Here is a 57,671-nt window from a genome sequence, read left to right as displayed (position 1 = left end):
TCAAATGATGCAAGCAGTAGCATCACGCCGCAAAACCGATGATTTCTATGCAGTCTTAAGTCGCTACGATTTCGGCGAGTTAATGGAAGTCGGCCCAGCCGGTTGTGACTCTGATAAGTGCATGATGCCTGAACCAAGTCCCAATTAATTCCGCCACAGCAATGGCTGGGGTTGGCATAGCTTCCCGTAAGCCGAAGCAAAGCCGCCCCACCCCTTGAGGGATATGATATTGGCAAATCTTGACTATTCCTCTGCCCAAACTTACACGTTACGATTATTTAAACAGTGCTAATTTTTGCAACATTTTCAGGAGAGTCGGAATGTTTATTAATGAGTTGTCTCCCCTATTTAAACAATTGACTCAACACCCTGCTTCTTTTCTGGGTGGATTTGTCTCTGGCGTGTTGAAACTCAACCTGGCAGATGATCCTGTCAAAAGTTGGCTGGATAAACAAGTAGGTGTTAATGGTTATTCTACCCAAACCACTCCAGCCGGTAATGGCAAAGCCTCCGGGCCTCAATCCATTACCATTGAGTAAAGCCTTCTGAGAAGCATGGGGTTTTCAAGCGATTTTTTCGATAAATTAAATTAATGTGAAGATGTAGATGAATCAGTAGAGACGTAGCAGTGCTACGTCTTTACTGGTAATGAATCTGAAGAATTTGTAATCTAGAAAACAAATTTTTGATAACTATAGAAACATATAAGACTTGCTAATTTTATTTGATAAGAGTTTGTAAAATCTCTCACTTTGAAAAATGTCACAATCAGTTATGATATGAGCGTATGCGTAAGTTCAGCCCCACTTAAGGTTTAGTTGAAGATAATGCTAGCAATCTCAATGCTGCCCGACAACATTGACCATCTGTGACCAAAAAAGAGACTATGCAAACTTTGCAATCTGTTTTTAACGCTGAACGTATCGCTTTTAGTTGAAAATTACTTGATCCCACATGACTATCTACGTTGGAAATCTCTCCTACCGCGCTACTGAAGCAGACTTGAAAGCCGTATTTGCAGATTACGGCGAAGTCAAAAGAATTGTATTGCCTACCGACCGAGAAACCGGACGTATGCGTGGTTTTGCCTTTGTTGAAATGATTGATGACTCCCAAGAAGATGCGGCTATCAGCGAATTAGATGGCGCAGAATGGATGGGTCGGCAACTCAAAGTTAACAAAGCCAAACCGCGAGAAGATGACAAACAAGGTAGTTGGGGGAGAAAAAAAGACTATTAACTCAAGTGAATTCCTAGCGTAGCAAATGTCGCGGCACTTAACAACAGCCGAATGAATTAAATTTGCTATCCGCAATTGACAAAGCAGTATAAATATCCACCTGAATCCGACGAGTAGTATCTAGTAGGTCATGAACCTAACTTGTCGGATTTTATTTGCTAGAACTGCTCATTTTTGGACATAAGCATTGATTTTTGCTGGCTTGAAGTCAAAAGAAATCGGGTAGTGCAATGTTGGTTAATTGACTGATGTGAGCAGAAATGTGAGAGTAGCACCTAGGAGCTAATTTTAGATATCGTACAAAAAAGTAAGTATTAATACTCAAAATCTGGGTTTGACAACAGCGATCGCCCCAAACATAGCAGCCAGAAAAAATCAATTTCTTTAGTTTATCTAAAATCACATCGAGGTTATCAAATTACCTTTCTAAGATAGAGGCAGCAGCTATAAGTTGCCACCAATCAACTTACTGTCCCAACCACAGCCAGTCGCTAGGGAGTACAGCAAATGACTAAAGCGTCAGAATCTTTAGAGTTATCTATGTACGACGCTACAGACAAAGGTTTAGATCGTGATTGTACAACCTTATCACGACACGTACTACAGCAGCTTCAGAGTTTTTCCTCAGATGCACAAGATTTAAGTGCGCTGATGAATCGTATTGCTCTGGCTGGCAAACTAATTGCTCGTCGCCTCAGCCGTGCGGGGTTAATGGAAGGCGTTCTGGGATTTACCGGAGAAGTCAACGTCCAAGGCGAATCTGTGAAAAAAATGGATGTTTATGCCAATGACGTATTTATCTCCGTGTTTAAGCAAAGCGGCTTAGTGTGTCGCCTAGCATCCGAAGAAATGGATCAACCCTACTATATTCCTGAAAACTGCCCCATAGGTCGTTATACCCTTCTGTATGACCCAATTGACGGTTCATCGAATACCGACACGAATTTAAGTTTGGGTTCCATCTTTTCCATCCGTCAACAGCAAGGAGATGACAGCGATGGTCAAGCTAAAGACCTCCTGAGCAACGGACGCAACCAAATTGCGGCCGGATACATCCTTTACGGGCCTAGCACGATGCTAGTCTATACTATTGGTAGGGGTGTTCATTCCTTTACCCTCGACCCCAGCTTAGGGGAATTCATCCTCACCGAAGAAAACATTCGCATTCCCAACCACGGTGCTATTTACAGCGTTAACGAAGGTAACTTTTGGCAATGGGAAGAATCCTTGCGGGAATACATCCGTTACGTTCATCGCACCGAAGGCTATAGCGCGCGTTATAGTGGTGCAATGGTGAGCGATATCCACAGAATTTTAGTGCAAGGTGGTGTGTTTCTGTATCCAGGGACAATTCAAAAACCAGAGGGGAAATTGCGCTTGTTGTATGAATCTGCTCCCCTAGCTTTTTTAATTGAGCAAGCCGGTGGTCGTGCTACTACAGGATTAGTAGAGATATTAGACGTAGTGCCAACAAAACTGCATCAACGCACCCCACTAATTATTGGTAGCAAAGAGGATGTCGCCAAAGTCGAGTCATTTATTCAAAATGTTCACCAGAAGTGAGGTTTGAGCAGCTAGAGGCTAGTGATTTTTACCCAACATTCAGACTCAGGACTCCCTGTAGCAATTTTTAGGTGTCTATGAGAGATTATCTCAGCTGGCCGATGCAATAAGTGATAGGCAACGCCAAAATGCAAAAGTTACCATCAAAGCTTTTATTTGATGGTTTTTGCCAAATTCACTTAGAAACATCATCATTGGAGTGGAATAAAAGTTATGGCCACCAATCATTTATTAGAAATCAAACAATACGGTCAAAGTATCTGGATGGATAATTTGAGCCGAGACATTATTCAATCAGGGGAACTCAAAAACTTAGTTGAAAACAAAGGAATTTGTGGCATTACCTCCAATCCAACTATCTTTGAGAAAGCCATTGCTGATAATGCAATTTATGATGCTGATATAGAAGCAGGCATTCGGGCGGGATTACCAACTTACAAAATTTATGAATCCCTAGTGTTTGCAGATATCCGTAATGCCTGTGATATCTTGCGTCCTGTATATGAAGCCTCGAATAGACAAGATGGTTATGTGAGTATCGAAGTTCCACCAACCATCGCCAATGACACCCAAGCCTCAATAGCTGAAGCCCGGCGTTATTTCCAAGAAATTGGCCGGGAAAATGTGATGATTAAGATTCCTGGTACAGCAGCAGGATTGCCAGCCGTCGAACAGGCAATATCTGAGGGAATTAACGTGAATATTACCCTGTTATTTTCTGTAGACAGCTATATCAACACAGCTTGGGCTTATATTCGGGGTTTAGAAAAACGGGTAGCAGAGGGTAAAGATATTAGCAAAATAGCTTCTGTTGCCAGTTTTTTCCTGAGTCGCATTGACAGCAACGTTGACAGCAAAATCGATGCCAAATTGAAACGAGGCATTGATGATATGAATGTAGAAGCCAAACTCACTGCTGTCAAAGGTAAAGTAGCGATCGCCAATGCCAAAATTGCTTATCAAGAGTACAAAAAAATTATTGCTGATAGTCGCTGGCAAGCCCTAGCCGCCAAAGGTGCCAAAGTGCAAAGATTACTGTGGGCTAGCACCAGCACCAAAGATCCCCACTACAGCGATGTCATGTATGTCGATGAGTTAATTGGCCCAGATACCGTCAACACTCTACCACCAGGGACAATTGACGCTTGCGCCGACCACTGTAATGTAGCTAATCGTATAGAAACAGGAGTAGAATCAGCTTATCAATTAATAGAAAGCCTCAAAGACCCTGACATCAATATCAATCTTGATCATGTCATGGATGAACTATTAATTGAAGGCATTCACAAATTTGTACAGCCCTTCCAGTCCCTAATGAACTCTTTAGAGAACAAAGTCAAGCTATTGTCACCAGTATAGGGACTGGGGACTAGGGACTGGGGACTGGGAAAAAACAAAGGAGCAGAGGGGAAAAACTTAGTGCATCGATGCTCAACCCCTAATACCCAATCCCCAGTACCCAGTACCCAATCCCCAATTCCAACCTCCCACCTAGAATCGAAAACTGTTATGGTTAGTCTCCTAGAAAATCCTTTGCGCGTGGGTTTGCAACAGCAAGGGATGCCCGAACCGCAAATCATCATCATCTTTGGTGCGTCTGGTGATTTAACCTGGCGCAAACTTGTACCAGCACTGTACAAATTACGCCGGGAGAGACGCATTCCCCCAGAAACTACTATTGTCGGCGTAGCGCGTCGGGAGTGGACTCACGAATACTTCCGCGAACAATTGCGGAAAGGTATGGAAGAGGTTCATGGTGGTGTCGATCCCGAAGAACTCTGGCAAGATTTCTCTCAAGGTTTGTTCTACTGCCCTGGAGACATAGACAATCCTGAAAGCTACCAAAAACTTAAAAATTTCTTAAGCGAATTAGACGAACAACGGGGAACAAGAGGGAACAGAATGTTTTACCTCTCCGTTGCGCCTAACTTCTTCCCTGAAGCTATCAAACAACTGGGGACAGCCGGAATGCTAGACGACCCCTACAAAAATCGTCTAGTGATTGAAAAACCATTTGGTCGAGACTTAGCATCAGCCCAAAGTCTCAATAAAGTAGTAGGGAAATATTGCCAAGAAAACCAAGTCTACCGCATTGACCACTACTTGGGTAAAGAAACAGTTCAAAACTTGTTAGTCTTTCGCTTTGCCAATGCGATATTTGAACCCTTGTGGAATCGTCAGTTTGTTGACCACGTACAAATTACCGTAGCTGAAACCGTAGGCGTAGAAGATCGGGCTGGCTACTACGAGAAATCCGGCGCATTGCGGGATATGCTGCAAAACCACCTGATGCAGCTTTACTGTCTGACAGCGATGGAAGCACCCAACTCAATGGATGCCGACAGTATCCGCACGGAAAAAGTAAAAGTTCTACAAGCTACACGCCTAGCTGATGTTAATAACCTGTCACGTTCAGCTATACGCGGTCAATACAGCGCAGGTTGGATGAAAGGGCAACCAGTACCGGGGTATCGAGAAGAACCAGGAGTTAATCCCAACTCCACAACCCCAACCTACGTAGCAATGAAATTTATGGTTGATAACTGGCGTTGGCAAGGCGTTCCTTTCTACCTGCGGACTGGTAAGCGGATGCCGAAAAAAGTCAGTGAGATTTCCATCCATTTCCGGGATGTACCTTCGCGGATGTTTCCATCCACCACACAACAGAGAAACGCCAACATTTTAGCCATGCGAATTCAACCAAATGAAGGAATTTCTCTGCGGTTTGATGTGAAAATGCCGGGGGCAGAATTCCGCACCCGTTCCGTGGATATGGACTTTAGCTATGGTTCATTTGGGATTGCAGCTACTTCCGATGCTTACGATCGCCTATTCCTTGATTGTATGATGGGCGACCAAACATTATTCACCCGTGCCGACGAAGTAGAAGCAGCCTGGCAGGTAGTGACTCCCGCCCTTTCCGTGTGGGATGCGCCCGCAGACCCCGCCATTGTTCCCCAATACGAAGCCGGGACTTGGGAACCAGCAGAAGCAGAACTGTTGATTAATCAAGACGGTCGTCGCTGGCGCAGACTCTAAAAATTAGTTACTCAGCATGAGTGATGCCAAGACTAATTACAAATAACAACTGACACAATGGCAAATTTTCTATGACTTCCCAAGCTTCCACAGTTTTCTCACTTCAGGCACCCAAAGATATTTCGCTCAACGAAATTGAAGCGGAACTGAATCAAATTTGGCAAAGTTACGGCATCGCTGGTGAAGATGGTGCTTTACCTGCGGCAACACGAGCTACTACTTTTACCCTCGTAGTTTACGAACCCGAAGAAACTCAGTATTTATTGGCGGCTTTGGGATTTTACCAAGGCCCCATCGACGGCATTTTAGGCCCGCAGACAGATGCAGCTTTGCGACAAGTGCAGATTAAATATGGCTTGTCAGTCACAGGAACCGCTACACCCGAAACCCTGAATAAATTACGGGAAGAATTCGCCAAACGTCAAGGTAACGGCACAGGGGAAACTACCAACGGACACACTGCCCATAGTTTTAACGCCAGCAGCCCCACCATTGCTGACGAAATTGCCCTTCGTAACCCTTGCCGCATCATTGCCTTGTTTCCGATTGCGGGTGAAGATGAAGGGGTGAAAGCGCAAGTTTCTGCTTACTGCCCGATGCAGAAGCAATCTGCCAGCACCCTGATCTGTTGTGAATACATTACTCTCACCGGTACTGCCACCGCCTTGGAACGGATAGGCGGCATGATTCCCGCCTTGTTGATTGGTGGCTTGCCCAAGTTTCTCTGGTGGAAGGCGACACCAGACCCCAATAACGGCTTGTTTAAACGATTGGCGGCGATTTGCAATAACGTTATTGTTGATTCTTGCAACTTTAACGACCCAGAAACAGATTTACTTAGCCTACAAGAGTTAGTAGACTCAGGTGTACCGCTAGCTGATTTGAACTGGCGTAGACTCTCCGCATGGCAAGAGTTAACAGCTCAAGCCTTCGACCCTCCTCATCGTCGTGAGTCTCTCAAAGACATTGACCACGTAAATATTGATTACGAAAAAGGCAATCCAACACAAGCATTGTTATTTTTAGGTTGGTTGGCAAGTCGCTTGCAATGGTTGCCAGTTGCCTATGAACAGGAAAGTGGAGATTATGATATCACCCGCATTCGCTTTGTGGCCCAAGACCAAACACAAGTAGAAGCTGAACTGGCAGGAGTTCCAGTTGCGGATGTGGGTGAGGTTGTGGGTGATTTGATTGCCCTGCGCCTCAGTTCGACCAATACCAAAGCAAATTGTGGTACTGTCATCTGCTCCGAAACTGGGGGTTGTATGCGGATGGAAACCCACGGCGGCGCGCAAACACCGGGTTTATTCCAGCAGGTGAGTTCCCTGTCAGAACAAAAAGCCGAAGCACTGCTGAGTCAACAGGTACAACGCTGGGGTCGTGAGTCGCTGTTTGAAGACAGCCTAGCAGTTATAGATCAAGCATTGAAGTTAGGCGCGAAGAGTTAAAGCAGACAAAGTACGGCGAACGGCCGTGTACGGGCGAACGGCCGTTCGCCCGTACATATCTTCCTATTCCGAGATAGCGGGCTTTGGGCTTTCCTGCTCTCTGCCGAGTACATACTTTATACCCAAAGGGTGGCCTCTGAGTCAGTCAGGTGGGTCGCAACCAACAACTATGATCACACAAGATTATACAAAGTCGTATCCTGAGCTTGCCGAAGGGTGGACGCTACGCAGTTTTATTTATTGGTCGGGATTCATCCCCACCTAAAATGTGGGGATTTATTTAGAATTGATAGGTGGGGACTTCTCCCAACATTTCTTTAAATAAATTTTTGATAGCTTCAGGAGGGCCTGATGGTAACAGCAAAGGAACCACAACAACAGGTAAAAATTGGCCCAACTCGACTGCTAATTAACAATGAATGGATAGAAAGCGTTAGTGGTCGCAGATTTGAAACAATTAACCCAGCCACAGGTGAGGTGATCTGCACAGTAGCAGAAGCAGATGCGCCAGATGTGGATAAGGCAGTAAAAGCAGCCCGTACCGCCTTCACCAGTGGCGAATGGGCAAAACTATCAGCTGCGCGTCGGGGAGATTTGCTTTATAAGTTAGCTGATTTAATTGCACAAAATATTGATGAATTGGCGCGGCTAGAAACCTTAGACAACGGTAAGCCATTGCAAGATTCATTAGGTGACTTGCAGTTAGTTATCGCTTGCTATCGCTATTATGCAGGTTGGGCGGATAAGGTACAAGGTAAAACCATTCCGATTAGCGGCCCATACTTCTGTTACACTCGCCATGAACCTGTGGGTGTAGTTGGTCAAATTATCCCGTGGAATTTCCCCTTGTTGATGCAAGCGTGGAAGTTAGCACCAGCTTTAGCAACAGGTAACACCGTGGTTCTCAAAACGGCTGAACAAACACCATTGTCAGCGTTGCGGGTAGGAGAGTTGATTGTGGAAGCTGGTTTTCCCCCTGGTGTGGTGAATATTTTATCAGGATATGGCCCCACCGCCGGAGCAGCGATCGCTCACCATAGAGATATTGATAAAGTCGCGTTTACCGGTTCCACTGAGGTAGGGCATCTGATTATGGAGGCAGCTGCCAAAAGTAACCTTAAACGGGTAACGTTAGAATTGGGCGGCAAGAGTCCCAATATTGTGTTTGCTGATGCTGATTTCGATGCCGCCATTGCAGGCGCACACGATGCCATATTCTTTAACCAAGGTCAATGTTGCTGTGCAGGTTCACGGCTGTTTGTGGAAGAAAAATGTTACGACGATTTTGTGGCTAAGAGCGTAGAAAAAGCCCAAAATCGGATTGTGGGCGATCCCTTTGATGGCAATACCCAACAAGGCCCCCAAGTTGACAAAGACCAATTTGACAAAGTGATGAGTTACATTGAGTCGGGGATGCGACAAGGGGCGCAGAGGTTATGTGGTGGTAATCGTGTGGGAGACAAAGGCTTCTTTATAGCCCCTACAGTGTTTGCCGATGTACATGATGATATGCAGATAGCCCAAGAGGAAATCTTTGGCCCGGTGATGAGTATCATCAAATTCAGAGACATTGAAGAAGTCATTCAACGGGCAAATAACACCATGTACGGACTAGCAGCCGCCGTGTGGACAAAAGATATTAGCAAAGCTCATGCGATCGCTAATAACGTCCGGGCTGGTACTGTATGGGTAAATTGCTACGACGTATTTGACCCCGCCGCACCCTTTGGTGGCTTTAAGCAATCTGGTATGGGTCGAGAACTAGGTGAATATGGCTTGCAACAGTACACCGAAGTTAAGACTGTTACCATCAAATTGTAAATTGGATATACTCCTACTCTTGAGCAAGTTGGGCTTTAGCCTGTTGCCAGAGAGCATCTAACTCATCCAAACTGTAATCAGAGAGGGGGCGGTTGATGACTGCCTCCATTTTTTGTAAACGCTGCACAAATCGCTGACTTGTGCCTTGTAACCCTGCACTGGGGTCAAGATTATACCACCGGGCTAACTGAATAACTGCAAATAGTAAATCACCTAATTCCGCTTGTTGACGTTCTGGCGTTTCCTCAGCCACAGCCTGTTGAAACTCCTGTAACTCCTCATGAAACTTCGCCCAGACATCATCAATATTGTCCCACTCAAACCCAACCGCCGCCGCCTTTTGGGAAATCTTCATTGCGGCCGTCAGTGGCGGTAAAGTCCGTCCATAACGAGCCAGTTTTGTACTGAGTTTTTGACTATCTGCGGCTGATTCACCCTTTTCCGCCGCCTTAATTTGTTCCCAATTTTGCCGCACCTCCTCCACATTCTGTACCGACACCTCACCAAACACATGGGGATGACGACGAATCAACTTTTGGGAAATACCCTCAGCCACATCTTGTAGAGAAAACTGCCCAGACTCACTAGCAATTTGCGCCTGTAACACCACCTGTAACAGCAAATCCCCCAACTCCTCAACAACCTCCGCCTGAGAACCATGCTTAATCGCATCTACGACCTCATAAGCCTCCTCAATCACATAAGGAATCAAAGTTTCAGGAGTTTGAGCCAAATCCCAAGGACAACCCCCATCAGGCGATCGCAACCTAGCCACCACCTCAATCAACCCCTGCAACGCCGCCAAAACCTCAACCTGATTGTCATTTACTTCCATAACTCCGCGCCCCTCTGCGTTTCCTTTGCGTACCTCTGCGTTTAAAATTTTACCTTCTTTTTCCTCTCCTCCCCCTTGCAGAACCCCGACCCCGATTAATCACTTTACGTTTCTTAATTTTGCCACGAGAAAGTAATCCCTTCACCCCCTGCTTACGAAACCGCTTATAAGCCGAACCCCCCCAATCGCTGAGATAATGACTCATCGCCCCCAGTTCTAAGCCTAAAAATAGGGCAAGAAATTCTGTACCGTAACTAGCAAGCGATCGCCCCAAACTGCCCTCCACATCTTGCCAACTCACAGACACATTCCCCAACTGCTGCACCACAGCCAAAATCACCACAGCCAAGATAGCCAGCAAACTGCTGAGATACAACACCCTGAGCATCGTGCCAATAATCGGCCCATGAGATAAAAAAGAACGATGACGGAGACTTTTTTGATAAGGTAGCCAAATCCAACGCAAAACCCCCCAACGTTGGAATTGACGGGAGTAGATATCTAAATCAGGGCCGAACATCAAACCGCCAAACAGAAACCCACCAGCCACCAACAAAGTCACATTGCCAGAGCGAGTCAGCCACAAACACACACCCGCCACCACTGGCAACGCCCATAAAGTAATGCGATCGTGCGTCCGACCAGAGGGCATTTACAGATTCTCAAAAATATTTTCAAAAATTTTCTCAAAAATACTAGCGCAATCCCAAATCTTTTGCTATAGTATATAACTGTGAGCGCAAAACGGAAAGCGCAAACGGGTGGTTAGCTCAGTTGGTAGAGCGCCTGCCTTACAAGCAGGATGTCACTGGTTCGAGTCCAGTACTACCCATATCAAGTCAACACTGCTAATTATACTGCACACTGTACAGCCAAGTGTACAGTGACTAATTGTTTGTCATCGGTGACTGGGATAATTTTTGCAATTCTATCTTTAATTCTTTCATTAACCCTAAAGTTATTGGATAAATTTTATACATTAGCAAGGTGTACGGAACTGTTTTGTAATAATAAACACTTTAAGCTCATTCCCTGGCTGAAGCACGGGGGATTTCGCGGGCATTGGGAATAGGGCATTGGGCATTGGATTTCTTCCCCATGACGGCAGTTGCTCCACTTGGGGAGACCCCAAGACCGCACTGCCTCCCCCATGCCCCATGACGGCAGTCCGCTCAAGTCGGGAAACCCGCCCACGCTGCTGTCTCCCCCATGCCCAAGACGGCGGGCGGTGATTCCTCCCACCCCTTAAAGGGATGGGAGGAATCACCGTCTTCTGTGAGAAATCCGGGATAGCTCCAGTATTTAAGGACATTTTTTTTACTTTCTTAATCTTTATTTACAGCGTTGTACATCTCATGGGGTCAAATGGTATTGTCAATTGAAAAATCGGCTGTGGTAAAAATGCCATGTTTGACGATCTGCTCTTGGCACTGCAACGTGTTGATCAACTCCTAGAAAATGCCATAACCCAAGCCCAATTTATCTACGGAACCGAGGCTGCAACTGACCCCTATCGAGGTTTGTACATAAATCAAAAAGATATACAGCAACTGCTAAATCGTCCACCAGGAATGCCTCTATTTAGTAGTGAACTTGAACTAAAATTTGTCAGTCATAATTCTCGGTTTGTCTGGTTGCAGCAAGCTTTTGAACTATCGGCTTTTGAATTGGACATCATATTGATTGCCTTAGCACCAGAAATTGACTTGAAATATGAACGTTTGTACGCCTATTTACAAGATGATGTCACTCGCAAACGACCAACACTGGATTTAGCATTGAATCTACTTTGTTCTTCACCAACAACCAAACTAGAAAAATATAATTATTTCAGTGCTGATGCTCCCTTGATCCAGCATAGTTTGCTTCACCTATTATCGGATTCCCGCCAACTGCAAGCACCTTTGCTGTCCCATTATCTCAAACTTGACTCGCAAATTATCCGTTTTCTCCTTGGGCAACAGGGACTAGATGAAAGATTGACATCTTTCTGTCGATTCTTGCTTCCAAAAACTAATCCTGCCAATTTACATATCAGTCAGGACATTCAACAGACATTAGCTATATTAGTCAGTCTAGCTAGGAATAGACATCAGTCCTGGAAATTCTACTTTTCTGGCTCTCAGAAAACATTGAAACGCCGCACTGCTGAAGCCTTAGCTGCAAAAGCTGGTGTCCCTTTACTGATTGCAGATATTGTTCTTGCCTCATTAGAGAAGGTGAACTGGCAATCAACCCTAAAACTACTGTTTCGGGAAGCTCGATTTCAGGATGCCTTACTGTACTTAGAGGGAGTGGATACTCTACGCACCCAAGAGCAATATAGCTCCTGTGAGTCCTTATTTGAGCAATTAGCAGAATATCCTGGAGTCACAATATTATCGGGTGTACAGCCGTGGTTTCCTTCTGAAAATAAACCTTTGGGAGTAATTAATATTGCTTTTACCCTGCCAGATTTTGCCCAGCGTCGTCGCCATTGGCAGCAAAATTTAGCAGCAGTGGGTATGGAGATGACTGAATATGATTTAGATGCCTTAGCAGAACGCTTTCGCCTGACAACAGACCAAATTACTGATGCAGTAGTAACTGCTTGCAATCAGGCTTCCTGGGATATGACGGCTCAAAGTCTACAGGAATTTCCTGCTGAGGACTCTATGCAACTTACTACTGATCATCTGTTGGCGGCGGCTCGTGGTCAATCTGGTCATCATTTGGCAGCATTAGCCAAGAAGATTGAGCCAAAGTCCGTTTGGGATGACATTGTGCTATTACCAGATCAACTTGAACAGCTACAAGATATCTGCAATCAAGCGAAATATCAACATCTTGTCTATGAACAATGGGGCTTTGCCAACAAACTATCCCTTGGTAAAGGATTAAATTTACTGTTTTCCGGTTTACCAGGTACAGGTAAAACCATGGCAGCAGAAATTATTGCCAATGACTTACAACTTGATCTCTACAAAATTGACCTTTCGCAAGTTGTTAGTAAGTATATCGGAGAAACTGAGAAAAATTTAGAGCGCATTTTTACCGCCGCCGAAAATACCAACGCTATTCTTTTGTTTGACGAAGCCGATGCCATTTTTGGGAAGCGATCGGAAGTTAGGGATGCTCATGATCGCTATGCCAATTTAGAAGTTGCCTATTTGTTGCAGAAAATGGAGGAGTACCAAGGCATTACTATCCTCACTACTAATCTGCGTCAGAATCTTGACGATGCTTTTACTCGCAGAATTCGTTTCATTGTTGAGTTTCCCTTTCCTGAAGAAGAATATCGCCTGCAAATTTGGCAGCGTATTTTCCCGCAAGAAATTCCTTTATCCCAGGAAGTAGATTTATCACTACTGGCACGCAAATTCAAACTAGCAGGGGGCAATATTCGCAACATCGCCCTTGCTGCTGCTTTTCTCGCCGCACAACAGGATCAATCGGTGGGGATGTTACATTTGCTGAAGGCAACTAAACGAGAGTTTCAAAAAATGGGACGCTTAGTGAGTGAAGAAGAGTTTTGGTATCAAGAAACGTAAATAATGCCTCGGTGATTTAACTTAATTTTCTGGCCAAGGACTATGATGAATAGAAGAAAAAGAAGTCACTTCTCAGTGAGAATACAGAATATAAAGCTAAAAAAATCCTTAATTTCTAAATATTTCATTCCTGACTCTCATTACTAAATATGCAATGATCCACGACCTTGACGAAACTCTCAAACAATTGCTAATTCAAAAGGTGCCGATTGATCCTAGTGCGCTCGACATTATGTTTGAGCGACCCAACACCGATTGGGAAAACCAACTGGGAAATAAACCTGCAATTAACTGTTTTCTTTACGACATTCGCGAGAATTTAGAATTTCGAGATCCAGAACGTTACATTACTCGCAACGGCACAAATGGTACTCAAACCAGAGATCCGGTACGGATGGATTTAACCTACCAAATCACAGTGTGGGCAAAGGATGTCGATATCGAGCATCGTCTTTTGGGCAATGTCATGAAAGCTTTGGTGAACTATCCCGTATTGCCCCAAGAGGTACTTGCAGGAGAAATGCGAAATCAATCGCGTCCCCTTCGTGCTTGGTTTGCCCTACCTCAAGATACGCCTAATACTTGGGATTTCTGGGGGGCAAATGAATGGCGTTTGAAGGCAGGTTTTAGTTACCGGATTACAGTTGCGGTAGAACCAACACCAGTAGAAGTTGATTTGGTAATGGAGAAAGTTATCAAAATGGAATTGCTCAATCAGCAAGAATCCTAGTGTAGCACGGCAGAAATCAACCTTTTAACTTTCTGTGTACTGTTACTAATTGTTTGTTGGCTCTAGGAGCAGCAATAAATTAAAGAGGATAAAGAGGATAAATATGCACCAGTCTAAGCAAAACCAAGATCCTACTAAGTCTCAAAATAATTCGCAGACAAGGGAGGAATGGGAAGCACAAGAGAGTCTTTTAGATCAGCAAAATCCACTGGTGCAGCAATTTTCTGGTTTGGGAAATATACCTAATGCTGGTGTTCATGCCCAAATATTGAATGGTATTCCTGCTAACCAAATAGCGGCTAATCCGCAATTAATGCTGCAAATGCAACAGCAGTTTGGGAATAGTCATGTGAGTCAAGTAGTGCAGATGGCGAGGGAAAATAGTCAAGAAACTTCACAGCAACCACAGACGACGTTACAAGCGAAGTTGAATGAGCAATCAGCAGCGCACGGTGTCCAGCAAGAAAACAAAACCGGATTACCAGATAAGTTAAAAACTGGGATTGAAAATCTTGCCGGCATGTCTATGGATGATGTGAAAGTTCACTACAATTCTTCTAAACCCTCTCAGTTACAAGCATTAGCATATACTCAGGGAACAGATATTCATGTGGCACCAGGACAGGAAAGACATTTGCCCCATGAAGCTTGGCATGTAGTGCAGCAGAAGCAGGGGCAAGTTCACCCTACCATGCAAATTAAAAATTGGGCAATTAACAATGATTCATCATTAGAGAGAGAAGCTGATGTGATGGGGGCAAAAATATCACACTCACAACATCAAAAACTTTCTCCCGCAAATGAATTTCAGCAATGTAGCCCAAAACAAGCGCCTGTCAATAATGTAGTCCAAATGAATGGAAATTGGGGACGAATTGGTCTAGGAGCTTTACTTGGGGCGATTATCGGTGGCGGACTTGGTGCTTTAGGTTTTTTAATGGGACCTTTGGGTGCTATCACTACTCCGGTGGGGGCGACTTTGGGTGCTGCTATAGGTGGTTATATCGGACATAAAACCGGCAATACATCCCCAGCAATCCCCAACAACATGCACTTTGTCTGGTTAGGTGGTAGGGTTCCAGAGGAAAGACAGAAAAACATTCAGCAATGGGTGCAAGCTGTTCCGGGTGTTAGGATCAATTTATGGCTTGATGAGAATTCTCAACAGGCAACTTCTGAAGACCTTGACAATCTCAAACAGCAGGGCGTAACCATTCGACTAGTTTCTGAATTGTACAATAGAAGCGATCGCCTGCAAAAGGTGGCGAAAGGACTACCGACTGTGGACGAAGAAGGTGTCAATGTAGGCGCAACCGGGGCTTTATCAGATATTGTCCGCCTGGAAATATTGAAAATAGAAGGCGGAACCTATATGGATTCTGACAACAAACCAGGAGAAAATGCTGCCAAGTTTAAGGATATGACTGCACCTTTAGGTGTGCGCCTTGGTTGGGGTAAATTAAATTGGTCGGAGGCATTCTCTAACGACGCTATATCTGCTGCGGCTAACAACGAGTACATACAGCAATATTTGGAATTAGTTTACAAAAAGGTAAAAAATGAGGAAAAACGGCAGCAAATACTCAGTCGTGACCCGAAGTCTGTCAAAGAAGCTGTGATGAATGCCACAGGACCAGATGCAATGGCACAAGTCTCCTTACCCCTTTCTGCACAGCAACTTCAAGACTTAAGAGAAGAACAAGAGAAAATCATGAGTGGTTACTTTCCAAAAATAGAAAATGTTAATATAGGAACTTTTGGACAGAATAAAGAAACCTATAAAAGTATAACTACAAAGAACGAATTTTCCCCCGAAATGCTCAGAATTTTTCTGGAACTTGCCTATGACACAGACATGTTTATTCGGGCATCAGATAATGCCTGGGTACCAAAAGAAGAAGATATACAGTTAAGCTAAAAATTGATAAGTAAGCTGTCTCATTGTAGTAACGCAATCTTGTAGTTTAGTTATTGCCAGCTAATTTTTTGTTTAAAAATCAAGAATTTTGGTTAATTTTTTACACGGCTAAGGATGTAAATAGCTTTCTTGCTTTTACTTTCCTTTTTTTCCTATTCACAAATCAGGAGGCAAAAATGCCCAAATCTCAGCAAAACCAAACTCATCCTCAGTCTCAAAATAATTCGCAGACAAGGGAGGAATGGGAAGCACAAGAGAGTCTTTTAGATCAGCAAGATTCACTGGTGCAGCAAGTTTCAGCTTTGGTAAATATACCAAATGCTAGTGTTCATGCACAGATGCTAAGTCATATTCCTGCGAATCAAATAGCGGCTAATCCACAATTAATGCTGCAAATGCAACAGCAATTTGGCAATAGTCATGTGAGTCAAGTGGTGCAGATGGCGAGGGAAAGTCGTGGGCAACGCTTTGAAGGAAAACCAGCAGATCACGGTTTGCAGCAGCAAAATAAAACAGGATTGCCGGATAACCTGAAAGCGGGAATTGAAAATCTTTCTGGTATATCGATGGACGACGTGAAAGTTCACTATAACTCCGATAAACCCGCCCAGTTGCAGGCATCGGCGTATACGCAGGGTACGGATATTTATATGGCACAAGGACAAGAAAAGCATTTGCCACATGAAGCATGGCATGTGGTGCAGCAGAAACAGGGGCGGGTGAAGCCGACGATGCAAGCAAAAGGTGTGGCGATTAATGATGATCGAGTATTGGAAAGAGAAGCGGATGTGATTGGGGCAAAAGCTTTCGATATGAAGTGTTTACAGTTCCCAGCTATGAGGAAATCGGAAACCCTTGGCGAGGGTATTGGCGCATTTAGAATGCATTCCGATGGGGTGTTGAAGCATGGAAGTAGTGGACAGCCAAATAATCTCTTGATTACGCCAACGATGTCTGCGCCTCCCTCTGTGATACAGAGTAAGAAGACTACCAAGCCCGACGATAGCACTCTGATTGGCAAATTCAAAGCAAATAAGCTTCCCACGAGTGTACTCTTAGGCAAAACAACCGATTCCGAGAAGGGTGATGCAATCTGGAAGCATCTAAATAATACTTTCAACGACAATCAGGATAAAGGCCAGCGCTATTGGAACAACTTGCAGCAGACTATTACGGACTACAAGGACATCTATAAGAAAGCGGATGTGGAGAGTAAAAACAAAATCAAGCGCAGTGACTATGACAAAAAGTTCAGGGAAAACTATTCCAACACAGACCCAATACCCCTCAGTATTACTAACTACAGGGTGAACACAGAGGGCTACGATCCCCTTACATCATCTAAACCAACTGTGAAAACGGATATCTATGAAGGCAACTACAGCAATGAATTTGATATCTCTAGCGGCTCCATCAAAGCAGCATGGAACTTCGCAGCGAATGTAGACCGGGATACGGGTAAAGTCACCAGTTACTATGACAAGGCTTTGGAGGCAAAAAAGGGTTTGAATAACTCGGAGATCCTATGGCAGCAGTTTCAACTCGCAGCGAAGTGGCACTTCCAAACAGACCCAAGTATGGAGAGCAAAGTTATAGATGCTCTGAAGACCATCTCCACTATTAAGCGGGACACTGTTATCAACGACGAGACCAATGAGGTTGTGTATATGTCCTATCCCAACAACGAAGACTGGGACACAGACAAGGAGTGGAGGCCGACTCAGGACGAATTTTTTGCCATCCTTGGTACACCGAATGCGAGAAGCAGCCCCTACTTCCTTATGGATCACCTCGACCAAATCGAGAAAACCATTGAGAAAATCATAACAACATCGGGAGGAGGTATAGATATTAGCTTTACTAGCATCTGACAGCAGTAGTGCATCTGTGCGCTCAAAGTGGTCGATGAGCCTGTATGGTGATCGCTTTTCCAGTAGTGGAAAAAATTTATTATCGGTTGCGATCGCTTCCTATCAACAATATTTTGTGGCAATTGATGAGAACAATCGCACACGAACCAAATTTTACCACACTGTTGTGTTTTGTAACAAATCCAGTAGTTTTAAGACAAACTCATATCCAAGGATTCACTTAATCTGTAGGATGTAATCAATCTCTATGTTTAATCATTTATGACAACAAAAGCGCAAATTTATGTAATTTCTAGGTGATTTTATGCCCAGCGTAGTAATAGAAGAGATTCGCCACCGAGTAGCGATCGCAGGGTCTGTAACTAATGCTGTTACGAGACAAGGAATTCCAGATATTCAGGTAACAGTCACAGAACTAAATCTGCGTACTCAAACTCGTGAGGACGGTTCCTTCTATCTGTTGGATTTACCAGTTGGGCAGTATGAATTAGTCATTTCTGGTTCCCAGTTGGGCAAATATTACGGAACTAGCGAGCCTATAGCAGTCAGGGTAGCTGATGCTACAAATGGCCAACCCATTTTTGACCCTCAAGCACACATCAAGCTGCAACCAACTCAATTGACGGGGAAAGTTACGCGTCAAGATAATAATCAAGCCATAGCTGGAGCAATGATTAAGTTGCGTGGTAGTAGCATCCAAACTGTCACTGATAAAGAAGGTAAATATCTTTTTTCTGAGTTGCCAGCTAGCACTCAGACACTTGAGGTTACAGCCAGAGGTTTTGCCACTGCAACAAAAACACCAACCTTTACTGCTGGACAACAAATAACCATTAATTTCCAGCTAGCCTAAAGCCTACTGCTGCCTCAGTTCAATGATGATAGGGAAGTTTATCATCAGTTAACCATCAACGATTAATACTACTAATACTATTAATAATTAATCATTACCTAAAGTAAAAATTCATACAAATTACTAATCACTTTCTCATTCTGCATTCGGGTCAAGGACAAACAGTATGCCAAATTATCTAGCACCAGGCGTTTACGTTGAAGAAGTTGAACCATTAGCCAGACCAATAGCTGGAGTAGGAACCTCAACAGCAGGGTTTATTGGTGTGGTTCCGAATAACGTTGATATGCCCTTAAAACCGGGTAGTGAAACAGAAAAGCAGAAAGTCGCCCCTGCTAACGAACCGCAACTAATTACTAGTTGGGAACAGTTCAAAAACAATTTTGGTGACTTCCAAGCCTCAAATTCTATCCTCGCTCACGCGGTTTACGGCTTTTTCAACAATGGTGGTACACGTTGTTGGGTAATACGGGTTGCAGCTAGTAGTAATCTGACTAATTTAGCAGATGCCTTAAATAAATTTAAACCAATTGATGAAATTACAATGGTTGCAGTACCAGGAGTCACTAGCAAAACTCAGCAAGAAGCCATCATTGACCACTGTGCTGATATGAAAGATCGGGTAGCAATCCTCGATGGTACAGCTAATCCCAGTACTTTGACAGTCGATGCTATTAAAGGTGCTACTTCCGGTGAAAATGGCACTCAACCCACCAAAGATAGCGATTATGCAGCCCTCTATTTTCCCTGGATTAATGTCTCAGACCCTGCTTCTGGAAACATTATTTCTCAGCCACCGAGTGGACATATTGCAGGTGTTTATGCACGAGTAGATGGCGAACGGGGAGTATTTAAAGCCCCTGCGAATGAAGTAATTCGTGGTGTAGTGAGTCTAGGAAGGCAATTGAGTAGAGCAGATCAAGGAGATTTAAACAAAGCTGGTATCAACGTGATTCGCGCCTTCAATGGCAATATGAGGATTTGGGGTGCGCGTACATTAGGTGGAGATAACAATGAGATCCGCTACATTAGCACTAGACGCTACTTAAACTTTCTGCGAGAGTCGATTGATGAAGGTACTCAATTCGTTTTATTTGAACCCAACAATCCGGGACTGTGGCAACGTATAAAGCGGTCAGTAGGTGATTTTCTACTTAATCAGTGGCGTGATGGCGCGTTGTTTGGCGAGACTCCAGCACAAGCCTTTTTCGTCAAGTGTGATGCGGAAACCAATCCACCAGAAGTCAGGGAATTAGGTCAAGTTGTCACTGAAATTGGTGTCGCCATTGTCAAACCTGCCGAATTTGTGATCTTCCGCATTCAGCAAATGACTGGAAGCTAGTGGTCTGTCGCATTAATGTTTATACGTTAAAGATTAAAGGATTTAGTGCTATGCCTAGAGTTGATCCATACCGCAACTTTCGCTTTCTCGTCGAAATTGACGGTATTGTGCAAGCAGGGTTTTATGAGTGTAGTGGCTTTGGTTCCAGTGTCGAAGTAGTAGAGTATCGTGAAGGTGGTGACTTAACCACTGTACGCAAGTTGCGGGGATTAGTGAGTTACCCAGAAATCTCCCTCAAGTGGGGCTTAACCGATTCCCGCGAACTCTACGATTGGCATAAAGCAGCAGTAGATGGCGAAGTGCAACGCCGGAATGGCTCAATCATTATTCTCGACGATACAGGACAGGAAAAGGTGCGTTGGAATTTCTTCTATGCTTGGCCTAGTCAGTACGAAGCACCTAGCTTAGATGCTAAAGGAAACGATGTTGCCATTGATAGCATCACAATTTGTTGTGAAAGATTAGAAAGAGCAGCTTAAGTATTCAGAAATCAGTCATGGGAAAATCTCACGAACCAGGCGATAAAAATCTAAGTCCGGTGCATCTATGTTTGAAGCTAAAACCTCATCTGAGAAATCACACAACGAGATCATGCAACATCAATTAGAGAGGCATACAGATAAACGCAGACAAACATAGATTGGGTGATGGGTTTACTACTGAACTTTATCCCCAATCCCCAATCTAGTAAACAACCAATGATGAATCATAAACATGTTCCAAACTGAGTATGAATTTACATTACCAAAGGGCTATGTAGACAAAGAAGGAAATTTGCATCGCCAAGGAGTAATGCGGTTAGCGACGACATCTGATGAAATTATTCCCCTCAAAGACCCTCGCGTGCAGTCAAATCCTGCTTATCTAGTTGTGATTTTGATGTCACGGGTAATTGTAAGATTGGGTTCCTTGGAAGCGATTAATCCAAAAATAATCGAAGGTTTGTTTGCTGCGGATTTGACCTACTTGCAGGAGTTATACAACGAGATTAATGCTAATGGGGTGCGATCGCAAACTGCAATTTGTCCCCACTGCAACCAAGAGTTTACTGTTGAGATCCAAGCCTTGGGGGAATTCTAGGCTACCCTCTGGATTTGCTCCGTCAGGAGGTAGCCTGTATTGCATTCCATTTTCATTGGTCTTACGAGCAAATTATGAATATGGAACATCGAGAGCGAAAGGAATGGGTGCAAGAAATTATTAATCAGTTAGCAGTTAATAATGGGCAAATGGGTTATGGTGCAAGCAAAACCATCTCGCAAAGCGAACACTACTTTAGGTGAAAAGTGGCAAAGTTTTGCTACTGCAAAATTACAACAGCACCAAACTCAGCAGCAATCATTCTTATTCAGAGAAACTTTGCTCAAAAAGGTCACAAATTTGCTTCATCAAGGGCAAATTCATGCAAATATAGATTTGCCACCTTTACAATCTCAATTCGCTACTCAGATCCAGCAAAAATATTTGACTAACTTGAAGAAATTTCAACGGCAACATCATCAGTCAAATTCATTAGGGGAAACAACTAATAATCAAGAAAAGTTGATAGATATTGAACTGCTAGAATCGCCATTACCACAATTTAATCAATCAACTTTATTAGGAGAAAAACGAGGAAAAAAAGGCGAACAATCTGATTCTTCCCCTCAACAATCTCAAACCATTAAGCATCTAAACAAACCAAGCATTTTTAGCCAGCCTCAACCCTCTCTAACTACTATTGACCGCCAAATCATTCTGAACCAAAAAGCATCGCAATTAGTTAATCATATTACCCAGAAGTATAGTCGAGTTAACTCTCAGCCTGAAAATAATCTTACTCAAGGCAGAAAAGCAGTTGTTTTAGCTGCTGAATCTTCAGATATTATAAATCAGCAAATTGCACAAGAAGAACTAAAAAATAAAATTGCACAAAGTAGCTATTCAAATATCAGTCACCAACTCCGTAGCTTCCTTGGTAATATTTTGAATTTGCGAGTTCCTCATGTTAAAATTTATAATAATCAGGCGGCTGATAATTATGCCAAAAAACTCAATGCTGACGCAATAACATACGAAGATAAAGTATTGTTGAGAACTGGAAAGTATAATCTGCAAAAACCAGAAAGTATTGCTCTGATTGGCCACGAAATTACCCATGCTGCTAATTTAACTCCCCAAAGACAAAATTACCAATTTCCTCATAGCAACGCAGTAGAGGAGCAAGCAGCTTTAAGTAATGAAAAAAAATTACTAAATTATTTTTCTTTACCAGGAGCAAGTATTAGTTCTCCACAACCATCTATTCCTATCAGTAACATCGGTTCTTCTAATAATTTTCATCAGGCTTCCAGTTCAACTCCTAAAACAGCAGCAGCAGGTAGATTTAATAAATCTCAAACGGAGACATCTTCACCTACATTCGAGCTAACAGATATTCAGATTGATAGGATTGCAGACCAAGTTGAGCCTATAGTGTATAGAAAAATATCCAAGCTTATTCAAGAAGATTTTGAACGAGGGGGTTAGGATTAATGGCATTAGAAAAGGCAACGATTGTTGTCATAGAAACTAATAAACGAATTCCGGTAATGTTTAACCCGGAAGAGTACTCATTAGATGTTGGAAATACCTTTGCCGAAATCGGAATTCCGGGACTAAAAACTCCACCTATTCAGTATGTACGTGGAAACAGTCGGATTCTGAAAATGGATTTGTTTTTTGACACCTTTGAATTAAGGCGCGATGTCAGGCAATTAACTGAACAAATTACGTCTTTATTGAATCAAAATCCAGCAACTCAAGCACCTCCTATTCTAATTTTTTCTTGGGGAGGATTTAACTTTCGGTGTGTTTTGGAAAGTGTGGGACAACGTTTTACCATGTTCATCGAAGATGGTACACCTGTCAGGGCAAATTTATCAGTTAGTTTCCGTGAATATGAAGCAGTCAATATTGAGATTCAAAGAGGCTTCTTTTTTGGGCCTCCTACTATTCGTAATACTGTTTCAGCAGCAGTTAACTTGATTCCTCAAAATACACGCGATCGCATTACCACAGAAGTAGGTAATTTCGTTGAAGGTACAATTCACCAAGTTGTGGAAGGAGAAACCCTAAGTCTGATTGCTGGTGCTGTCAGAGGTGATCCAGAAGCCTGGCGAGAAATTGCCGCAGCTAACAACATAGAAGATCCCATGAATTTAGAACCAGGAACTGAATTATTTGTCCCCACTCTGACATACCTGAGTCGTCTACCGTTAGCAAGGAGAATTGATCAGTAATCAACTAATATTGCAAAAATAACTCATAAATAAACAACTTAGTACCAATTACCCATGCAGCCATATTACGTCCCCGATTTCCTAGTCAAAATAACAGGTATTACACTAGGGGCTGATATCACAAATGCTGTCATTAGCTTGACTGTAGAAAGTCACATTGACATGGCAGACATGTTTAGCATACAGTTCAACAATGCTGACTTGCGCTTTACAGATTCAGCATTATTTGAGGTCGGTAAACGAGTCGAAATTTACATGGGTTATGTGGGTAATTTGCAACCCATGATTTTAGGGGAAATTGTAGCTGTTAGTCCTTCTTTTCCTGAAAGTGGAGCACCTACAATTACTATTACAGGTTACGATTTATCCCATCGGATGCGGCACAACTCGCCCAGTCGCTTTACCTTTACAAAAACCCCTGATTTTCTCATTGCTAGTCAGATTGCTGCCGAAAATTTACTGATTCCAGTTGTTGATCCTACCCCTCCAATTTGGGAGTCAGTGCAACAAACAGGTAGTGACTGGGCATTATTAAAAGAACTGGCTGATCGCAACTTTTTTTGGGTGTATGTCTTTTGGGATAAACTTTATTTCCGCTTCCCGCGACCCCAAACTGAACAGGTGGTTTTAGAATGGGGTAAAAACCTCAGTAGCTTTAATCCTCGCTTATCCACCTCTGGACAATATGGGATTCAAATCATTCGTGGCTATGACTATCAACTAGCACAAAATATCGTTGCTATTTTGCCATTAATTGCTCTTGATCCCACCGACCTAGACAATATTATTGAGCGACTGGGAAGTACATTTATTGAGCAACTTTTGCAATTGGGCAGACATGTAATTCGCAATCAACCGGTCACAAATTACTTAAATGCAGCAGCACTGGCAAAATCCATTCTCTTACAGCTACTACAAGGGTTGTATGAAGCCTCTGGTAATTGTATTGGCATCCCAGAGTTACGGGCAAGAGATACAGTAGAAATTCGCGGCGTTGGTAAGCGTTTTAGTGGACAATATACCCTCAGCAAAGTCAGACATATCATTGATGGCAGTGGTTATCGTACTCAGTTTGAAGTATCTCAACAATTTACCAGTAGTATCCTCAAAAGCTTACGCAAAAAAATTGCCGAAAGCCCCTCACCCAATAAACAAGAAAAAATGACTGGTGTTTTCGTGGGTAAAGTGGTGAATAACCTTGATCCAATGCAACTTGGCAGAATACAGGTATCATTTCCACATCTGAGCGATCTTAATATTAGTCCTTGGGCGCGGATTGCCACAATGATGGCGGGTGCGAATGAAGGTAGCTACTTTTTACCAGATATGGGTGATGAAGTTCTCGTATCTTTTGAAAAAGGAGATATTAATAGTCCTGTAATTGTCGGTGGTTTGTGGAACGGACTAGCTAGACCACCAGAATTCAACACGGGACTTAATGCTAGAAAAATGATTCAAACTAAAACAGGCTTGAAGCTGATGTTTGATGAAACACCAGGTCAAGAAAGTTTGAGTTTGGAGACGCTTGCAGGTTTAACTGTTAATTTATCAGACACTCAAGGTATCACAATTAAAGACCTTCTTGATAACTCAATTCACGTTTCTCCACAGGGAATTACTATTAACAGTCCCACGAGGATTAACTTGACAGTAGCTGGTAATTCTATTGAAATCAATGCAAGTGGTGTTACAATTCAAGGTACTCAAATAAATCTTAATTAGGGAGAGTATATGGGTAAGTTAATTACAGTTTCTGGTCGGACATTATTACTTTCAGGTCAATCACCTCCCACTTTGAATTACCAAGTTGTAGAAACTGATATTCAAGCAACAAAAACACGAGGCAATAAAAAACCGATTTTAATCCAACAAATTAAATTAGACTGTACATGCTTTGGAAGTTACTCAGTAACTACCACTTTTAGTGGTACTGGAAGTGCAGTAATTGTTGCAAGCAGCACTACTGTAAAATGCGAGAATCAGCCAATTTTATTAGCGGGAGACCAAGTAACAATCACCTGTAGCGGAACAATTACGGAAACAAGCACTGGGGCTACTTCTTCAGGAACAGCTTCTGTAACTGTCACAGTAAGTAATACAAATCAAACTAATATTTTTGCTAGTTAAATAAGGACTATGAATGCTGATTTTCTCGGTAAAGGTTTCGCTTTTCCCTTAAAAATTAATGCTCGTGGTGGTATTGCTCAATCCCAACAACAGCAGAAAATTCAGGATTCGATTCGCTTTATTTTAGGAACTCAATATAACGAGCGGGTGATGCGACCAAACTTTGGTTGTAACTTAAATAGCCTGTTATTTGCACCTAATAATCGAGCGACAGCAAACCTTGCCCATTACTATGTTGAAGAAGCTTTAAAAATTTGGGAACCAAGAATTATTCTTGAAGAAATAGTAATTGATAACGACTACGAGCATAACTGTTTGATAATTAAAGTTTCTTATCGGATAAAATCAACCTACGAATTACAAAACTTAGTTTATCCTTTCTATTTAGAGTCACAATAAAGGAATTAATCAAAATGGCAAGAGGTAGAGTAGATCCACCAAATTTAGATGACCGTACTTGGCGAGAAATAGTTGAACAAACAAGGGCGTTAATTCCTCGCTATGCACCGGAGTGGACTGACCATAATCCCAGCGATTTAGGTATTGCTTTAATTGAGCTATTTGCCTGGATTGTGGAAAGTATGATCTACCGCCTCAATCGTGTACCAGAAAAAAACTTCATCGAATTTTTGAACTTACTAGGAATCACCCGCGATCCTGCTACACCCGCCTCTACTTTTTTAACCTATAAAATAGCTCCTACAAGTAGTAGTTCAGTGATGATTCCTAAAGGTCATCAAGTTTCGACACCACAAACAGAAATAGAAGAAGGAATTGTTTTTGAAACGGATCGAGAACTGACAGTTTTACCAATTAATTTAACGACAGCTTTATCTATTAATCAAGCTCAAATTGAAGAGGTCACTTCTGCTTTAGTCGCTTCACCTTTGACAGGAAAAAAAATCACCATTGTCGAAAATCAATCTATTCTGCTTGGACTCGGTTTTGATGCTGCTATTACTACAAGAATTGAGTTACTATTTCGTTTTACTGAACCAGTCCAAGAAAATCAAATTAACATCAATTGGTACTATTCTGCTGGTAATAACACACCAGAAAATTGGTCAGCAATTACTTCTGTAAATGATGGTACCGAAGGAATGCAAAGCAATGGCATCATCTCCCTGGAAGTTCCTGCCGACTGGACAGCCCAAAACCCAGAAAACTGGTCTTTAGGAGGAATTGCTGAAGATATTAAACAGCCCCGCTTTTGGTTAGGTATTCGGATTACGAATACCACAGCAGCAAGTGGAACTCCCCATGCAGTAGAAATTGGTATTCGCCATATCCTCTTCAACAGTGTTCCCGCTACCAATGCTCTGACTATTAGTCAAGCAGAACTACTGGGAATCAGCAGTGGCGAACCCTTCCAGTTTTTTGAGTTGCGATATCAACCTCTGTTTAAGCAACCCAGAGTGCAAGATCCTTACGAACATTTAATTATTCAGATACGAGAAGCCTTAGATAATGGCGAGTTCACAGAATGGACAACTTGGACTCACCAAGCAGATTTACCCAAAGGTGCAGGAAATTACTATCGCCTCAACCCAGTAACAGGGACAATTACCTTTGGTAACTATCATCCAACAATTTCACCTGATGGTCACGGCACAATTCCCCCACAGGGAAGTGAGATTCGTGCTTTGACTTATCGTTATGTTGTTGGCGGCGTGCAAGGGAATGTCCCGGCTAATAGCATTCAATTGATTCGGATGCCAATTGGTAACCTTACAGGAGTTACTAACTTAGGTGCAGCCATTGATGGTGCAGACGAGGAATCAATTGAAGATACAAAACGACGCGCCCCAGAAGTGCTGCGTAACCGCTATCGCGCCGTTACTGTGGAGGATTACGAGTATTTAGCTAGGGAAGCTTCTACCGAAGTCAAAAAAGTACGCTGTTTAGCACCCAGACAATTTACGCAATACGACAGACGACCAACTGGAGCAGAAATTGGTGATGCTTGGACTTATGGCGGGATTGATCGCAGTATTGGCACAGTCAACGTGATCATTATTCCTCAAGCCCCCTTGAGCAATCCTAACCCCAGACCAATGCCCTCGGAAGAATTACTGCGGGAAGTTTCTGACTACCTCGAAGAACGTCGTCCTGTAACCACCCAGTTACACGTTACCTCACCTCGTTATTTACCAATTAACGTGATCACAGAAATTAGGGTTTGGCAAAAAGCTTTTGACAACGGTTTATTACAACAGGCAGACTATCAACAACAGGTAAGGAATAAAATTGTGAGCAAAATCAGTCGCTTTCTCGATCCGATTTGGGGTGGTGTGGAAGGCAATGGCTGGGAAGTGGGACAAGAAATCAATATTTCTAGCTTATTTGAAGTCATTCAGCCAGATCCAGAGATTGGTTTTATTGCTGATTTGAAATTGGCAGCTGGGGAACCATTTTATCAACCAAATGACCGACCTGAAAGCATTAATCAACCCCTTGTGCGTGTACCAGTCGCAGATTATGAAATTATTTGCGCTGGTATCAATCATCAGATTAACGTTGAACGCTTGAGGTAAGCACTAATCAAAATGACCAACATCAGCACTTACACAAAATATCTTCCGTCTGTTCTTTGGTTAGCGGAAACTGACCCAACTTTATTTCTAGCACGCACATTGCGTATCTTTGAACATATTCTGACTGGTATTCCTGCTGATGCTGAAGCCATGCAAGCAGAAGCTACTATCGTTAGTTCAGGTCAAAATCGGATTGAAGTGAGTAAAGTGATTGAGGCAAATCAGTTTCAGCCTGGAGATTTGCTGAATATTGTTGGTACTAAGGAACAGGTATGGGTTAAAAGTATTAGTAACACAGAAATTTTCTTAACAAATTCTCTCAAAAGTAGCTACAGCGAAGGAAAATTGCGCCTGAGTGCGGACAATTCGTTAGCTAAAACAATTGAGAAAATCCCGCAACTGTTTAATCCTTGGCGCACTCCCCCAGAATTTTTACCTTGGTTAGCATCTTGGTTAGCATTAGAGTTTCAGCCAGAGTGGAGTGAATATCAACAACGTCAATTTATCTCGGAGATTTTGTCTATTTATCAGCAGCGTGGCTTAAAACCAGGTGTACTGACTTACCTGGATATCTATGCTGCTACAGGAGAAAAGCCGCGCATTGTTATTGATGATGGGGAAGCAGTGTTGCGGGCAAAATTGACGACTGATGGCGCAGTGCAACTTAAAACTGTTGCTTATAGCCGCGTGGTTGGTAATGTAGCAGTGCTATTGCATCCAACGGCGATCGCCGTTGACAGGGACAACAACTATATCATTGCTGATCTAGGTGGCGAAGTTAAAAACCAAGACCAATGGAAAGCGTCACTGTGGAAAATGTCCAGTACAGGAGAAATTACTTATCAATCTAGTAATCCTTTACCAGTTCCTCAACCCATTTATTCCGGAGATGAAATCAAAAACCCGACGGCAGTAGTCGTCTCTGAAGATAACCGTTACTACCTCTTGAGTGTCGGTGATCGAACTTCGCGTCCTCGTTCGGCAATTTACTCATTTAGTGCTTCCCCTGGAAGTATTAATACTGTTATTAACCAAAGCACCACACCCACTCTACCAGCAATTAATCCTATGGATATGGTACTGGCCTCTGATACGCAGACATCCAAACAATTTATAGTTTTAGATCGTGGCAGTCATCGAGGTAGTTCAACAACCAAAATAATTGTTGTCAGTACAGATCCTTTAGCAGTGGAGGAACATATTTTAACTACAGTAGTCGAACCCACTGCTTTAGCTAGAGATCCGGTAACAGGACAGTTAATTATTGCCGATGCGAAAGAACCACCTAGAAATAATTCCCCGTTCAGTGCTGCGGATTTGCTCAGGGTTGATCCTAATAATAATTGGTCAGTGACTTCACTGTTGGGAAACCTGAGTCTTGCACAAAACCCACTGATTTTTCCCACAAGCTTAGTTTGGGAAAGTCCCCAATCTTTGTTAATTTGCGATACAGGAGTACGAAAAAGAATCGTTGATGATAATAGCAATCGACACCGTGCTGAACCAGCAGCTATATATCGTGTGGATTTGTCGCAAACACCACCGAAAATTACCCAAATCACCAACCAAAGAAAACTAGTTCATCCTACAAAGATTGCAATTGATCGTCAAGGATATTTGCTAGTTACTGATCGAGGTTCAGCCTATAACATTCAAGATCAAGAAAGAGAGTGGCGTGCTAAACCTAATGAATTTGGTGTCGTGGTTCTGTTTTCACAGCAGCGTCCGACTTCCAGGGAGCAACGTAACAAAATTCGCTTTGAAATTGCTAATGTGATTGATCAACAGAAACCAGGACATACTTTTTGGTGGATGCGATCGCTTTAAAAGTTATCAGTTATCAGTGACCAGTGATCATTCAAGAAATCATTAGTCATCTCTACATTTGTGCCGACTTACTTATTCACTAAATTCAATCAAGGAAACAACTATGTCGTCCGAACCAATTAAACGCAATCGCTATTCTGAACCTCCCAGAAATGAAGGTAATTTTTCTGCCAGAAACTTTGATGAAGATTTTGCTGATTTTCATCTACCTTTAAACCGGATGCAACTGGCTAACTTCCAGGAATGGGGCGTTGCTCAAGGATTAGAAGTAAGTGGTAGTGTTGCTGGTACAACTCTTACTGTGGCACCAGGAGTTGCCATTGATCACCGAGGACAACTGATTTCTCTTTCTAGTGAAGGCAAGGGTGATATTGGTAAAAATCCCCCAAGCGAAGACCACGAAGAAGTACAAGTCCCGGTGGTGCTGGATCTGACGCGCTACACTCAAACTCCTGATCAACCCCTTTACCTGACGATTCAGTTTTCCCAAATTCTGCGTTTCGATGAAGGGCCTCTGGGTAGATATGAAGATGCACCTTGGATACGTTTGCAGCCTGTGAATGGCTTTGCGGACGATGGTACTTCTGTTGTGCTGGCAAGAGTAGTAGTTAAAAGTAATGGGGAACTGACGGAGTTAACAGCACAGGGACGGCGTTTGGTAAGTAAAACAGTGCAACAACTGGTGTTGCGTCGTCCACAAATAGTCGGGGAACAGGTCAAACAGGTGAGTGCAGGGAAACTGGCGGCTACAGATCAGGGTTTGCAATTGAGTGTCCCCGATGCTGGAAACGAAGTCCTGCTCTCTCAGGAAAATGGTAATAATTTTTCTCGGCTAGAGGTACGTACTGATAGCAGCAATTTCACTGGTAAGCTGAATGTTAATCAAGATTTACAAGTTACGGGTGCGATCGCCTCTAGTGGTTTAAGTGTAACTGGCAACTGTGGTATCACACAAAACTTGCAGGTCACAGGTGCGATCACAACTGCGACTTTAAATACCAATGAACTGGCTGTCACTAGCAATGCCAACATTGCTGGGAACCTGAAAATCTCCGGCAATCTAGAGGTTGAGGGAGATGTGACAGCACGAGATGTCGAGCATGTCTCTGGTAATGTATCCTTCGGTGATGCCGATAATGATGAAGTGAAAATAACAGGCGTGTTGCGATCAGGGCATTCTTCTGGAACGTTGCAGGTAGATGATGCTTTGCACACAACTGGTTGGTTAACTGTTGACGGCAATATCTCTATCGTTGGTAGAGGTGGTCGAAACCACTTCAAGGATGTGGAAAAATCAGATGGAGCAGGACTCAGGGTAGGTGCTGCCTGGAATATGTATGGCATCTACGCAGAAACCGGGCGGGGAGTCTTAGGTGGTGCAAGTGGGGTTAGCTTACAAAACAATGCTTTAACAGTTGAAACCAATGGTAACGTCGGCATTGGTACAACATCTATCCATAATCCTCAGCGTTGGAACAAAGTTTTGGATATTTTAGGTACAACTCATGCTCGGTTGAATGTAAGATCTAGCGGTGGAGTTGTTACCAGTGTTTTTAGTAATGACAACTGGAGTGGTGCCAGAGGTGTGATTGGCACAGACTCGAACCATCCATTAACATTGGCTACTAACTATACACATCATGTAACTCTTGATACCAATGGCAATTTCGGCATCGGTACGACTAATCCAGGGGCGAGACTAAATATTATTCATCAAAACCAGGATGCAAATGGAAATTCATTAATTATTGGTCCAACAAATCAGTCAAATCTGAGACTGGGCTATCATCAAAACTATAGCTGGATTCAATCTCATGGAAATAAGCCATTAGCAATTAACCCGATTGGAAATAATGTTGGCATCGGTACGACTAATCCAGTGATGAAGTTGGATGTGAATGGATGGATATCTATATCAGGAGGCAATGGATTGCGATTTTACAACGCTAATCAGTCTCAATATTGGCAAATCTATCCAGAATGGAACGATGCGGGCGATCCAGATTTGATGTTTGACTTTAGTGCCAAAACCCAAAACAAAGGTTGGGTAAGAGGTTGGCTTGAACCAGAAGGTGGGTGGAGACAGCCCAGTGATGAACGACTCAAACAAGATATTGAACCCTTGGCCAATGTATTGGATCGAGTTATTAAGTTGCAGCCCAAATCTTACCATTGGCTCAATTCAGGGAATAATTCCTGCAAGTACTTTGGTTTTATTGCTCAGGAAGTAGAGCAAATTTTCCCTGATTTTGTCAGTGAAAAGCGCGGCTTTAAAGGAATGAATTACAATGATTTTTCTGTAGTTGCAATTGCCGCCATTAAAGAACAACAAGAACTGATCTTACAACTACGAGAAGAGGTAGCTGATCTCAAAGAGCAAGTTAATCAAGTAAAGAGTAACAAGAAAAATAGGTAGCTAGTCTTACTGTTGACCTTCAAACTCATATCCCGACGTTAATCAAGCTATCTGTCGCGCTACAGTGAAGTGAAGGAGATGGTATTGCTTCGATGTGGACTATTCGTGCTTTAAAACGTGCAGGATTTCAAGTCGTTAAAAGTAACAGTGACTTATAAATTTCAATAGGAATAATATCCAATCCAAAACAATTATTGTGGAAAATTACCAACAACCAGACCGTAAATATTTATAATTCACTGTACGATTTGATTAAAGTTTTAAACTGATTAAATCCATGCCAATCTCTCTCTGCTAACCTCTGTCCTCCAAAACTTAATTTCACAACTGTTTTTGCCATAAATTTACGTTTAGCTGCACCATGAAGTTGAAATGCAGTTCCAAACAGCTTTTTTAGCAAATCAGTTAATACTATAGACACGGATATTGCTTGCCAGACTCAAAAACACATTAAGAGGGAACAGGGAACGGGCAACTCTTAACAGGGAAATCCCCATAATTAAAATTAGGGGATTTGTTAATGAACGTCTTTTTTCTTGCACTACGTGCCTCGTAGCTGCAAGGCTTCTCGGAGAGTACAAAATGTTTTTATTTTTTTCATGAATAAATTAAGGGGCTTGTACCCAATATTCGGCTGCTCATATTCTTTCACTGTTAAGAGTTCCCTGTTAAGAGTTCCCGCCCCGTTGGCGCAGCCTCTCGTAATTTCTGTAGCCTACATAATATCACATTGTCACTAGATGCCTAACTTTATACTGTTTAATTTCTTCCAAAGGTTCATTTTCTCCTGAAGAAAAAGCAGTCATCAGATGACCGCTTGCTTCTACTTTAGCTTGATAAGTACCACTTTTTTTACCATCAATCCCAGTAAAATTAATCTGAACATCCGCCCATTCTTGATTAATTTTATCTTCAGCTAAAATTTGCCCGGATTTTTGATATTGCAGCCAATTCCAACCCTCTTGCATCAATATTTCTCGTTCCACAATTTGCTCAAACTTAGATAAACCACCCCATCCCCGATAGTAAGGATAAAGTTCTTTCACAGAACCTTTACGCCATACCAATACATCTAAAATTTCCGGCTTTAAATGACCCCAGTATTGTCCTAGTGGTAAATCAACTAGGGTAGGTGCAAACTGATGTCCGCCAAAATGACTGCATCGCCAAACACGTAGATTTGGATGAGTTGTCGCATATTCAGCACGCAGTTTTTTATAGATGGGATAACCAAATCTGCTACAGGCAGCATCAACATTACCATGTGTGCAGACAAGTAATTCTCTAATATGATGACTATGTTGGCGATATTGTGCAAAATTTTGCAGTTTTTCTGGTTCTTTGACTAAAGCAAGTGCTAAATTACCAATTTCCGCATCTGGTACGATAAATTCTTGTTTTTCATACTCAGCAAATAAGCCAGATGGGCGGCGATAGTAAAATACGTGTTTATACCCAGGAATAGAATACTCTTTATCTGGTGCGATCGCTAGCTGTCGAATTGTCCCCCCACCTTCCCAAACAAAGTTTAAAGCGTCTATTACTCCTTGTGGCATAGGATCAGGTTCAATCCAAATTTCCACAGGCCAAGGTTGTGCAGCTTCAATAATTAAATATTGTTCCACAGCGATCGCAGTTCCAATTGGGTCTTCACCGTTAGCTTGAGAAATTTCTGAACAAAAACGGCAATTATTTTGAGTTTTGTTAATTGACATATTCAAACTTACCTCACTAAATATTTGAACAAATCATCAATAATTTTATTAACTCCCAAAGGGCTACCAGAAAACCCATCACTTTGATTTACTATATAGAAAAATAGGTTTTGAATACCTACTAAAGTTGCTTGGACGTTATTCCAAGTACCACGAACACCAATTTCGTAATTATCTACCTTTTACTGAGCACCCATTTAACCATGAGCAATTCTATCAAGGTGTGTTAATTAAATACTTAAATAAATCATCAATAATTGCATTGGCAGCTAACATACCACTACCAATCCAGTAACTTGGAACTACATAAACCTTATTTTCTTTTACAGCTTTTAATTTTCTCCACAGGGGACTTGATTTGAGTTGCTCTAATTGATAATTTGCTGTTCGATTACCTTTGGCGTTATTTTCATAAGTCCAAATAAAAATAACATCACCATCTGCTTTTTTAATTAATTCATTACCGATGGAAACTTGAATGGGATTACCAAATATTTTTTTTGCCTCTGGAGCAGTAAAATTTTGTGATTCTGGACGAGATAAACCGGCATCTTGCAAAACTATTCCGCAGAAAGAATCAAGTAGATAAAGGTTAATATTATTTGGATATACTCGCACTACAGAAACTTTAAGTTTGGATAATTTATTGCCCATTTTTTGCTTAAATTCTGCAAGACGTTGGTAATAATTTTCCATTACTTGTTGAGCAACTTCTTGCTTACCTAAAGCCAAACTAATGTTTGTAAATACCTCTTTCCATGTACCACTGTGTGCAAATTGTAACAAAACTGTCGGAGCGATTTTTGAGTATAAAGAATAAAATTGCTGTTGATAGACAAAACCCAAAATAAAATCTGGTTTGAGTGCCAGAATACTTTCTAGATTAGGTTCGCCAATTTTACCGATGTTTTGTACTCCTGTCAGATGGTCTTGCAAATATGATGGAAAATTTGAGATTACAGCACCAGCAGGTTTAACCCCTAGTGCGATCGCATTTTCCAATGAAGCATCATCTAGAGTCACAAGTCGCTCAAACTTTTCGGGAACACAGGATATTCCCGCCCCGTGTTCTACCTGACGACAGGTTGTGTTTTGACTTTGATAATTCTCAGGTAAAGAACCACCATGATGACAAGCAACAGTTACGAATAGAGTACACAATAGTGTGAACACAAATCGCCACCAATGAGTTAAACTTTTGATTTTTTTATCACTGTCATTCATGATGGAATCTCATACCCAGAAGATGACTTTTGTCAGAATTAAAATGTCACAGAAAAACTACCAATTACTGTTAATGGTGCGCCCGGTTCTATAGCAACTCTACCAAAGTTTGCTCCTAGATAATGTTTTTCGTTAAAGAGATTTTGGATATTAATCCCCGCACGCCAATTATCACGTTTATAGTAGATTGCTGCGTCTGTTCTCAGATAACCAGGGATGATATAGGTATTACTTGTGTCACCTTGGCGATCGCCTACATAAAACAACCCTAAACCAAAACCTAAACCTTGCAAACTACCACGCTGTAATTCGTAAGTTGTCCACAAACTAGCTGTATTAGATGGGACGTTAGCTGGACGATTTCCCTGCAAACCGTCATTATCTTTGGTAATCTCGGCATCAATATGGGAATAAGATGCTATCACATTCCAACCAGGACTAATTTCTCCAGCCACATTGAGTTCAATACCTTGGTTACGTTGTTCACCTACAGCATTGAAAAAGTCTGGGTTATCAATATCAGTTGTGGCAATATTTGATTTTGTAATGTGATAAGCTGCCAAGGTAGCTGCTAATCTGCCATCCAAAAATTCACCTTTTACTCCCACCTCATACTGAGTTCCTCGTTCAGCTTCTAAAATTGAACCATCTGGTCTTCTACCAAAATTTGGTTGAAATGATTTGCTGTAACTAGCATAAAGAGAAATAGGTTCAATAGGTTGATAAACAATACCCAATCTGGGAGTGAAAGCGGAATCATAGCGACCAGATTCAGAACCATTCCGTAAATTTATACTGCTTTGATCAACAGTATCAAACCTTCCACCAATAAGCAATTTTAAATTATCTGCAAACGCTATTTGGTTTTGCAAGAAAATTCCTAGACCATCGCTAGTATCTTGGTTATTACGCACAACGTTAGTTAATGCGTCTAAACCAGGTCTGGGTACGGCGTTGTAAACTGGATTGAATACATCAATACTGGGTGTAATTCCTCCTGGCGCTCGGCTTTGAGTTCCTCCTGATGTGAATCTAGCTAAGTCAACACCAAACAAAAGAGTATGATTAATCGAGCCTGTAGCAAACTTACCAACTACATCAGTTTGTAAAGTATAACTTTCGCTATAGTCATCATTGGATCTAAAGTTCCGTGTGAGAATGCCTGTTGTTTCATTTAATCTCACAGGTTCAGCACGATAATCAAAACTATCTGAACTTTGATATCGGAAAGCATTACGGATTTTCCAATTATCGTTAAAGTTATGCTCTAAACGATAGCTCAAACCTATTTCTTCAACTTTGCTAACATCATCTGGTTCACCAAAAAAACGCTCTAGAGGAGTATCAATAATACCCTCACCAAAGGCTAAGAATCCCCGATCAAATGGACGCTCATCGTTGAGATAGTCAAATTGAAACGTTAAGTTAGTTGCTTTGCCAATTTCCCATTTTAAAGAGGGTGAAATAAAGAATCTTTGAACATCTTGATCAAAATCACGGAAACCATCGGAAGTTTCGTAAACAGAATTGAGCCTATAGAGCAGAGTTTTATCAGAATTTAGTGGACCAGAGATATCAATACTAGGGCGAAATGTGGAGAAACTACCCACTGACAATTCAGCATTATAGTAGGGATCTCTGAGAGGCTGCTTTGTAATTAAATTAATTACTCCTCCTGGTTCAACACCACCATATAAAATTGAAGCTGGACCTTTGAGAACTTCTATCCGTTCAACGTTGGCGGTTTCTCTGATACCACCTCGTCCATCTTTGAAACCATCAGTTAAAATACTTCCACCAAAAGTACCACCACCAAAAAATCCCCGAATGCCAATTTGGTCTACTGTACCACCAAACCCACCATCTTGAACCACACCACCAATATTCAGCAGCGCATCTCTTAAACGAGTAACTTTTTGATCTTTGATCACTTCTTCAGGAACTACTTGAATAGTCTGAGGAATATCTCGGATCAGAGTATCAGTTCTCGTTCCAGTCGAAGCATTGGGTACACGGTATCTATCTTGCTCACCTGTTACCACCAGTTCAATAGGTGGTTCATTTTGTGCAGGTGGTTGTTCTGGCTGGGTTTCGCTACTAGGTTGCTGTTCTGGTTGTGGTGGGGTTGTTGGTGTCTGTGGTGTTTGAGTAATAGTTACAGTTGGTACAACCCCGAAAACTAAACCCTCGTCACCATCAAACAATTCGACTTGCGGCGCACCACTTTCACCAGTTACCGTTACCCGAATTGTGTTTGCATCCAAATTTCTAACTGTAACTTCAGTAATTCCCGCAGTCGGTTTTTCCTGGCGGAATATATCACCACTAGCTAAACGTAACTGAGCATTGGGAATGTCAACAATATAGCTATTTCCCTGACTCTGATTTGTCAATTGCAGTTGATCTGATTGATTGGTTTCTAAAATTATCTCTATACCTTTGTCTGTAGCTTGCGATTTCACACCTGTTATCTGAACAAGAGATTGAGCAAGCCATTGCTGAATACTGGTAGCAGGTTTTTCTACTTCACTTAGTTGGGGAATTTTAGATATTGGTTTTTGGCTATCTTTGGCTAATACAGGTGGGTTAACCAGTACCAAAGCCAATCCTGTCATCCAAGCTAGTTTCTGTAATTGATTTGACATCACTCTACTCACACGCAAATAAGGGATTGGGTTTGGGAGTTACGTATTGAGAAACACTATTACTTACTGAGTAGTATCCAATTTCTCCAACCCAAGTACCCTGGATGTTGTTAATTAAGAATTCCTATCAAGTAGCTTACAGGAAAGCTCTTGGGTATGGGTGAGTGATTTGAACGCTAGACGGAATTTTTTGAACGCTAGGCGGAATTTTCCCTTGTTCTAGTTATTGCATCAGGTTATTATTACTTTTAAATCCTAGAATGACAGCATCAATTTTCCATCCTTAATGTTTTTATCCTATCAATTCATCAACTGTTATACCTAACTGTGAATTAGCAGTCAAAAATTCTTTGGGATTGATGCCAAATTTTTTTCTAAAAGCAGTAGCAAAGTAACTGCGGCTAGAAAAACCAACGCTACGGGCTGCTTTAGAAATACTTATCTCTCCTGCTGCTAACAGTTTCCGTGCCTGTTCTAATCTATGATGATGTAAATAGCCAAATACAGTCGTCCCAAACACCAGACGAAAACCACGTTTGAGAGTACAGTCATTTAAGCCTACTTGTCTTGCTAATTCCATTAAAGAAGGAGGATTGTCTAAATTATTTAATAAAATTTCTTTGGCATAGTGAATACGTTCCACATCATCAGGCTTGAGGGAAAAAGTGTTATGTTTACCTTGACGTGCTGCGATATCTTCTTCAACTAGCAATACCATTAGTTCCAAAACTTTACTTTCTAAGTACATCCGTTTCATCATTCCCTGATATGGACAATTTAAAATTTGCTTTAATGCTACTTCCATTGCTGGCGTATTAGCACTAGAACGAGAATAATATTCTTGATGGGGTTTTCTGACTAAGTGAGTTAATTCTTGGGGTAGCTGATTTTCTTGTTTACCCATAAAAAAGTAAAATAGTTCCGGTTCTATGTGAACATTGATTTCAATTATTTTTCCTGATTTCAATGATTTAAATTTCTGTTTTGGTGCTAGTCCACTTCCCCATAATGTGTTTTGTCCACTACTCCCGCTAAAATTTTTATTTTGTTGATATCCTGTCAGATTAAAGCTGTATTCTAAAGGATGTTGTCGCTCAGGATTTTTTAGAACTAAATCATCATGTAATTGGTATTCTGAAATTGCTAAATCTAAACCATCCCGTAATTCTATTGTTCCCCAAAATCCTGTACCTAACTTTTGTGGGAATGGACAAAGAGTATCAAATATATTCCAGGATTCTCTTAACGTGGAGGTAAGCATCGACGCACTTGCTTCTGTTTTCGGTATATCTACAAATAATTCCCAAAATTCTGTTTGCGAAATGGTAATTGTCATAACTATGAACAAGATATGTGAGTCAGCTCTCAATACAAAGCTAGTGTGAGCAGTATTTCTGATGAAACACAGCAAATAACAGCTTATTGAGAGTTATTAGCATTAGACTAACTAGAATAGCCTGTTTTTATACCGATATTTTGTTGTTAACAATACAAAAGTTTTGCATATTTTACTTAATGAGTGGAAGAGAAGGATATTAAAATGCAATCAAGAGGCATAATTAAGCGTAAAATCCGGTAATTAGCTGAAAAATATTCTTTATTGCCATCTATTTAATTTTTGTATCAGATTTCAGAATACAGCTTGCTGATAGCTAAAATTTTATGAAAATCGGACTACAACAATATTGGAACTTACTTGTAGACTACCTAAAACCACAAAAGAGCAGGGTTGTCAAATTTGCGATCGCCCTTTTGGCTAGCATCGGGTTACAAATCCTCAACCCCCAAATTCTGCGTTATTTCATTGACACTGCTGTTGCTGGTGGCGATGACCTATGGTCGGTCGGAGGCGATCGCCAAAAATTATTTTTAGCGGCCTTGTTATTTATTGCTGTAGCCTTAATCACCCAAGCAATGTCAATTACCGCCACATTCTACGGTGAAAACGTCGCATGGACAGCCACTAATGCTTTACGTGCGGATTTAGTAGAGCATTGTTTAAGACTAGATTTATCCTTTCACAAATACCGCACACCCGGTGAATTAGTAGAACGCATAGACGGTGATGTGCAGAATTTATCAGAATTTTTCTCGAAATTCACTATTCGCATCTTGGGCAATTTGCTCATGATGCTGGGTGTGATAGTGGTGCTATTCTACGAAGATTGGCGAGCCGGTTTAGCTATTTCCTTATTTGCCCTCACCGCCTTATCTACTCTGATTAAGTTGCGTAGCATAGCTGTATTCCATTGGAGAGGCTATCGCCAATATAGTGCAGAGTTCTTTGGCTTCTTAGGTGAACAGCTAACAGGAATAGAAGACATCCGCGCCAATGGAGCGAAAAACTATGTCATGCACCGCTTCTATACAATCATTCGCAACTGGCTGCCTATATTTCATCAAGCCCGCTTTGCCGATACAATTCTCTGGGTTACAACCAACGGTATATTTACTTTGGGTAGTGTAGTTGCTCTCATAGTTGGTGCTTATTTATGGAGTCAACAGGCAATCACCATCGGTACAGTTTACCTACTTTATTATTACACCAATATTCTGAGCGAACCGATTAAACAAATTCGCAACCAATTTGAAGACCTCCAGCAAGCAGATGCGAGTATTTACCGCATCAAAGACTTATTGCAAGTTCAATCTCAATTGCGTACAAGCGGCGAAAAATCAATTCCCCCAGGCGCGTTTTCTGTAGTTTGTGAGAATGTCTCATTTAGCTACCATGACCGAGGACTAGAGTCTCAGGATTTGGTGCTGCAAGATATATCTTTTAATTTACCTGCGGGTCAGGTATTGGGTTTACTGGGACGTACTGGAAGCGGTAAAACTACTTTGGCGCGATTACTGTTGAGATTTTATGACCCACAATCAGGTTCAATTCGTTTGGGAGGTGTACCTGTTAACCAAACTCCATTGACGGAATTACCTGGAAAAGTCGGATTAGTAACTCAAGATGTGCAACTTTTTCAAACTACAGTGCGTAATAATCTCACCTTTTTCAATCAACACATTAGTGATACTCGCATTTATGAAACACTAGAAATGTTGGGATTGTCAGAATGGTTGCACTCTTTACCCAACGGCTTAGATACAAATTTAGGGCCAGATAGTAGCGGCTTGTCTGCGGGACAGGCGCAGTTATTAGCATTTACGCGTGTGTTTCTCAAAGACCCTGGTTTAGTCATTTTAGACGAAGCATCTTCACGCCTTGACCCGATAACAGAAAAACTCATTGAAAAAGCTATAGATAAATTATTGATGGGGCGTACAGGCATTATTATTGCCCATCGTTTAGCAACCGTAGAAAGAGCAAATCAAATCTTGATCTTAGAAAAAGGTAGAGTAAATGAATACGGTCAAAGAGAAGAACTAGCAAACAATCCTAATTCACGTTTTGCCCAATTATTACAAGCTGGTTTAACAGATTTATTAGTTTAAGGACAGGACTGGGGATTGGGGAGTGGGTATTAAAAATAAATTATGCCTAATTTTCCTGAAATCGTCTACCTTCCCCTTCCAAATCCCTAATCCCCAATACCCGATACCCAATACCTCATATTATGATGTCATCAACAAAAAAACTTCCAGGTTGGCAATTATTATGGAGATTGATTTGCTATAAACCAAAACTCTACTTCATTGATACTTGCTTCTGGATTTTTATTATGGGCTTGCCTGCCCTACCTGGGTTAATTATCAGGGAATTTTTTAATAGTCTCACAGGTAAAGCTGCATTTGGTTTGTCACCTTGGGCATTTATTGCTGCTTTATTAGCTTTAAATTTAGGTCATATTGCGGTGATATTTATAGGACGAATTACCAAAACTCAGCACCGTTTTACCATGAGGTCTTTACTGAGAAGAAATTTATTAGAACGTCTCTTAAATAATCCTCATGCTCAAATTATTGTGGCTAACGGTGAAACTGACAAGACTGTATCGCAAGGTGAAGTAATCAGCTATTTTCGAGATGATGCCGAACACATTGAAGATAATGTGGCATGGGTATCAGAAATATTTGGGGAGGGACTATTTGCTTTCCTGTCTTTAGCAATTTTATTAAGTGTCAATGTACCTATGACACTATTTGTTTTTCTCCCCTTAGTGGGGATGGTAATTATTATCCAAAAAACAGAAACCCGCATCAAACATTATCGTAAGGCTAGCCGTCAAGCAACTCAACAAGTAACAGGAATTTTAGGGGAAATATTTAGTTCTGTACAAGCAATTAAAGTAGCTGGTGCAGAACCAGATATACTCAATTATTTTCGTACCTTGAATGAAAAGCGTCGCCAGATGATGGTTAAAGATAGCCTATTAAACGCCATTCTCAATTCACTATTTCAAAATATGGTGAATTTCGGCACAGGTTTGATTTTGGTCATGGCTTCTTTTTTGATGCAAAGCGGCGTAAATCAGTTAACAGTGGGTGACTTTGCTTTGTTTGTCTATAACCTGTCATTTGTCACAGGCTTTTTTAGCTCTGTAGGTGGCTTTATGGCATTGTATAAACAAACTGAAGTAGCTTTTGAACGCATGGCTGCTTTAATTTCTGGTGCATCAGCCAAGACTTTGGTAGCTCCAAATCAACTTTATCTGCCAGACTTGGGTAGAAGTCAAAAAACCTTACCTCGATTAGAACAACCTGTAGAGAATCAGGAGGAGCATTTACAATCATTAAGACTCTCAAATTTAACTTATATTTATCCGGGAACTACTCAAGGAATCGTAGATATTAACTTAGAAATACAGCGTGGTAGTTTGACTGTAATTACTGGACGCATCGGTGCTGGGAAAACTACATTGCTACGGGTGTTGTTAGGATTATTACCCAAGCAAGGAGGGGAAATTTACTGGAATGGACGGATAATTGAAGACCCTGCTAATTTTTTTGTACCACCTCGCAGTGCTTATACTCCACAAATTCCCCAGCTTTTTAGCTATTCCTTACGAGAAAATATTTTACTGGGATTGTCCAAAGATGATGCTGATATTCAAACAGCGTTAAAAATGGCTGTGTTTGAGCAAGATTTAGCAGCCATGAGTGAGAAACTAGAAACTTTAGTGGGTACAAAAGGTGTACGGCTTTCTGGTGGACAGATGCAACGGGTAGCGGCGGCGCGAATGTTTGTCCGTCAGCCAGAATTCCTGGTATTTGATGACCTGTCTAGCGCGTTAGATGTGGAAACAGAATTGACATTATGGGCGCGGATCTTTGCTAATGGAACTGAACAAGGAGAAAATCCTTGGACACCAACTTGTCTGGTGGTGTCTCATCGCCGTTCTGTGTTACGTCGCGCTGATCAGATTATAGTCATGAAAGCTGGTAGGGTTGTTGCACAAGGAAAGTTTGAGGAAATTTTAGCTGATGAGCAAGCTGATTGGATTTTTTAGATTGTTATAGTTAGTTTTTCTCGGACTGACGCACCCTAGATTTTGAGCGGAGTAATGGCATGAGCCAGGCGATCGCCAATGGAAAGATGAGGTAAGGTTGCCCAAAATTTGTTGGAGGTAGAAAAATCTTAGGAGATGGCAACAAATTAGTGACTGGTTTGAGTAAATTAGTCAGGACTTACGCAAGTGTCACATTACAGATGTCTTGTAGGGTGCGTCAGACTGTTTAAATACTGTCAATAAAAGTATTTTTGATATCTGACGCACCCTACTAATATGCCAGTTGCGTAAGTCCTGTTAGTTTTTTGTTCGTAGTAAGGACTTTAGTCCTCACTACAATCACTTGTATCTAACCAGCAATCTCCTTGAAAGCTTGCAGTAATTCCTGTACTTCCTCCACAGAATTGTAATGGACTAAACCAATTCTTAAGAAACCACCATCGGCTTCAACCCCCAGTCTTTGCGTCAATTCGAGGGCGTAAAAATTACCGTGCCAAGTGAAGATACCGCGATCGCCTAACATTTGCGCTATACTTTCAGGACTATGATTCTCTAATCTGAGGGCTACTGTGGGTGTACGCCAGTTAAACCGACTTGTATCGCTGATACCGTATAACTTTAAGCCGGGAATTTCTAACAGTCCCGAAATTAGTTTATGGCTGAGTTCTCTTTCATATTGCTGAATGGCTGACATAGCAGCAACTAAAGCCGCCCTCCGACTATGATATGCTCTGGCGATCGCATCTGGATTTTCTGATGTCAAAAATCGGGGACATTGGAAATGTTCTAAACCTGCTTTGTCAGCATCCATCAACGCTGTCACTAACTCATTATCGATGGTTGGTGATACATGACAGCCTAATTTTGTCAAGTAATTAATTGCCGCTACCACACCCGCCAACCCTTCATGATTGAGAGTTCCCGTTTCCCAACGACTTGGTACTTCATCGCTGGCGGGTTTGACTTTATAGGGTTGCAGATTTTCCAGATGTTGCCGTTTAGCGTATAGTATACCGACGTGTGGCGCAAAAAACTTGTAAGCCGAACAAGCGAGAAAGTCGCAATCTAAAGCATGAACATTGATTGGTGCGTGGGGTGCATAATGCACAGCATCCACAAACACCCAAGCACCGACAGCATGAGCCAGACTGACTACACTAGCGACATCGTTGATTGTTCCCACAGCATTGGAAGCATAACTGACTGCCACTAGCTTGGTGCGGGAATTAATCTGCTGTGCTAAATCACTCATGTCTAAGGTGCAGTCTTCAACATGAATATCTACAACTCGAATAATTGCACCTTGTGCTTCTAAGGCGTACCAAGGGGAAACATTGGCAGAATGATCTAGTCGCGTCACAATAATCTCATCCCCTGGTTGGATGTGACGGGCGATCGCTCGGCTTAAACTAAAAGTTAAGCTGGTCATATTTGCGCCAAATACCACCTCATCACTATCACAGCCTAAAAAATCGGCGATCGCACTTCTGGCAGCCCCAATTACCGCATCAGTGCGCCTACTCGTAGCAAACGCACCATGAGCATTAGCATTCGACCTCACTAAATAGTCACTGATAGCATCTAACACTGCACCTGGTACTTGTGTTCCACCAGGGCCATCAAAAAATATAGCAGGTTGACCGTTAACTTTTTGCGTCAAGGCTGGAAATTGAGCGCGTATCCATTTTAAATCTAAAGGCTGCATAATCAACTCCTCGGTTGATAGTGAACCGATACCTGAAGCTTAAATCTTGTTTATCAATACGCATTTTTTGATATCACAATTATAGCCAAATAGCTCTAGCTGTCCTGAGTATGAGGAGGTGCATTGTTGTAACTGGGTTGAGTGTGACAAAATAGAGATTGAGAAGATGAGGGTGTGAAAGATAACACCCAAATAGCAACAAGCATGGTGTTAGAAGTTCTGCTACGAAACCGACGCAAAATTCGCGCCGTGGGTTTTGATGATGCGCCCTTTACTCGCGCCGCAGGTAAACCTGTGAGTGTGGCAGGGGTTATCTGTGCAGATACTCGGTTTGAGGGCATGGTTTGGGGAGAAATAGAACCTGATGGTTGGGATGCTACAGAAACTCTGTCTCAGCTTTTAATCGGCGGCAAATTTTTAGCTCATCTGCACGTGGTATTATTAGATGGGATTTCTCTTGGTGGTTTTAATATTGTTGATTTGCCGTTGTTAGCGGCAAAGTTAGAGCGTCCCTGTATTGCTGTGATGCGAAAGCAACCTAATCTTAATGCGATGATATATGCTATGCAGCGACTACCACACCCAGAAAAACGTCTGGAAGTTGTGCGTCGTGCTGGTACTGTGCATGAATATCCACCTTTTTATTTTCAAGTTTGTGGTGCTGATGCGGCAATAGCGGCGCAGGTTTTAGAACAACTCACTGACTGTGGGCATGTACCGGAAGCTTTGCGTCTGGCGCATTTGATAGGTTCGGCGGTGGTGAAGGGGGAGAGTGGGAGACAAGCTTGAGGGGGAGATTTTTTAACGCGGAGGGGCGCGGAGGTTTACGCAAAGGGGCGCGGAGGTTTGGGTTGGGCAACTTGGGTGAGGATGTTTATTGGGGTTTGTTGTTTGAGGAGTTGCATTTCTGTTTGGTTTTTGACTAGCATTGCACCAGCAAAGCCTAGGGAGTTGATGGATATGGTTTGAAATTTTTCTTGCGATCGCGGTACAATTAGCATCCATTCTCTTGTGGCTAGTAGGTTATAAGCTCCTGCTTGTCTTTCACTATCAATAGCACCTAAACCTACAGTACGCAGTAAGTTATGATAGGTTTCTAAGGTGGTTTTGGCTGCTGTGTATGGTGACTCTATCCACGCTGGATTTAATTTAGCAAAGGCGTGTTGATATGGTAGTCTGGGTATGGTGAATATCCCGTCCTCAAATTTAGCTTCGGCTAAAAGCGGTTCTATGGGTATGTTTGTTCCTGAAGGTGTTAAAGGTAGGGGTACTAATTGCAAGTGTTTATGTTTTTGGCTTGCACCTGCGGTTTTACCAGCGTTGTAGAATACTAAACCGTCTATTCCCGCTAAACACGCCCACATCGCTGTAAAGTCTGCTAGAGTTAGTAAGCTTTCCTGTTCTTCAAAGGCACGGGTGATAATTAATAGATGGTAATCTACTACGTTGAATTTATTCAAGATACATACATGAGTATCTGAGATATCCGCCACAAATAAATCTTGTTCGTAGGGCAGAAACGGATTAAACTCTTTACCAGATGCAGTTGTTTGTTTGTCTTGTTGTTTCTTCGCTGCGTCTTTACGAACTAGGTTAGATAAAATCCGCACTAAGAATTTAACACCATCCTGTTCGACAAACTCAAACTCTGTCGGTATCGATAGCAGCGCACCACATTCTAAAGCATATTTAGTCTGGTTTTTTACCCTCTCCCATAATGTGCTGGGTTGCAGTAATATCTGAGCGTCTGACATGGTTAACTACGTTTCCACCCTACTCACCAGATTTTAAGGCAAATGTTGCAAAATCTCACAACACCTAGACAAGTTCAGGCGATCGCTTGCAGCTAGAAAGAGTAAACATTTACCTCCTGCGTCCTGGCTGTTGGCTTCTGCCTTCTGCTATACTGTTCATAATCTGCTCTACTCGCTGTAAATTAGCAGTCTCCTGCTTTTGCGAATAGATTTTGATAGCCTGGGCAAAAGCTTGTTGTGCTTCTGGTATTTTGTTTAAAGCCAAGAAGGAATTCCCCTTGACTTCATAAGCTGCCCCATGGTTAGGCTCTCTGAGAATTACGCGATCGCTATCTTTAATCGCATCCTCGTATTTTTGTCGCGCTAACCGTGCTACACTACGTTGATAATAAGCTTCTATATAGTTGTTATCTATATCTATAGCTCGATCAAAATCTTTCGTAGCATCTCTATGTTCACCTATCGCCGCACGAGCTAGTCCCCGATGATAAAATGCTAACGCCCAACCTTCTGAATGATCAATGGTTTTATCATAGTCTTGAATCGCTCCTTGATAATCTTTTTGAGCAAAGCGGGCTAAACCTCGGTTATAATAAGCTTCAGCAAATCTCGGATTAATTCTAATTGCTTGGGAAGCATCCGCAATTACTCCCGCATAGTCTTGCTGAATGCGGCGAATTGTCGCTCTCCCATTGTAAGCTTCTGCGTCGTTAGGCTGAAGCCGAATGGCTTGCTCAAAATCAGCTAACGCAGTTTGATATTCTTGTTGAGCAATGCGAGTTAGTCCCCGACTGGTGTATGCTTGACTATAATTGGGGTCAATTTCCAAAGCTTTTTTGTAATCTACTAAGGCAGCTTGATAGTCTTTGAGTTGACTATAAGCTAAACCGCGATTAGTGTAAGCTGCGGCACTATTAGAGTTGATTTTTATAGCTTGATTATAATAGGCGATCGCATTTCTATAATCTCGTTTCTTGTAGCGATTATCTCCCCATCTAGTATAGTCACTCGCATCAGCTTGGACGTTATCAGGTAATCGCTCTACATCTAGGTTAGCACCTCTAAGGTCAGCATTTTCTAAATTGGCACCACTCAGTCTCGTCCCTACCAATTCCGCACCTCTTAAGTTAGCATATCGCAGGTTAGCATAACTCAAGTCAGCATTCTGCAATTGAGCATTAGCCAGGTTCGCATCCCGCAGATTAGCATAACTCAATTTAGCATTTCTCAGTTCCACACCTCGCAAGTCAAAACCCTGCAAGTTTGCTCCACTCAGGTTAACACCACTGAGAGTCACACCACGAAAGTTAACAAATCTCAGGTTAACATCACTCAAATTTACACCGTTGAGATTCACACCTGTGAGGTTAACATTATCCAGTCTCGCACCCCGGAGATTAGCAGAACTTAAGATTACACCACTCAGGTTAACATCACTCAAGTTAGCATTACTTAAGTCAGCACTGCTTAAATTAGCATTTCTCAAGTCTGCACCAGTGAAGTCAGCACCGCTTAAGTCAGCATTGCTGAGATTTGCATTAGCTAAGTCAGTACGAAATAATCTAGCACGAAACAGTTTCGCTCCCCTTAAATCAGTGTTTCTCAAGTCTGCACCACTTAAGTCTGCACCTTCCAAGTTAGCTTGATTCAAATTAGCTTGATAAAGGTCAGCACTAACCAAATTTTTCCGGCTTAAGTTGGCTCGGCTTAAATTACATCTAGCACATTTATTCGTATCAAGCAATTGTTTAATCTGTTCTGGTCTTTGCGCGTAAACCGGAACGTCCGAAAATATTGGTGTCAATAAAGTCATAGCCGCAAAAACGGCTGAAAGTCCTATTTGCTTGCTGTTCAACAATTTCATCTTTGATTGCATCCGTAACATTCTGCCAAAATGCTGTCTCAATCTACAGATTTACTCTATAGTTTTACGGATACACATCTAGTATTTTTTGTTCCTGCTGGTTAAATACTTAATAGGGGGTAGGGGTTTAGCAATGCTAAACCCCTACAGGGAGTAGGGTTGCTAACTATTATAAACCCATAACCCTGATTTTTCAAGTGATTAAGTTTTTCTATTCCTAAAACTGATATTGTTCGCTTTTAGAACATACTCATGATTGTAATAATGCTCGCGCTCGTCAACATGATTAAAACGCCCATTGCCATAGATACGCCCAGTTGATTTGGTTTAGAGCTATTCATTTTCGGGAAATTCCTGAATCGCAGATGATTATTCTCAACATAGCAATCACCGTACAAATATCTATCAAATTAGGGCAAAACTTAAAATAAAGTAAATTTTCTTCGTAAACAGTGCAGTGTTTGCTAAGAATTTCTCAAAAAATCACAATAAACGCAATGAATCCCGTCTCAACAAGAATCGTGGATGTGACAAAATCATCTTTGTATTGTCCTTGGCGATCGCTATCCTAATAAGTACAGTCAGATACCATATCCCAAGCAAATCATGCTGAAAATCCTCCACCTTTCGGACATCCATCTGGGAAGCGGTTTTTCCCACGGCAGAATTAACCCAGTCACCGGTGTCAACACGCGCCTAGAGGATTTTGTTCAGGCTTTATCTTTGTGTATTGACCGGGCAGTGACGGATGCAGTAGACTTAGTGTTATTCGGTGGGGATGCTTTCCCGAATGCTACGCCACCGCCTTATGTACAGGAAGCTTTCGCTAGTCAATTCCGGCGGTTAGTCGATGCGAATATCCCCACAGTGTTGTTAGTGGGAAATCATGACCAACATTCCCAAGGACAAGGAGGCGCGAGTTTAAACATTTACCGCACTCTAGGAGTACCAGGTGTTGTAGTTGGTGATAAGTTAATGACTCATCATATCACCACCCCTAACGGTAAAGTACAAGTAATTACTTTACCTTGGTTGACACGTTCCATGCTGATGACTCGTCAAGAAACAGACAGTTTATCTTTGGCAGAAGTCAACCAATTATTAACGCAGCGTTTGCAAGTTGCTTTAGAGGGGGAAATTCGCCGCCTTGCTCCTGAGATACCGACTGTGTTATTAGCTCACTTAATGGCTGATAATGCAACTTTAGGGGCGGAACGGTTTTTGGCAGTGGGTAAAGGTTTTACTCTCCCTTTATCTTTGCTGACTCGTCCTTGTTTTGATTATGTGGCATTAGGACACGTTCACCGACATCAGAATTTGCATAAATCTAATAACCCGCCAGTCATTTATCCAGGGAGTATTGAACGGGTAGATTTTAGTGAAGAAAAAGAAGATAAAGGTTATGTCATGGTAGAACTGGAACGGGGGAGTGCAGAATGGGAATTTTGTCCTTTACCGGTGCGGACTTTCCGCACCATCGAAGTAGATGTATCGAAAGCAGAAGATCCTCAAGGTAGTTTAATTAAGGCGATCGCTCAACATGACTTGCAAGATGCGGTAGTGCGGCTAATTTACAAACTCCGTTCTGAACAAATCGATTTGATTGATAACACTGCCCTACATTCTACCCTAAGTTCTGCCCATGTTTACACCATTCAAGCCGAATTAGTCAGTCAGCTAGCTCGTCCTAGGATTCCAGAGTTGAGTGCTAGTAGTAGTATAGACCCGATGACAGCACTTAAAACTTACTTACAAAATCGTGAAGACCTCAAAGATATCGCAGAATCAATGCTAGTAGCAGCCGAAAAATTACTTGTTGATGATGGGGTTAGTAGCTAGTTAATGATTTGCTAACTATATTAGTCATGAGTTTTGTTGCCTGTGCTGCCTCCGCTTTTGAATAGATAACCTTTGTTGTCAGGCATGCAAAGTAGTATAATGTGGTGTTCGACTACTTTAAACAGTAAAATGCTTGACATCCTGTGAACCTGATTGCCAAACTTACCGAGTCAGTTTGTCAGTTTCTTTACTTCAGATATAATAAATATCTAGTTAATGGGAATACTAACCTCGTGTAGATGCACCCGTAGCGGTTGTTTGCCGATAAGCAAAAAAAAATTGCCTCAAGAGGTATGTATAAATGACTAAGGATCATCCTACCCCTATCATCCCCGGATATCAAATTCAAGAGCAACTGTATGCAGGTTGCAAAACCTTAGTCTATCGAGCTATCCGAGAGCAAGACTCTTTACCAGTAGTCATCAAACTCCTAACTTCTGAATATCCCAACTGCAACGAATTATTACAATTTCGCAACCAATACACGATTAGCAAAAATCTGGAGATTTCCGGTATCATTCATCCCTTATCCCTAGAAACCTATGGTAATAGCTATATCTTGGTGATGGAAGATACAGGGGGGATTTCCTTAAGAGAATATATCACCACCACTACGCTTTCCCTGAGTGAATTTTTAGCGATCGCCATCCAATTATCGCAAATTCTCCACGACTTACACCAAAATCGTGTCATTCACAAAGACATCAAACCCGCGAACATCCTAATTCATCCCCAAACTCAGCAAGTTAAACTGATTGACTTTAGTATCGCTTCCCTACTGCCCAAGGAAACCCAAGAAATCAAAAACCCTAATGTCTTAGAAGGAACCTTGGCTTATATTTCCCCGGAGCAAACTGGTAGGATGAACCGAGGAATAGACTACCGCAGTGATTTTTATGCGTTGGGTGTAACGTTTTATGAACTATTGACAGGAGAGTTACCATTTATCTCGGAAGATCCGATGGAGTTGGTACATTGTCATATTGCTAAACAACCAGATAAATTCAAAATTACCCAAGCTAAAATCAACGGCAGTCGGGGTTATAACTTCTCTGGCAATTCCAGATTCACAAATCCACCAGATAGGATTCCCCAGGTGGTGGCGGAGATAGTGCTGAAATTAATCGCCAAAAATGCCGAAGACCGTTATCAAAGTGCTTTGGGGTTAAAATTTGATTTAGAGAAATGCCTAGCTGAATTCACAGCTACTGGTAAAGTAGAAGATTTTGCCATTGCTCAACGGGATATATGCGATCGCTTTCTGATTCCCGAAAAACTCTATGGGCGGGAAAAAGAAGTAAAAACCTTGCTCAAAGCTTTTGAACGTGCCGCCCTTGGTACATCGGAAATCATGCTAGTGGCGGGATTTTCCGGGATTGGTAAAACGGCGGTAATCAATGAGGTTCACAAACCGATTACCCGTCAGTATGGGTATTTCATTAAAGGCAAGTTTGACCAATTCAATCGTAACATTCCCTTATCTGCCTTTGTGCAAGCAATGCGCGATTTCATGGCACAATTGCTGTCAGATTCAGACGCGCTACTTCAGGAATGGCGAAGCAAAATCCTTGCCGCTTTGGGAGAGAATGGGCAGATACTGATTGAGGTAATTCCTGAACTAGAAAAAATTATCGGTAAACAACCCCCTGCGCCGGAATTATCGGGGATAGCCGCCCAGAATCGGTTTAATGCCTTGTTGCAAAAGTTTATTGCTGTTTTTACCACGAAAGAACATCCGTTAGTGATATTTCTGGATGATTTGCAATGGGCAGATTTAGCTTCTCTGCAATTGATGAAACTGCTGATGGCAGAGAAAAGTTATCTGTTGCTGTTGGGAGCTTATCGGGATAATGAAGTTTCGCCGGTACATCCGTTGATGTTGACTGTGGAGGCACTCAAACAAGCGGGAGTAACAATTAATAGTATAACTTTAACTGCCCTCAGCTTCTCTGATGTGAATCAGTTAGTTGCTGATACCTTGAATTGTACCACTGAGCGATCGCACCCCTTAACAGAGTTAATTATCCGCAAAACTCAAGGTAATCCTTTTTTTATCAGCCAGTTTCTTCAGGCATTATACCACAATGGGCAAATTACTTTTAATCCACAGCCAGGATATTGGGAATGTGATTTAGCTCAAATCAATGCCTTGTCTCTCACCGATGATGTTGTCGAATTTATGGCGCAGCAGTTACAAAAACTGCCCAAAGCCACCCAGGATATATTGACATTAGCCGCTTGTATTGGCAACTCGTTTGATTTAAGCACCTTGGCAATTATTTCCGAACAGTCTCCAGCCGAGGTAGCAGAAGCACTGTGGAAAGCACTGCAAGAAGGGTTAGTAGTTCCCCAGAATCAAGTTTATAAATTTTATCTGGGACAAGAGGCGCAGAATCATCAGATGATTACTGAAAATGTCGCCTATCGGTTTCTACATGATCGCGTCCAACAAGCAGCCTATTTCTTAATTCCATTAGAATATAAGCAGCAAACCCATCTCAAAATCGGGCAACTGCTACGGCGGCATACTTCCCCCGTAGATTTAGAATCACAAATCTTTGATATTGTCAACCAATTAAATTATGCTGTAGAACTGATTACCCAGCCCAGGGAAAGAGAAGAATTAGCGCAGTTGAATTTATTAGCCGGGAAGAAAGCTAAACTAGCTACTGCTTATGATTCTGCTTATGGTTACTTTCAGCAAGGCATTGATTTACTCAGTGGCGACTGTTGGCAGAGTCAATATGCCCTCGCCTTAGATTTATATGGAGGTGCGGCGGAGGCAGCTTGCCTCAAAACTGATTTTGAGACGATGAAAAACTTGTGTGATGATATCCTGACGGTGGTGACGGATATTAACGACCAAGTGCAGATTTATGAATTATTGATATTGTACCATCATACGCAATCACAGTTTCGGCAAGCAGTGACCTTAGCGGTACAAACCTTAAATCGTCTCGGTGAAAGTTTTCCAGAAACACCTCAGACTGAAGATTTTGTCAAAGCACTGCAAACCACCCGCAAGTTAGTGCAGCAGGTAGGCTTAGAGAATCTCACACAACTGCCACCCATGCAAGATAGACATAAACTAGCGGCTATGAAAATTTTACGCTGGTCTTGTCCGCCTGCCTATTTTGCCGCACCGGAAATGTTGGGGTTACTGATTTGCCGACTGGTAGATGTGACATTGAAATATGGCTACTCACCGTTAACACCCTTTGCCTTTGGGATTTTTAGTGTTTTACTCAACGGTGGCGTAGGGGATATTGAAACAGGTAAACAGTTTGGGGAATTAGCGATCGCCTTAGAACAGCAGCAGCCTAACTTACAGTATCGCGCCGTAACGTATAATGCAGTATACGCCCTGTCACGCCATTTTTATCAACCAGTCAGGGAAAACCTAGAACCCTTGATTGATGGTTATCAAAGCTTTGCTCAAAATGGCGACGCTGAAAGCTGTGCTTACTGCTTAATCAATGCTTACTTTTGTGCAGTGCTATCAGGGCAGAATCTCCAAGATATTAACCGCCAGTTTGAGAAATATATTCAACAGGTGATGGGGTTAAAACAAGAACAAGTCATCCACCAATTACATATTTGGATGCAGGTTGTGGATAACTTAGTTGAGCCTGGGAAGAACTCAGCACTGCTCAAAGGCAGATTTTTTGATATTGAAGTCAAGCTACCCCAGCTTTATCATAGCAGTAATTATAATACTATTAACTATGCTCATACGGCTCAGACAATGCTGGCGTATCTGTTAGGTGAGCATGAACAAGCCCTAGCAAACGCCTCAGCCACAGAACCACATTTGGGAGCTAGCACAGGCAAGTTTTTCGTGGCAGCGCATAACTTTTATTATTCCCTGAGTCTCACAGCTTTATATTCCCAGACTGCCCCCGCACTTCAGAGGGAATATCTCGAAAAATTGCAGAGTAACCAAGAGAAAATGAGACAATGGGCAAAGCATTGTCCAGAAAACTTTTTACATCGCAGTTTATTAGTAGAAGCCGAGATTTGTCGGATTCAAGGTAATAGCTTCACAGCGATTGATTTATATGATCGCGCCATTGCTCAAGCCAAAGAAAACAAATATATTCAAGAAGCAGCCCTAGCCAACGAACTCGCCGCGAAATTTTACTTAGCTTGGGGGAAAGAAAAAGTAGCTGCCGGCTATATGCAGGAAGCTTACTACTGCTATGCCCGTTGGGGTGCGAAAGCGAAAACGAATCATTTAGAATATTGCCACCCTCATTTACTGCGCCCCATACTCCAGCAAACAACACCAACCCTCAACCCCCTGGAAACCTTAGCCACCCTAATTACGCCAAATCTCTCGATTCACACCGTAACAGCTATCTCCAATTCTTCTAACACTAGCATCAATACCGTGTTAGATTTTGCTGCCGTCTTGAAAGCTTCGCAAGCGATTTCCAGCACCATTCAACTAAATGAACTACTGCACCAATTAACACAAATTATTTTGCAACATTCTGGGGGCGATCGCTGCGCCTTAATTTTGCCGAATAGCGATGGAGACTGGTTGCTGCGAGTCAACGCCACACCAGAAACTACCACACTTTGCTCAGAACCACTAGCGGATAATCCCCAGATTCCCGTTAAACTAATTCAATATGTCAAACACACTCAAGAAGTAGTAGTGATTGATGATGTTCAAACAGATTTACCCGTATTGGGCTATTATCTCAATTTACATCGTCCCTTGAGTGTGCTTTGCTTACCGATACTCAATCAAGGCAATTTGATTGGATTGTTATATGTAGAGAATCGCTCAACCAATGGTGTGTTTACAAGTCCACGCTTGCTAATTCTGAACTTTCTTTGTACCCAAGCGGCGATTTCCTTAGAAAATGCGCGACTGTATCAGCAAGCCCAAGCCTATGCTCAACAATTAGAACAGTCGCAACTTCAGATAGTGCAGAACGAAAAAATGGCATCTCTGGGTAACTTAGTCGCCGGAGTAGCCCATGAAATCAATAACCCGATTGGATTCCTCAACGGCAGTATCAACAACGCTCAAGAATACATCGAGGATGTAATTGCACATCTAGAACTGTATCAACAACATTATCCCCAACCAGCCGCACCAATTCAAGAACACGCCGCAGAAATCGACTTAGAATTTTTGATGGCAGACTTACCCAAACTCATCGATTCCATGAGGGGAGCAACTAACCGCATCAAATCGATTAGTACAAGTTTGCGGACATTTTCCCGTGCTGACACCGATCACAAAGTGACTGCTAACCTACACGAAGGTATTGACAGTACCCTCCTAATTTTAAAATATCGCCTCAAAGGCAACGAACACCGACCCGCCATCAACATTAAAACAGAATACGGACAAATCCCACAAATTCAATGCTTTCCTGGTCAATTAAACCAAGTATTTATGAACATTTTAGCCAATGCCATAGATATGTTTGACGAGATGGCACAAACGCGGACATTTGCCGAACTGCAAACCCACCCCCAAAAAATCCATATTCGCACAGAAGCGATCGCCAATCAAGTATATATCCGTATTCGAGACAACGGTAAAGGCATCAGTGAAGAAATCAAACCCAAAATCTTTGACCATTTATTTACAACCAAAGGAGTAGGTAAAGGTACGGGATTAGGACTAGCGATCGCCCGGCAAATCATCACCGAAAAACATGGCGGCACCATCGAAGTGAATACAATTGTCGGAGAAGGAACAGAATTTATGATTGCCATTCCCATCAAAGCGTAAAAGTTACATATTTGACTTTAAAATACCTATGCTAAAAAAACTACCAATCGCCTTAGTTGCAGCTACCCTATTAGTAGTAGGGATAGATTATCCCCAAACCACAATAGCCGGAACTTGTGCCTCCAAATGTGGCCCGCGTCCCCTGCAATTCACCCCTGGGCAAAAAATTCGAGTAGAATTAACTAACAACACCAAGAACGTCATAGAAATAGAAAAAATCCGAGATACCAAAGCCATCCCCTTAAACCCAGGAGACAAAATACAACTAGAATATGGAGACGGCACAGAACCGAACATTTCCTTAATATTTTGGGATAAAACAGGCGCAGCCTTGCGAGCCGAAATTGCCAAACCAAACTTTGGCACACTAAGCATAAACCTTCACCCCAGTGGAAAATATCCAGGCGATCGCGCCCTCTACATCCGCAACGACGGCCGAGTTAATATACTCTAAAACCTCCGCGCGACGGCAGTCGCTACAACGGGGGGAACCCCCGCAACGCGCTGCCTCCCCTCCGCGTTACCTCCGCGCCCCTCCGCGTTTAAAAAAACACCTCAAAGTGCTACATAGACACCACCCAGAAAACACCCAAACCCAGACAACCCTACCCAACCAACGCTGGCAAATTCACCCCCAAAAACCAGAACTTGCCAAACAGCTAGCATTGGCAACCAACATCTCACCAATTGTCAGCCAATTACTAATCAACCGCCAAATAGAAACCATAGAACAAGCACAAGCCTTTTTAAACCCCGAAACCATCAACTTACCCTCACCCTTAGCAGAATTCCCCCATTTGCAGCTAAGTGTAGAATTACTGCAACAGACAATTATCAACCAAAGTAAAATAGCAATCTGCGGTGATTACGATGCCGATGGCATGACAAGCACCGCTTTACTGTGGCGTAGTCTCCGCAGCTTAGGCGCACGAGTAGATTACGCCATACCCAGCCGAATGCACGAAGGCTATGGTATCAATAACCGAATTGTCGAAGAATTTCACAGCGAAGGTGTCAGCTTAATTCTGACAGTAGACAATGGTATTTCTGCCTATGAACCCATCGCCAGAGCCAGAGAACTAGGCTTAAAAGTAATTGTCACCGATCACCACGACATCCCGCCACAATTACCCCCAGCCAACGCCATCCTCAACCCCAAACTCATCGCCGAAACTTCGCCCTACAGAGGGGTTGCAGGTGTAGGTGTAGCGTATATCTTAGCAGTGTGTCTAGCGCAGCAACTAGGCAATACTCAAGGCTTAATTCAGCCAATGTTAGCACTATTCACCCTAGGAACGATAGCAGATTTAGCCCCCTTAACAGGTGTCAATCGTCGCTGGGTAAAACGCGGGTTAAAACTGTTACCAAAATCCCAAGTCCCAGGAATTCAAGCCTTAATTCAAGTCGCAGGAGTG

At 42.2% G+C, this 57,671-nt stretch carries 43 protein-coding genes and 1 tRNA gene (1 of these 44 only partly in view); 34 read left to right on the top strand and 10 right to left on the bottom strand.

What is annotated here, in order from left to right; genetic code table 11:
* The 8 genes from nrdJ to AACS98_RS19300 all read left to right on the top strand — a co-directional run.
* Window positions 1–148, top strand: partial view of a ribonucleoside-triphosphate reductase, adenosylcobalamin-dependent gene (gene nrdJ / locus AACS98_RS19335; protein ID WP_066382840.1) — the end only. It extends 4,478 nt beyond the left edge of the window; 148 of the gene's 4,626 nt are visible here — the last part of the coding sequence; its start codon lies beyond the left edge, outside the window; its stop codon occupies window positions 146–148.
* Window positions 149–320: 172 nt separating this feature from the next.
* Entirely contained in the window at window positions 321–539 is a 219-nt protein-coding gene (locus tag AACS98_RS19330; protein ID WP_066382828.1) for a hypothetical protein, read from the top strand.
* 415 nt (window positions 540–954) lie between these two features.
* A complete protein-coding gene (locus tag AACS98_RS19325; protein ID WP_066382825.1) occupies window positions 955–1,239 on the top strand; it encodes an RNA recognition motif domain-containing protein in 285 nt (94 codons plus the stop codon).
* A 507-nt stretch (window positions 1,240–1,746) separates the two neighbouring features.
* A complete protein-coding gene (fbp, locus tag AACS98_RS19320; RefSeq protein ID WP_066382823.1) occupies window positions 1,747–2,802 on the top strand; it encodes a class 1 fructose-bisphosphatase in 1,056 nt (351 codons plus the stop codon).
* 213 nt (window positions 2,803–3,015) lie between these two features.
* A complete protein-coding gene (tal, locus tag AACS98_RS19315; protein ID WP_066382822.1) occupies window positions 3,016–4,161 on the top strand; it encodes a transaldolase in 1,146 nt (381 codons plus the stop codon).
* Between the two features lie 150 nt (window positions 4,162–4,311).
* Entirely contained in the window at window positions 4,312–5,841 is a 1,530-nt protein-coding gene (zwf, locus tag AACS98_RS19310; protein WP_066382820.1) for a glucose-6-phosphate dehydrogenase, read from the top strand.
* A gap of 71 nt (window positions 5,842–5,912) precedes the next feature.
* Window positions 5,913–7,289, top strand: a complete 1,377-nt coding sequence (gene opcA / locus AACS98_RS19305; protein WP_066382819.1) for a glucose-6-phosphate dehydrogenase assembly protein OpcA — start codon at window positions 5,913–5,915, stop codon at window positions 7,287–7,289.
* Window positions 7,290–7,640: 351 nt separating this feature from the next.
* A complete protein-coding gene (locus tag AACS98_RS19300) occupies window positions 7,641–9,110 on the top strand; it encodes an aldehyde dehydrogenase family protein (protein WP_066382818.1) in 1,470 nt (489 codons plus the stop codon).
* A gap of 13 nt (window positions 9,111–9,123) precedes the next feature.
* Here AACS98_RS19300 and mazG read toward each other — a convergent pair whose 3' ends face one another.
* Window positions 9,124–9,945 carry a nucleoside triphosphate pyrophosphohydrolase gene (mazG, locus tag AACS98_RS19295; RefSeq protein WP_066382817.1) on the bottom strand — a complete coding sequence of 274 codons (822 nt, stop codon included), beginning with the start codon at window positions 9,943–9,945 and terminating at the stop codon, window positions 9,124–9,126.
* Between the two features lie 49 nt (window positions 9,946–9,994).
* Window positions 9,995–10,597, bottom strand: coding sequence for a metal-binding protein (locus AACS98_RS19290; protein WP_066382816.1), 603 nt, complete (start codon window positions 10,595–10,597; stop codon window positions 9,995–9,997).
* Between the two features lie 107 nt (window positions 10,598–10,704).
* Here AACS98_RS19290 and AACS98_RS19285 point away from each other — a divergent pair.
* From AACS98_RS19285 to AACS98_RS19195, 19 genes are all read left to right on the top strand, one after another.
* Window positions 10,705–10,777: transfer RNA gene (locus AACS98_RS19285), tRNA-Val, on the top strand.
* Window positions 10,778–11,351: 574 nt separating this feature from the next.
* Window positions 11,352–13,475, top strand: a complete 2,124-nt coding sequence (locus tag AACS98_RS19280; RefSeq protein ID WP_066382812.1) for an AAA family ATPase — start codon at window positions 11,352–11,354, stop codon at window positions 13,473–13,475.
* A gap of 154 nt (window positions 13,476–13,629) precedes the next feature.
* Entirely contained in the window at window positions 13,630–14,205 is a 576-nt protein-coding gene (locus AACS98_RS19275; protein ID WP_066382810.1) for a DUF4255 domain-containing protein, read from the top strand.
* A gap of 103 nt (window positions 14,206–14,308) precedes the next feature.
* Window positions 14,309–16,123, top strand: a complete 1,815-nt coding sequence (locus tag AACS98_RS19270) for a TcdA/TcdB catalytic glycosyltransferase domain-containing protein (RefSeq protein ID WP_084386940.1) — start codon at window positions 14,309–14,311, stop codon at window positions 16,121–16,123.
* A 68-nt stretch (window positions 16,124–16,191) separates the two neighbouring features.
* Window positions 16,192–17,994, top strand: a complete 1,803-nt coding sequence (locus AACS98_RS19265) for an eCIS core domain-containing protein (protein ID WP_231867045.1) — start codon at window positions 16,192–16,194, stop codon at window positions 17,992–17,994.
* Between the two features lie 44 nt (window positions 17,995–18,038).
* Complete coding sequence (locus tag AACS98_RS19260; RefSeq protein WP_066382808.1) at window positions 18,039–18,218, top strand: hypothetical protein; 180 nt, start codon at window positions 18,039–18,041, stop codon at window positions 18,216–18,218.
* 80 nt (window positions 18,219–18,298) lie between these two features.
* Complete coding sequence (locus AACS98_RS19255; protein ID WP_066382806.1) at window positions 18,299–18,847, top strand: carboxypeptidase regulatory-like domain-containing protein; 549 nt, start codon at window positions 18,299–18,301, stop codon at window positions 18,845–18,847.
* A 166-nt stretch (window positions 18,848–19,013) separates the two neighbouring features.
* Window positions 19,014–20,189, top strand: coding sequence for a phage tail sheath family protein (locus tag AACS98_RS19250; RefSeq protein WP_066382804.1), 1,176 nt, complete (start codon window positions 19,014–19,016; stop codon window positions 20,187–20,189).
* Window positions 20,190–20,239: 50 nt separating this feature from the next.
* Window positions 20,240–20,668 carry a phage tail protein gene (locus AACS98_RS19245; RefSeq protein ID WP_066382911.1) on the top strand — a complete coding sequence of 143 codons (429 nt, stop codon included), beginning with the start codon at window positions 20,240–20,242 and terminating at the stop codon, window positions 20,666–20,668.
* Between the two features lie 235 nt (window positions 20,669–20,903).
* Entirely contained in the window at window positions 20,904–21,269 is a 366-nt protein-coding gene (locus AACS98_RS19240; RefSeq protein ID WP_066382802.1) for a hypothetical protein, read from the top strand.
* 14 nt (window positions 21,270–21,283) lie between these two features.
* Complete coding sequence (locus AACS98_RS19235) at window positions 21,284–21,472, top strand: DUF6760 family protein (protein ID WP_339373723.1); 189 nt, start codon at window positions 21,284–21,286, stop codon at window positions 21,470–21,472.
* A 259-nt stretch (window positions 21,473–21,731) separates the two neighbouring features.
* A complete protein-coding gene (locus tag AACS98_RS19230) occupies window positions 21,732–22,697 on the top strand; it encodes an eCIS core domain-containing protein (protein WP_198161159.1) in 966 nt (321 codons plus the stop codon).
* Window positions 22,698–22,702: 5 nt separating this feature from the next.
* A complete protein-coding gene (locus AACS98_RS19225; RefSeq protein ID WP_066382797.1) occupies window positions 22,703–23,449 on the top strand; it encodes a CIS tube protein in 747 nt (248 codons plus the stop codon).
* 54 nt (window positions 23,450–23,503) lie between these two features.
* A complete protein-coding gene (locus tag AACS98_RS19220; RefSeq protein WP_066382796.1) occupies window positions 23,504–25,171 on the top strand; it encodes a phage baseplate assembly protein V in 1,668 nt (555 codons plus the stop codon).
* Between the two features lie 9 nt (window positions 25,172–25,180).
* On the top strand, window positions 25,181–25,576 hold the full coding sequence (locus AACS98_RS19215) for a hypothetical protein (protein WP_066382795.1): 396 nt from the start codon (window positions 25,181–25,183) through the stop codon (window positions 25,574–25,576).
* Window positions 25,577–25,585: 9 nt separating this feature from the next.
* Window positions 25,586–25,975, top strand: a complete 390-nt coding sequence (locus AACS98_RS19210; RefSeq protein WP_066382793.1) for a GPW/gp25 family protein — start codon at window positions 25,586–25,588, stop codon at window positions 25,973–25,975.
* A gap of 14 nt (window positions 25,976–25,989) precedes the next feature.
* Window positions 25,990–28,110 carry a baseplate J/gp47 family protein gene (locus AACS98_RS19205; protein WP_066382791.1) on the top strand — a complete coding sequence of 707 codons (2,121 nt, stop codon included), beginning with the start codon at window positions 25,990–25,992 and terminating at the stop codon, window positions 28,108–28,110.
* Between the two features lie 12 nt (window positions 28,111–28,122).
* Window positions 28,123–29,937: a phage tail protein gene (locus AACS98_RS19200; RefSeq protein ID WP_066382790.1), complete on the top strand. Its 1,815-nt coding sequence runs from the start codon at window positions 28,123–28,125 to the stop codon at window positions 29,935–29,937.
* 103 nt (window positions 29,938–30,040) lie between these two features.
* On the top strand, window positions 30,041–32,353 hold the full coding sequence (locus AACS98_RS19195; RefSeq protein WP_066382789.1) for a tail fiber domain-containing protein: 2,313 nt from the start codon (window positions 30,041–30,043) through the stop codon (window positions 32,351–32,353).
* A gap of 229 nt (window positions 32,354–32,582) precedes the next feature.
* On the opposite strand, the gene AACS98_RS19190 is transcribed toward AACS98_RS19195, so the two are convergent.
* The 5 genes from AACS98_RS19190 to AACS98_RS19170 all read right to left on the bottom strand — a co-directional run bounded on the left by AACS98_RS19190 (window position 32,583) and on the right by AACS98_RS19170 (window position 39,273).
* A complete protein-coding gene (locus AACS98_RS19190) occupies window positions 32,583–32,774 on the bottom strand; it encodes a hypothetical protein (protein ID WP_066382788.1) in 192 nt (63 codons plus the stop codon).
* 304 nt (window positions 32,775–33,078) lie between these two features.
* Window positions 33,079–34,068, bottom strand: coding sequence for a sucrase ferredoxin (locus AACS98_RS19185; protein ID WP_066382787.1), 990 nt, complete (start codon window positions 34,066–34,068; stop codon window positions 33,079–33,081).
* Between the two features lie 216 nt (window positions 34,069–34,284).
* The gene (locus tag AACS98_RS19180; protein WP_066382786.1) at window positions 34,285–35,292 is read right to left on the bottom strand and encodes an iron-siderophore ABC transporter substrate-binding protein; all 1,008 of its coding nucleotides are present in this window, start codon (window positions 35,290–35,292) and stop codon (window positions 34,285–34,287) included.
* 38 nt (window positions 35,293–35,330) lie between these two features.
* Window positions 35,331–37,937 (bottom strand): TonB-dependent siderophore receptor, encoded by a 2,607-nt coding sequence (locus tag AACS98_RS19175; RefSeq protein WP_066382784.1) that lies wholly within the window; start codon window positions 37,935–37,937, stop codon window positions 35,331–35,333.
* 292 nt (window positions 37,938–38,229) lie between these two features.
* The gene (locus AACS98_RS19170; RefSeq protein ID WP_066382782.1) at window positions 38,230–39,273 is read right to left on the bottom strand and encodes a helix-turn-helix transcriptional regulator; all 1,044 of its coding nucleotides are present in this window, start codon (window positions 39,271–39,273) and stop codon (window positions 38,230–38,232) included.
* A gap of 326 nt (window positions 39,274–39,599) precedes the next feature.
* Between AACS98_RS19170 and AACS98_RS19165 the strand changes: the two genes are divergently transcribed.
* Window positions 39,600–41,384, top strand: a complete 1,785-nt coding sequence (locus AACS98_RS19165) for an ABC transporter ATP-binding protein (RefSeq protein WP_066382781.1) — start codon at window positions 39,600–39,602, stop codon at window positions 41,382–41,384.
* A gap of 125 nt (window positions 41,385–41,509) precedes the next feature.
* Window positions 41,510–43,339, top strand: coding sequence for an ATP-binding cassette domain-containing protein (locus AACS98_RS19160; RefSeq protein ID WP_066382780.1), 1,830 nt, complete (start codon window positions 41,510–41,512; stop codon window positions 43,337–43,339).
* Between the two features lie 349 nt (window positions 43,340–43,688).
* On the opposite strand, the gene AACS98_RS19155 is transcribed toward AACS98_RS19160, so the two are convergent.
* Window positions 43,689–45,044, bottom strand: a complete 1,356-nt coding sequence (locus AACS98_RS19155; protein ID WP_066382775.1) for a cysteine desulfurase-like protein — start codon at window positions 45,042–45,044, stop codon at window positions 43,689–43,691.
* A 174-nt stretch (window positions 45,045–45,218) separates the two neighbouring features.
* On the opposite strand from AACS98_RS19155, the gene AACS98_RS19150 reads away from it, so the two are divergent.
* Window positions 45,219–45,833, top strand: coding sequence for an endonuclease dU (locus AACS98_RS19150; RefSeq protein WP_232317179.1), 615 nt, complete (start codon window positions 45,219–45,221; stop codon window positions 45,831–45,833).
* A 35-nt stretch (window positions 45,834–45,868) separates the two neighbouring features.
* On the opposite strand, the gene AACS98_RS19145 is transcribed toward AACS98_RS19150, so the two are convergent.
* Window positions 45,869–46,798, bottom strand: coding sequence for an ATP adenylyltransferase family protein (locus AACS98_RS19145; protein ID WP_066382773.1), 930 nt, complete (start codon window positions 46,796–46,798; stop codon window positions 45,869–45,871).
* Between the two features lie 109 nt (window positions 46,799–46,907).
* Window positions 46,908–48,662: a pentapeptide repeat-containing protein gene (locus AACS98_RS19140; protein WP_066382771.1), complete on the bottom strand. Its 1,755-nt coding sequence runs from the start codon at window positions 48,660–48,662 to the stop codon at window positions 46,908–46,910.
* Window positions 48,663–49,268: 606 nt separating this feature from the next.
* On the opposite strand from AACS98_RS19140, the gene sbcD reads away from it, so the two are divergent.
* From sbcD to AACS98_RS19120, 4 genes are all read left to right on the top strand, one after another.
* On the top strand, window positions 49,269–50,501 hold the full coding sequence (gene sbcD / locus AACS98_RS19135) for an exonuclease subunit SbcD (RefSeq protein ID WP_066382769.1): 1,233 nt from the start codon (window positions 49,269–49,271) through the stop codon (window positions 50,499–50,501).
* 301 nt (window positions 50,502–50,802) lie between these two features.
* Complete coding sequence (locus tag AACS98_RS19130) at window positions 50,803–56,256, top strand: trifunctional serine/threonine-protein kinase/ATP-binding protein/sensor histidine kinase (RefSeq protein WP_066382767.1); 5,454 nt, start codon at window positions 50,803–50,805, stop codon at window positions 56,254–56,256.
* Window positions 56,257–56,284: 28 nt separating this feature from the next.
* Entirely contained in the window at window positions 56,285–56,710 is a 426-nt protein-coding gene (locus tag AACS98_RS19125) for a hypothetical protein (RefSeq protein ID WP_066382766.1), read from the top strand.
* 106 nt (window positions 56,711–56,816) lie between these two features.
* Window positions 56,817–57,671, top strand: an 855-nt coding sequence (locus AACS98_RS19120; protein WP_198161158.1) for a single-stranded-DNA-specific exonuclease RecJ, incomplete at its 3' end; no start/stop codon positions are given.

The sequence above is a fragment of the Anabaena sp. CA = ATCC 33047 genome (genome assembly GCF_963870205.1).
GTDB lineage: Bacteria > Cyanobacteriota > Cyanobacteriia > Cyanobacteriales > Nostocaceae > Trichormus.
Note: the sequence above shows the minus strand (reverse complement) of the source record. Positions and strands in the feature narration are given on the sequence as shown.

Excerpts from the sequence above, each read along its gene's own strand:
- AACS98_RS19220 (WP_066382796.1), top strand. The coding sequence starts at position 23,504 with ATGCAGCCATATTACGTCCCCGATTTCCTAGTCAAAATAACAGGTATT.
- zwf (WP_066382820.1), top strand. The coding sequence starts at position 4,312 with ATGGTTAGTCTCCTAGAAAATCCTTTGCGCGTGGGTTTGCAACAGCAA.
- AACS98_RS19140 (WP_066382771.1), bottom strand. The coding sequence starts at position 48,662 with ATGAAATTGTTGAACAGCAAGCAAATAGGACTTTCAGCCGTTTTTGCG.
- opcA (WP_066382819.1), top strand. The coding sequence starts at position 5,913 with ATGACTTCCCAAGCTTCCACAGTTTTCTCACTTCAGGCACCCAAAGAT.
- AACS98_RS19195 (WP_066382789.1), top strand. The coding sequence starts at position 30,041 with ATGTCGTCCGAACCAATTAAACGCAATCGCTATTCTGAACCTCCCAGA.
- AACS98_RS19330 (WP_066382828.1), top strand. The coding sequence starts at position 321 with ATGTTTATTAATGAGTTGTCTCCCCTATTTAAACAATTGACTCAACAC.
- fbp (WP_066382823.1), top strand. The coding sequence starts at position 1,747 with ATGACTAAAGCGTCAGAATCTTTAGAGTTATCTATGTACGACGCTACA.
- mazG (WP_066382817.1), bottom strand. The coding sequence starts at position 9,945 with ATGGAAGTAAATGACAATCAGGTTGAGGTTTTGGCGGCGTTGCAGGGG.
- AACS98_RS19250 (WP_066382804.1), top strand. The coding sequence starts at position 19,014 with ATGCCAAATTATCTAGCACCAGGCGTTTACGTTGAAGAAGTTGAACCA.
- AACS98_RS19125 (WP_066382766.1), top strand. The coding sequence starts at position 56,285 with ATGCTAAAAAAACTACCAATCGCCTTAGTTGCAGCTACCCTATTAGTA.
- AACS98_RS19130 (WP_066382767.1), top strand. The coding sequence starts at position 50,803 with ATGACTAAGGATCATCCTACCCCTATCATCCCCGGATATCAAATTCAA.
- AACS98_RS19165 (WP_066382781.1), top strand. The coding sequence starts at position 39,600 with ATGAAAATCGGACTACAACAATATTGGAACTTACTTGTAGACTACCTA.
- AACS98_RS19325 (WP_066382825.1), top strand. The coding sequence starts at position 955 with ATGACTATCTACGTTGGAAATCTCTCCTACCGCGCTACTGAAGCAGAC.
- AACS98_RS19280 (WP_066382812.1), top strand. The coding sequence starts at position 11,352 with ATGTTTGACGATCTGCTCTTGGCACTGCAACGTGTTGATCAACTCCTA.
- AACS98_RS19170 (WP_066382782.1), bottom strand. The coding sequence starts at position 39,273 with ATGACAATTACCATTTCGCAAACAGAATTTTGGGAATTATTTGTAGAT.
- AACS98_RS19145 (WP_066382773.1), bottom strand. The coding sequence starts at position 46,798 with ATGTCAGACGCTCAGATATTACTGCAACCCAGCACATTATGGGAGAGG.
- AACS98_RS19160 (WP_066382780.1), top strand. The coding sequence starts at position 41,510 with ATGTCATCAACAAAAAAACTTCCAGGTTGGCAATTATTATGGAGATTG.
- AACS98_RS19200 (WP_066382790.1), top strand. The coding sequence starts at position 28,123 with ATGACCAACATCAGCACTTACACAAAATATCTTCCGTCTGTTCTTTGG.
- sbcD (WP_066382769.1), top strand. The coding sequence starts at position 49,269 with ATGCTGAAAATCCTCCACCTTTCGGACATCCATCTGGGAAGCGGTTTT.
- AACS98_RS19155 (WP_066382775.1), bottom strand. The coding sequence starts at position 45,044 with ATGCAGCCTTTAGATTTAAAATGGATACGCGCTCAATTTCCAGCCTTG.
- AACS98_RS19205 (WP_066382791.1), top strand. The coding sequence starts at position 25,990 with ATGGCAAGAGGTAGAGTAGATCCACCAAATTTAGATGACCGTACTTGG.
- tal (WP_066382822.1), top strand. The coding sequence starts at position 3,016 with ATGGCCACCAATCATTTATTAGAAATCAAACAATACGGTCAAAGTATC.
- AACS98_RS19260 (WP_066382808.1), top strand. The coding sequence starts at position 18,039 with ATGGTGATCGCTTTTCCAGTAGTGGAAAAAATTTATTATCGGTTGCGA.
- AACS98_RS19300 (WP_066382818.1), top strand. The coding sequence starts at position 7,641 with ATGGTAACAGCAAAGGAACCACAACAACAGGTAAAAATTGGCCCAACT.
- AACS98_RS19180 (WP_066382786.1), bottom strand. The coding sequence starts at position 35,292 with ATGAATGACAGTGATAAAAAAATCAAAAGTTTAACTCATTGGTGGCGA.
- AACS98_RS19175 (WP_066382784.1), bottom strand. The coding sequence starts at position 37,937 with ATGTCAAATCAATTACAGAAACTAGCTTGGATGACAGGATTGGCTTTG.
- AACS98_RS19245 (WP_066382911.1), top strand. The coding sequence starts at position 20,240 with ATGCCTAGAGTTGATCCATACCGCAACTTTCGCTTTCTCGTCGAAATT.
- AACS98_RS19185 (WP_066382787.1), bottom strand. The coding sequence starts at position 34,068 with ATGTCAATTAACAAAACTCAAAATAATTGCCGTTTTTGTTCAGAAATT.
- AACS98_RS19210 (WP_066382793.1), top strand. The coding sequence starts at position 25,586 with ATGAATGCTGATTTTCTCGGTAAAGGTTTCGCTTTTCCCTTAAAAATT.
- AACS98_RS19225 (WP_066382797.1), top strand. The coding sequence starts at position 22,703 with ATGGCATTAGAAAAGGCAACGATTGTTGTCATAGAAACTAATAAACGA.
- AACS98_RS19270 (WP_084386940.1), top strand. The coding sequence starts at position 14,309 with ATGCACCAGTCTAAGCAAAACCAAGATCCTACTAAGTCTCAAAATAAT.
- AACS98_RS19215 (WP_066382795.1), top strand. The coding sequence starts at position 25,181 with ATGGGTAAGTTAATTACAGTTTCTGGTCGGACATTATTACTTTCAGGT.
- AACS98_RS19255 (WP_066382806.1), top strand. The coding sequence starts at position 18,299 with ATGCCCAGCGTAGTAATAGAAGAGATTCGCCACCGAGTAGCGATCGCA.
- AACS98_RS19240 (WP_066382802.1), top strand. The coding sequence starts at position 20,904 with ATGTTCCAAACTGAGTATGAATTTACATTACCAAAGGGCTATGTAGAC.
- AACS98_RS19275 (WP_066382810.1), top strand. The coding sequence starts at position 13,630 with ATGATCCACGACCTTGACGAAACTCTCAAACAATTGCTAATTCAAAAG.
- AACS98_RS19290 (WP_066382816.1), bottom strand. The coding sequence starts at position 10,597 with ATGCCCTCTGGTCGGACGCACGATCGCATTACTTTATGGGCGTTGCCA.